At 61.3% G+C, this 57671-nt stretch carries 44 protein-coding genes, 1 tRNA gene and 4 pseudogenes (2 of these 49 cut by a window edge); 13 read left to right on the top strand and 36 right to left on the bottom strand.

The window, feature by feature from the left end:
- From FBY02_RS08375 to FBY02_RS08245, 30 genes and pseudogenes are all read right to left on the bottom strand, one after another.
- Positions 1-1940, bottom strand: partial view of a PAS domain-containing protein gene (locus tag FBY02_RS08375; RefSeq protein ID WP_145245762.1) — the 5' portion only. 523 nt of this gene lie to the left of the window's left edge; the window shows 1940 of its 2463 coding nt (coding positions 1-1940); the start codon lies at positions 1938-1940; its stop codon lies off the left edge, out of view.
- A gap of 57 nt (positions 1941-1997) precedes the next feature.
- Complete coding sequence (locus tag FBY02_RS08370; protein ID WP_144925875.1) at positions 1998-4952, bottom strand: cellulose synthase subunit BcsC-related outer membrane protein; 2955 nt, start codon at positions 4950-4952, stop codon at positions 1998-2000.
- Positions 4940-6055, bottom strand: coding sequence for a cellulose synthase complex periplasmic endoglucanase BcsZ (gene bcsZ / locus FBY02_RS08365; RefSeq protein WP_144925872.1), 1116 nt, complete (start codon positions 6053-6055; stop codon positions 4940-4942). Before bcsZ ends, FBY02_RS08370 begins: the two co-directional genes overlap by 13 nt.
- Positions 6055-8349, bottom strand: coding sequence for a cellulose biosynthesis cyclic di-GMP-binding regulatory protein BcsB (bcsB, locus tag FBY02_RS08360; protein WP_144925869.1), 2295 nt, complete (start codon positions 8347-8349; stop codon positions 6055-6057). Before bcsB ends, bcsZ begins: the two co-directional genes overlap by 1 nt.
- Complete coding sequence (gene bcsA / locus FBY02_RS08355) at positions 8346-10937, bottom strand: UDP-forming cellulose synthase catalytic subunit (protein WP_144925866.1); 2592 nt, start codon at positions 10935-10937, stop codon at positions 8346-8348. Before bcsA ends, bcsB begins: the two co-directional genes overlap by 4 nt.
- Positions 10934-11659 carry a cellulose biosynthesis protein BcsQ gene (gene bcsQ / locus FBY02_RS08350; protein WP_144925863.1) on the bottom strand — a complete coding sequence of 242 codons (726 nt, stop codon included), beginning with the start codon at positions 11657-11659 and terminating at the stop codon, positions 10934-10936. The genes bcsA and bcsQ overlap by 4 nt, the downstream gene beginning before the upstream one ends.
- Entirely contained in the window at positions 11656-11880 is a 225-nt protein-coding gene (bcsR, locus tag FBY02_RS08345; protein ID WP_256662495.1) for a cellulose biosynthesis protein BcsR, read from the bottom strand. Before bcsR ends, bcsQ begins: the two co-directional genes overlap by 4 nt.
- On the bottom strand, positions 11877-13496 hold the full coding sequence (gene bcsG, locus FBY02_RS08340; RefSeq protein WP_144925857.1) for a cellulose biosynthesis protein BcsG: 1620 nt from the start codon (positions 13494-13496) through the stop codon (positions 11877-11879). The genes bcsR and bcsG overlap by 4 nt, the downstream gene beginning before the upstream one ends.
- Entirely contained in the window at positions 13489-13683 is a 195-nt protein-coding gene (gene bcsF, locus FBY02_RS28705; RefSeq protein ID WP_144925854.1) for a cellulose biosynthesis protein BcsF, read from the bottom strand. The genes bcsG and bcsF overlap by 8 nt, the downstream gene beginning before the upstream one ends.
- A complete protein-coding gene (bcsE, locus tag FBY02_RS08330; protein ID WP_256662504.1) occupies positions 13680-15269 on the bottom strand; it encodes a cellulose biosynthesis protein BcsE in 1590 nt (529 codons plus the stop codon). The genes bcsF and bcsE overlap by 4 nt, the downstream gene beginning before the upstream one ends.
- A gap of 201 nt (positions 15270-15470) precedes the next feature.
- Positions 15471-17105: a methyl-accepting chemotaxis protein gene (locus tag FBY02_RS08325; protein WP_144925848.1), complete on the bottom strand. Its 1635-nt coding sequence runs from the start codon at positions 17103-17105 to the stop codon at positions 15471-15473.
- Positions 17106-17235: 130 nt separating this feature from the next.
- On the bottom strand, positions 17236-17766 hold the full coding sequence (locus FBY02_RS08320; RefSeq protein WP_144925845.1) for a chemotaxis protein CheW: 531 nt from the start codon (positions 17764-17766) through the stop codon (positions 17236-17238).
- Between the two features lie 4 nt (positions 17767-17770).
- Entirely contained in the window at positions 17771-18946 is a 1176-nt protein-coding gene (locus FBY02_RS08315; protein WP_371921405.1) for a methyl-accepting chemotaxis protein, read from the bottom strand.
- Positions 18944-19483 (bottom strand): annotated as a pseudogene (locus FBY02_RS28700) (MCP four helix bundle domain-containing protein); the annotation flags it as partial. The pseudogene FBY02_RS28700 and the gene FBY02_RS08315, both read right to left, overlap by 3 nt.
- 387 nt (positions 19484-19870) lie before the next feature.
- Complete coding sequence (locus FBY02_RS28695; protein WP_371921404.1) at positions 19871-20605, bottom strand: methyl-accepting chemotaxis protein; 735 nt, start codon at positions 20603-20605, stop codon at positions 19871-19873.
- Between the two features lie 123 nt (positions 20606-20728).
- A pseudogene (locus FBY02_RS28690) lies at positions 20729-21415 on the bottom strand (cache domain-containing protein); the annotation flags it as partial.
- Positions 21416-21643: 228 nt separating this feature from the next.
- Positions 21644-22705, bottom strand: a complete 1062-nt coding sequence (locus FBY02_RS08305; RefSeq protein ID WP_144925836.1) for a chemotaxis response regulator protein-glutamate methylesterase — start codon at positions 22703-22705, stop codon at positions 21644-21646.
- Positions 22702-23214, bottom strand: a complete 513-nt coding sequence (locus FBY02_RS08300; RefSeq protein ID WP_144925833.1) for a chemotaxis protein CheD — start codon at positions 23212-23214, stop codon at positions 22702-22704. Before FBY02_RS08300 ends, FBY02_RS08305 begins: the two co-directional genes overlap by 4 nt.
- Positions 23207-24013 (bottom strand): protein-glutamate O-methyltransferase CheR, encoded by an 807-nt coding sequence (locus FBY02_RS08295; protein WP_144925829.1) that lies wholly within the window; start codon positions 24011-24013, stop codon positions 23207-23209. The genes FBY02_RS08300 and FBY02_RS08295 overlap by 8 nt, the downstream gene beginning before the upstream one ends.
- Before the next feature lie 7 nt (positions 24014-24020).
- Positions 24021-24935: a chemotaxis protein CheW gene (locus FBY02_RS08290; protein WP_144925825.1), complete on the bottom strand. Its 915-nt coding sequence runs from the start codon at positions 24933-24935 to the stop codon at positions 24021-24023.
- Positions 24932-25855, bottom strand: a pseudogene (locus FBY02_RS28685) (methyl-accepting chemotaxis protein); the annotation flags it as partial. The gene FBY02_RS08290 and the pseudogene FBY02_RS28685, both read right to left, overlap by 4 nt.
- 237 nt (positions 25856-26092) lie before the next feature.
- Positions 26093-26716, bottom strand: a pseudogene (locus tag FBY02_RS28680) (Cache 3/Cache 2 fusion domain-containing protein); the annotation flags it as partial.
- A 68-nt stretch (positions 26717-26784) separates the two neighbouring features.
- Positions 26785-27318 (bottom strand): chemotaxis protein CheW, encoded by a 534-nt coding sequence (locus FBY02_RS08280; RefSeq protein WP_144925819.1) that lies wholly within the window; start codon positions 27316-27318, stop codon positions 26785-26787.
- 4 nt (positions 27319-27322) lie between these two features.
- Positions 27323-28963, bottom strand: coding sequence for a methyl-accepting chemotaxis protein (locus FBY02_RS08275; protein ID WP_144925816.1), 1641 nt, complete (start codon positions 28961-28963; stop codon positions 27323-27325).
- 756 nt (positions 28964-29719) lie between these two features.
- On the bottom strand, positions 29720-29863 hold the full coding sequence (locus FBY02_RS28675) for an Arm DNA-binding domain-containing protein (RefSeq protein ID WP_371921402.1): 144 nt from the start codon (positions 29861-29863) through the stop codon (positions 29720-29722).
- Positions 29864-30090: 227 nt separating this feature from the next.
- Positions 30091-30166, bottom strand: a tRNA-Gly gene (locus FBY02_RS08265).
- Positions 30167-30229: 63 nt separating this feature from the next.
- The gene (gene pgsA, locus FBY02_RS08260; protein WP_144925813.1) at positions 30230-30790 is read right to left on the bottom strand and encodes a CDP-diacylglycerol--glycerol-3-phosphate 3-phosphatidyltransferase; all 561 of its coding nucleotides are present in this window, start codon (positions 30788-30790) and stop codon (positions 30230-30232) included.
- 32 nt (positions 30791-30822) lie between these two features.
- A complete protein-coding gene (uvrC, locus tag FBY02_RS08255; RefSeq protein WP_144925810.1) occupies positions 30823-32646 on the bottom strand; it encodes an excinuclease ABC subunit UvrC in 1824 nt (607 codons plus the stop codon).
- Between the two features lie 2 nt (positions 32647-32648).
- Complete coding sequence (gene uvrY, locus FBY02_RS08250) at positions 32649-33290, bottom strand: UvrY/SirA/GacA family response regulator transcription factor (RefSeq protein ID WP_144925806.1); 642 nt, start codon at positions 33288-33290, stop codon at positions 32649-32651.
- Between the two features lie 127 nt (positions 33291-33417).
- Entirely contained in the window at positions 33418-33852 is a 435-nt protein-coding gene (locus FBY02_RS08245) for an N-acetyltransferase (protein WP_144925803.1), read from the bottom strand.
- Between the two features lie 642 nt (positions 33853-34494).
- Between FBY02_RS08245 and FBY02_RS08240 the strand changes: the two genes are divergently transcribed.
- Entirely contained in the window at positions 34495-35565 is a 1071-nt protein-coding gene (locus FBY02_RS08240; protein ID WP_144925800.1) for a 3-deoxy-7-phosphoheptulonate synthase, read from the top strand.
- Here FBY02_RS08240 and FBY02_RS08235 read toward each other — a convergent pair.
- Complete coding sequence (locus tag FBY02_RS08235; protein WP_256662498.1) at positions 35544-36647, bottom strand: hypothetical protein; 1104 nt, start codon at positions 36645-36647, stop codon at positions 35544-35546. The genes FBY02_RS08240 and FBY02_RS08235 overlap by 22 nt on opposite strands.
- A gap of 326 nt (positions 36648-36973) precedes the next feature.
- On the opposite strand from FBY02_RS08235, the gene FBY02_RS08230 reads away from it, so the two are divergent.
- From FBY02_RS08230 to FBY02_RS08185, 10 genes are all read left to right on the top strand, one after another.
- Positions 36974-37852 carry a triacylglycerol lipase gene (locus FBY02_RS08230; RefSeq protein WP_144925797.1) on the top strand — a complete coding sequence of 293 codons (879 nt, stop codon included), beginning with the start codon at positions 36974-36976 and terminating at the stop codon, positions 37850-37852.
- Positions 37853-37946: 94 nt separating this feature from the next.
- A complete protein-coding gene (locus FBY02_RS08225) occupies positions 37947-38228 on the top strand; it encodes a peptidylprolyl isomerase (protein ID WP_144925793.1) in 282 nt (93 codons plus the stop codon).
- Between the two features lie 134 nt (positions 38229-38362).
- Positions 38363-40231 (top strand): extracellular solute-binding protein, encoded by a 1869-nt coding sequence (locus FBY02_RS08220; RefSeq protein WP_144925790.1) that lies wholly within the window; start codon positions 38363-38365, stop codon positions 40229-40231.
- Complete coding sequence (locus FBY02_RS08215; protein WP_144925787.1) at positions 40231-41289, top strand: microcin C ABC transporter permease YejB; 1059 nt, start codon at positions 40231-40233, stop codon at positions 41287-41289. The genes FBY02_RS08220 and FBY02_RS08215 overlap by 1 nt, the downstream gene beginning before the upstream one ends.
- Positions 41289-42311, top strand: a complete 1023-nt coding sequence (locus tag FBY02_RS08210; RefSeq protein WP_144925784.1) for an ABC transporter permease — start codon at positions 41289-41291, stop codon at positions 42309-42311. The genes FBY02_RS08215 and FBY02_RS08210 overlap by 1 nt, the downstream gene beginning before the upstream one ends.
- A gap of 7 nt (positions 42312-42318) precedes the next feature.
- On the top strand, positions 42319-43899 hold the full coding sequence (locus FBY02_RS08205) for an ABC transporter ATP-binding protein (protein ID WP_144926085.1): 1581 nt from the start codon (positions 42319-42321) through the stop codon (positions 43897-43899).
- Positions 43900-44032: 133 nt separating this feature from the next.
- Positions 44033-45448, top strand: coding sequence for a sigma-54-dependent Fis family transcriptional regulator (locus tag FBY02_RS08200; RefSeq protein ID WP_144925780.1), 1416 nt, complete (start codon positions 44033-44035; stop codon positions 45446-45448).
- A 305-nt stretch (positions 45449-45753) separates the two neighbouring features.
- Complete coding sequence (locus FBY02_RS08195) at positions 45754-47145, top strand: GntP family permease (protein ID WP_144925777.1); 1392 nt, start codon at positions 45754-45756, stop codon at positions 47143-47145.
- A 7-nt stretch (positions 47146-47152) separates the two neighbouring features.
- Entirely contained in the window at positions 47153-47929 is a 777-nt protein-coding gene (locus FBY02_RS08190; protein ID WP_144925774.1) for a 3-hydroxybutyrate dehydrogenase, read from the top strand.
- A 114-nt stretch (positions 47930-48043) separates the two neighbouring features.
- Positions 48044-49999 (top strand): acetoacetate--CoA ligase, encoded by a 1956-nt coding sequence (locus FBY02_RS08185; RefSeq protein ID WP_144925771.1) that lies wholly within the window; start codon positions 48044-48046, stop codon positions 49997-49999.
- Between the two features lie 86 nt (positions 50000-50085).
- On the opposite strand, the gene FBY02_RS08180 is transcribed toward FBY02_RS08185, so the two are convergent.
- Complete coding sequence (locus FBY02_RS08180; protein ID WP_144925768.1) at positions 50086-51201, bottom strand: PilT/PilU family type 4a pilus ATPase; 1116 nt, start codon at positions 51199-51201, stop codon at positions 50086-50088.
- Positions 51202-51324: 123 nt separating this feature from the next.
- On the opposite strand from FBY02_RS08180, the gene FBY02_RS08175 reads away from it, so the two are divergent.
- The gene (locus FBY02_RS08175) at positions 51325-53862 is read left to right on the top strand and encodes a PAS domain-containing sensor histidine kinase (protein WP_144925766.1); all 2538 of its coding nucleotides are present in this window, start codon (positions 51325-51327) and stop codon (positions 53860-53862) included.
- Between the two features lie 42 nt (positions 53863-53904).
- On the top strand, positions 53905-54180 hold the full coding sequence (locus FBY02_RS08170) for a peptidylprolyl isomerase (RefSeq protein WP_003182808.1): 276 nt from the start codon (positions 53905-53907) through the stop codon (positions 54178-54180).
- 127 nt (positions 54181-54307) lie between these two features.
- On the opposite strand, the gene FBY02_RS08165 is transcribed toward FBY02_RS08170, so the two are convergent.
- From FBY02_RS08165 to FBY02_RS08150, 4 genes are all read right to left on the bottom strand, one after another.
- Positions 54308-55225: a sugar kinase gene (locus tag FBY02_RS08165; RefSeq protein WP_144925764.1), complete on the bottom strand. Its 918-nt coding sequence runs from the start codon at positions 55223-55225 to the stop codon at positions 54308-54310.
- A gap of 154 nt (positions 55226-55379) precedes the next feature.
- Positions 55380-56597, bottom strand: a complete 1218-nt coding sequence (locus tag FBY02_RS08160) for an amino acid deaminase (protein WP_144925763.1) — start codon at positions 56595-56597, stop codon at positions 55380-55382.
- A 39-nt stretch (positions 56598-56636) separates the two neighbouring features.
- Positions 56637-57401, bottom strand: coding sequence for an IclR family transcriptional regulator (locus FBY02_RS08155; RefSeq protein WP_144925761.1), 765 nt, complete (start codon positions 57399-57401; stop codon positions 56637-56639).
- A gap of 128 nt (positions 57402-57529) precedes the next feature.
- Positions 57530-57671 carry the end of a RidA family protein gene (locus tag FBY02_RS08150; RefSeq protein ID WP_144925756.1) on the bottom strand. Its footprint extends 245 nt past the window's final position, so 142 of the gene's 387 nt are visible here — the last part of the coding sequence; the start codon falls outside the window, past its right edge; the stop codon is at positions 57530-57532.

Raw genomic sequence — 57671 nt, 5'->3', positions numbered from 1 at the left:
TGCAGGCGCAACAGGGAGACTCCCATGCGTAACGCCGTGAGTTGCTGTCCCAATTCGTCATGAATTTCCCGAGCTATCCGTTTGCGCTCTTCTTCCCGTGTGCTTTCACGATAGCTGTGAAGTACACGCTCCACGTGTTTACGCTCAGTGATGTCGCGAGCGATACCCACGACTCTCTGCACGCGTCCAAACGCGTCACGTACCGGTATCAGTGTGGTGTGGAACGTGCGCAGGCCGGCAGGCAACTCGAGCTCCTCCTCTTCGTCGAGCGGCGCATCGCTGTCCACGCAGCGTTGGTATTTTGCCATGGCGGTAGCGAGTGCTTGCGGCGCCAGGGTTTGCTCGATCGTCTTGCCGATCAGTTCAGTCCGCCCCACGCCTGCGGCCGACTCAAGGGCCGGGTTGACTTCGATGAAACGCAGCCCCTCGTCGGTCACCTCGAGCAAGAACAGAGGGTCCAGGGAGTGGTCGAAAATGTCCCGGTAACGCTGCTCGCTTTCCAACAGCAATTTCTCGGCACGCTCGCGCTCTTCGGCGATGGCCGCCAGATGCCGAGCTTCACGCGTACGGTCCCGCACTTCGAGCTCAAGATGATCATGGGCGCCCTGAACCCGCTCGGCCATGCGGCCAAAGGCCCGGGCCAATTCACCCACCTCGTCGACGGACTGGGTTGGCAATTGCTCCAGACACAGGCGCTCCCTGCCTGCCCCGAACTGTCGTATTGCCGCGATCAACCGGAACAGCGGAACGGCCACCTGTTTCTGCAGAATGGAACGCAGAATGAGGATTTCCACCAGCAACGTCAGCAACCCAAGCGCCACCACGATCATCAGGTTACCGACAACAGCCGGGGTCATCAGCGCTCTAGGATAGTGGACCGCGAGCACCCAGGGTGTATCGGGAATGCGGCCCATCGCGACGATATCGTCACGGGTCTGGACGATCTGTGCATGACCCGGCATCAGCGTGGATACGACATCGAGCAATGGCAAGCTCCGAGTCATGTCGAGCGAGCGGATGGACGCCTTGCCCGCAGTGCTTTTGATCTGTTCCATGGCGTCGGGATGGTAAATCAGCGTGCCCTCATCATCGGCGATGAACAAGCTGCTGTAAGCGCCCTGCATCGCGGGTTTGGCGGTGCGCGTCATCAATTCATCCAGTAGCACATCGACGCTGGCCAGGATCTGGTGCCTGCCAGATGCATCGGCCACATCAGGCGTGGCGACGGTGGTCATCCAGGCGTTGTTGGAGAAGTCCCAATACATCCGCGTGAACAGCGTGTCGTTGCCGGGGGTGCCGAAGCCGCGCACATAGAACTCATAGGTTTCAAGTTCCAGGGCTTCCGGACCCGAGTAGGTGAATACCTTAGCGATGTCGGCGTCCTGATAGATGGGGAAACCTTTCTCAGGTACCACACCATAGAAGTTGAATAGCCGGCCGTGGCTACTTGAGCCGTATTTGTAGGACAGCAGATACGACAAGGCAAAACGCGCACGAGTATCGTCGTTGGGCGGGATGTCGGGCGCGTAGGTGGCCGACATCCTGGCGAAGCGCCGTCCATCGGCCAAGGGTTCTCCTTCGAACAAACCGGGACGCTGCGTATAAGAACCATCGTCGTGGCGATGGAAAATCCGCTCGAAGTCTTCCATCAACTTGGCTCGCATGCCGGGAAAGGCCAGGGTCTGCTTGAACTCCTCGAGAAAGTTGCGCTGCAGATCCTTGATTTCACGAAACGGCAAGGATTCGCGTTGCAGGGTTTGCTCGGTGGACAGCAGCAATTGCCCGGTCACATCCTTCTCGATCGAGGTGGAATTGACATAGTAGGAAATCGCCCCCGCGCCCAGCGACACCAGGCCGATGCGCAATGTGGCCAGCCGCAGGGCACGCGTCGTCAGCGAATGCCTATGGGGGACAACCTCGGGATTTTCTTGCGCCATCATCGATTCCTTTGCCGCCATCTTCCGATGGCAGCGATTGACCCGCCCAAGACCTGATGATCAGCGCATCTGCGCATAAGGCGTTATAGGTTCCACCGGCAACGGCAGGTTGCCCTGCCAAGGATCGAAGGTATAGCGCAAGTAAAGCAGCGCGCGGCTCGGCGCGTACTCCTCACTGTGTTGCCATGCCAGCCCACCGCCCAGCACGAGGTGGTCGGACAGACGACGCTCCACCCATCCTTGCAGACGAACGTTGGCGCCGCTGGTGCTGCTGCCGGCTTTCACCTGGCTGATATCGTCGGCAATCAGGCCCGCCTGTTCGATACCACTCAGCCATTTCGCTCCCGCGCCTTCGAGCGGATAAAGCGCACTGGCCTCGGTCCGCGCGTACGACCAGCCGAATGAACTGTCCAGGCGCACCGACCAATCGGCATTGCGCCAGGCATAATTCAACGGCACCCCCACCGAGTAGTATCGCTGGGGGCTGTAGTAACCGCCCTGCCCCAAGGTGAATTCGCTCAAATCCTTGTCATACCCCCAGTACATCAGGTTCAGACCGGAGGTCAGACGTTCGTCGGCGCGGTCGATCACGTGGTAATAGTAGCCGCCCATGGCGGAACGTCGTTGGTTATCGGCCACATTTTCGCCCCGCAACCAGTGCGCGCCGAGGCTACCCCAGAAACCATCCACGGCACTGGTGGCATGACTGACGTCAAGGCTCAGGCCATTGCTGGTAACACCGCCCCAACGCACGCCGCTGACAGGGTCGACGGCACCGGCATGGGACAGCAGCGAATCGCTCACGGGACGGCGAGACGCCGTCAGTTTCCAATTCAGGGTGCGCCAGTCACTGGCAAAGCTGACGCCGCCCAACCAATTCGAGACGGGGAATCCTTCGGCGGAATGCCCGACGTCCAAGGCCCAGTGCTCATCGTGCCAGCCGACGGCCATCGTATGGCCACGGGCGCGTTGGGTGTCGCTCCGGCAGCCGTCGGACACCACAGCCCCGCTTGCCCGGTCGCGCAAGCGGATCGCGCAGGTGCCGAACCGCTCTCGGTGCAGGCCATCGGTATCGGTGTCGAATCGGCCGGCATCGAGATCGATATTTTCCACCTGGACAAAGCCCTGGCCGGCGGCGACGGGGGCGTCGATGCGCAAAATGGAGGTCTGGGCCAGCAGGTCGGAGGTGCCCGGCGTGGTGTTGTCGGAACGCCAGGCGATGTCGTGGTAGAGATGCACGGTGGGGTTCTGCTGCTGATACAGCGCGTCGACTTCCTCGCGCAAACTGCGAGGCAACCCATCATCGCCGTCCTTTTTACGACTGGCCAGGGTCAGCGCACGGTCATCCCGTGGGCTGGCTTCGGCGTTGGTCAGCAAGCCCACTGCCGCCATCCCCCGGGCGTATTGGTCCAATGCCCGTTGCGGTTGGCGCCCGGCATTGAGCCGCGCGTCGTCGTGCAATGCATTGGCCTGCGCCAACGATCGGCGACGTTGCAACTGTTCGTTTAACTCATACATGGGCGGGCTCCAGGCCTTCGGCGCGATGCGCGCCAATGCCTGCAAAGCCTCGCTGTCTCGCCCATCGGCGCTCAGGTACAGGGCCTGGGCATAACGTGCCTCGGGATTGCTCCCTTGGCGCTGGAGCAACCGGCGCAGGCTGTCATCGGCCGCCTCCGTTTGCCCCAACGCTCGTTGTGCCTTGGCCAGCCGCAAAGCCAACCAGGGATTGTCCTCGTCGAGCGGCCGGGCCTCGAGCAAGAGGCGACTGACCTCGGCCCAATCGGACCGTTGCGTGGCGGCATCGGCCAAGGCGTTCAAGCGCGCGAGCCGCAGGCTTTGGCGCAACGTGACCAGATCCCGCGGCTGCCCAGGGGGCAAGCTGTCAAGAAATTGCTCAAGCTTTTGCGGCGACTGCTTCTGGTACAGATGCACCAGCGGCCATGTCACCGCCAGATTGTCCGGTTGCAAGCGGTGCGCCTGCAACAGCAAGGCTTCGGCGCCGATGTCATCGGCGTTGGCCTGGGCGACATCGGCCAGGCCGATCAGCGCCCTGGCGTCGTTCGGTTTCACCTTACGCGCCTGCCGGTAGGCCGTCCCGGCGGCGGCCAGGTCCTTGCGCTGCAAGGCCTTGTCACCCTGGCGCAGCCATGCCGAATAATGATCGACGGCTTTCACCACGCGTTGGCGTTTGGCCGCCGCCTGCCAGGCAGGATCAGCCAACTGTTGTTGCTGGCGCAGCAGTTGACCGGCGGCGGCGTCCTTGAGTGGCGAATCGGGATAATGAGTCAGGAAGCCCTGCCAGCCCTGAACACTCGCGAGACTGACCGGCAGGCGGCCCAGATAGTTGTATTCCTGTTCGGCCGCAGCGCTGCTTGCCAGGGGATTGCTCGCCAGGCGATGCAGGATCGCCAGGCCCTGTGCGTCTCTTTTCTGGGCGATCAACAGATTGGCCAGCACCAGTTGCAACCCGACATTTCCCGGGTACTGGCGATCCAACGCTTGCAAGTGCTCCAGGGCGATCGCTTGCTGCCCGGCCACGGCGCTGCGGACCCGCCAGTATTCAAGCGCGCTGGAAAGATCCGGCGGGGCATCGCCAAACAACTGCTGGTACGCCCCGATTGCTTCTTGTGCTTTCCCCGCCTGGGCCAACCTGCGCGCCTGACTCAGGCCTTTCTGTCCGTCCACGCTTTGCAACGTCAACAGGCTCCGGGCCTGGAGCAGTTCCTGGGAATCCGACGCCTGGCGCTGCAACCGCTCCAGCAGGCGCTCAGCCTGGGGCTGATCATGTTGCAGCAGCGCCTGGCGGATCCCGGCCACCAGCACCTGAGGCAGGTCGGGAGCGATGAGATTCAGGCGCGCCAAGGCGTCACGGACCAGGTCTTCGCGATAGAGCGCCTCGCCGACCCGCATCTGCTCCAGGAACCGTTGTTGCTGGTCAACGGGACCGGTCGACTGGGCCATGACAGGCCCGGACAACCCTGCCAACAACAGCGCCCACCTCGTTACTTTTTGCATGCGTCCGCCCAGTTCGGCAGCAGCCGCCCTTGCTTGTCGAAACGATAGCGCCGCTCGTCCCAGCCTTGTCCGAACAAGACCAGGGACTGGTTGTAATAGGCGTCGGGCGCGGGCGGCTCCTGACGCAGCCGTTCACGTTGGATCTTCAAGCTTTCGCCGCCATCAGGTGTGCCGGCGAGCATCGGCAGCATGGCCGCGGAGAAACCCACGGGGCCCGTGCCGATATCGGTGCCGGCGCGGGTATCGAGTATTTCCGGCACCGCCCCCAAGCGCTTGATCAACGCCGGCATGGGTTGGAAATGCTCGAGCAACTCCCGCCTGCCCGGTGCTTGCTCGGCCAGCATGCCGAGCCACAAGTAGACCCGGATGGCGTCGTAGCTGCCCTTGGGGCCCGTCACGCTATCGACCACCCACCCCTGCCCCGTTCGCCACGACAACCAGTCGGGGGCCAGGCCCTGGGGGGAGCCCTCGATCAGCAACCGTTGCGAATTCTCGGCAAGCTCGGCCCAGATCGGTGCCACTTGGGCAAAGCGCGCCAGCAATTGCGGCGGCAGGTAACTGGGGTTCAGGCGCCAACTGTCGGCACTCTCGAAACCCTGCCCACCCGGCAGCAACATCAGCCCCAGCCCTGGCACTTTGCGCATGCTCTGCGCCGCGCTGAGCCAGAGCATATTGAGCCCCAGTTTTTCATAGTCGGGACGTCGCCACAGCCGACCGGCTTCCAACAAACTGTAGGCGATCCACAAGTCGGCATCGCTGGCGTTGTTGGGGTCCAGCACCTTCCACTGCCCCTCCTTATCACGGCCCCATTGCCAGGCCGGCAATCGCCGAGACAAATCGCCGCCGGCCAGATTGTCCTGGGTCCAGCGCAACAACCGCTCGAAATTCACCCGATCATTGGCCACCAAAGCGAAGAACAGGCCATAGCTCTGCCCTTCCGATGTGGTGATCCGCTGATCGGTGGATGCGTCGATCACCCGCCCCTCCGGGCTCATCAACGCCTGCCGGTAACCGTCCCAGGCTGGCCAACCGCACTGCGCCGCCTTTACCGGGGCCATCACGCTCAAGGTCAACATCAACACCAGGAGCCCTCTCACGCCCATCACTCCCGTCCCGCCAGGCGCCGCCGGGCGATCCAACTGAGCGAGCGCCACAACATGAATGCAATGAGCAGCACGATCAGCACCACCGTCATCGCCAACAGCACCGGGTGTTCGGAGAGCTGAAACCAAAGCAACAGCCACCACGGCAGATGCCCGACGAAGTACTGTTCGCCGACCTGGCTGCTCTCCACGCCACTGCTGCGTAGCAGCGCTACCGAACCCGCCACGGCGTCCATCTTCGCGCCGTCGGCGAGCGTATCGCGCAGCAACTGGTAATCGGCATCGTCGTGGGCAAGCAGCGCAACGATGCTGCGCTGCTCATGGAACGGCGACTTGAGGCCGACGAATGCGGCAATCGGCGCCTGGGCCGACACCTCGACTCGATGGGCCGCTTGCTCCCTGATGTCATTGAGCTGCCCGGCGCGCGCCGACGATCCGCTCGGCATCTGGTTGGAAGGCTCCAGCAACCAATCGTTGAGTTGATTGAGCATCAGATTCGCATTCGCGCTGTCGCCAACGCCCGCGCCCAGCCCTCCCATCACCAGCAGATCGGCGTCCGTGCGGGCCGCCACGCCCCAATCATCGGACAACTGCAGGCCCAGCGCCGGCGCGCCGGAGCGCGCGCCGATGGTTGCCAGGGTTTCAAGCAAGGTGCTGATCTCTACGGCGCTGCCCTGGGTCGGCACCATGACCAGGGTTTGCGACAGGTCGGCCATGCGATTGAACGGAAACCCGCTGCGAGCAAAAGCCTTCAGGTCCGGCATGGCGATGAAATGGTGATAGCCGGACAAATCCAGCGTCGAGTTTTCATCGATCGTCGACTGATTACTGGCCGGCAAGCTCGTCTGGCAATGATCGCGTTGGGCACTGCCGATCGTGCTGGCGAAATTGAAGTCAAAACGCAGCGTGTTGCGCTCACCAACTTTCAACGCAGGCACGAACACCTTCTCGGTGGGGTTGGCCGGATCACTGGACAGCACCGCCAGCCTCAGCCCTTGCAGCTTCGAACTGTCATTGGCGGGCAATGGGAAACTGCTGATGAATTGATCGTTGAGACTGATGTTCAGCCGCGACTCATCCGTGACGACGCTGGGGGTATAGCGATAATTAAGCTTGAGGGGGATGCCCTGGCTGCGCCAGACAAACAGGTCCGGCGGCAGGTTCAAGTCGACGCTGATCGGCGCCGGCCGCAGACCGCTCGCCTGCAATTGCCCAGGGTAGCTGATCAGCTCGGCAAATCGAACCGGACGGTCGGTGCGAATCCAATTGGGTGCGTCGTAGGGTTGCCTCGGTTGCAGTTGCTGCACCTTGTCCACCGTCGCCCGCGAACCGCGCAGCAAATCGCCGCCAAGCGCCAATGCACGCGTTGCGACCAGCAGATCCTCGTCATTGCGACCGAGCACCAGCAGCACCTTGCTGTGCGGCGCGCGAGGGTTCTCGATGATTTGCAGCACCGGGGCTTGTACTTTTGGAAAACGCTCCAGGTCAGCCAGGAATGACGGGCGGTGGTCGTTGGTCGCAAAGACGATGGCTGGCGTGGTCGCCGTCCCGTCGTCGGCCTCGGGCAACTGATCGAACAGCACCGGAAAACGCATGCCTCGCCAGCCGGCCCGACTGCCGAAATATGACGCCAGGACGCCCGCTGCGCGCTGCTCGCCCAATGTCGGTGCTGCTGCGAAAACCATGCTCAACGTCGGTTTTTCCTGGCCCCGCGCGTCGAAAAACGGCAGGGGGAAATACGCCAGGTCATTTTTCAGCGACAGCGCCTGTTCATGCAGTTCTATCTCGCTGCGGCGCCCGATATTGACCCATAACGCATTGTTGGCTGGGTCTTCGCAAATGTCCGTGTAATGGCCGATGAACTCCAGGCGCACCCGATTGAAATCGGTGATCAACAGCGGGTCGAGGGCCACATCGCGGAAGGTCTTGCGCCCGAGTTGGTCTTTTTCGATGGGCAGTGCGCTGACAAGCACGTCATTAAGATAGACCCGCAGATGGGACAGCACCGGCAGCAATGCCGGCGACGGGGTGTATTCCAGCCGCAACCTGGCGTCACTGGCGATGCGGTCGCGGCGCAACGAGAACTCGATCTGCTCACTGTCATGAATGCCCAGCAATAAGTTGTCGCCGGGTTGTCCCAACTGGCCGAAGCTGTAGGTATTGCTCCAGCTTGGGACCGGCCCAAGCTCTGGTGGCGCGCCTACCACAGGCGATACCAGGCCTTGGGCCTGCGCCTCACCAATGGCCAGCAGCGCCAGGCCGGCAACCAGGGATCTACGGAAATAGCGACTCATGATGGGCTCACAGAACGAGAGGTAGACGAGAAGAATGAAGACGGCATCCGCGGCAGATAACTCAACAGCCATCCCACCAGCCGCAACGGCGGACCGGCCACACGGCGGACCCACAACGGCAGGAACTGATAAAGCTGGAAATAGCCCTTGGTACCGAGTTTGAAGATTTCGATCAGGCTGTGCAGCGGCCTGTCCGGCACATAGTTCTCACCCCAGTTCAACCAGGCATCGGCACGGGCAAAGGTGCACTGCACGAAATCGATCTTTTGCCGGGTAGAGAGATGGGCGAAGTTGATGCCTACAAATTGCTTGTGGCTGCGGCTGACCAGGCCGGGGAACATGAATTCCCGCTTGTCACGCTGCATCAGCAACGAAATGCGACCACCGACCGGTAGCGCCAGCGGCACATCGATTTCCACACCGACACCGCCATCGGAATAGTCCACCAGCGTGCCAGGGTACGAGTGGCCACTGTCCAGCCGCACCGCGACAGGCAACCGGGTCTGGACCCGGTGCGTCTGGCGCACCTGGCGAACCTCGGCAGCCACCGCCACCGCGGCGCCGAGGATCAGCAGGTTGTAGATGACCCACAGCGAACTCACTAGCACCGTACCGATTTCATTGGCCGGCCCAGTGGACAAACGCCAACAGGCAAAACCCAATCCGATGATGTTCAGCCCCGCCAGGACCAGGTAGGGCCGGGCGATTTTCCAGTCGAACCGGTTGTGCTCCATCAGCCCGCCCTTGGCGGTGACATTGAAGGAGCCCTTGTTCGGGCTGAACAATGCCACCGTGGTCGGGCGGGCGATGTACCAGGCCAGGACGGTTTCGTAGACCTCGCCCCAGAACGTCTGTCGAAAGCGACCCTGCATGCGCGAATTGGTCAGGCTGGCATGAATCATCGGCGGCAATACATACAGCAGGATCATCATTGCCGGGGCATAGATGATGTAGACATGCAGCAGTAGGAAAGCCAGGGGCGCGCTCAGGAATACCAGCCGCGGCAAGCCGGCGAGAAAGTGCATCATTGCGTTCGCATAGCAGATCCGCTGGAAGAACGTCAGGCCCTTGCCCAACAGCGGGTTGTCGGTACGAAAAATCTGCGCCATGCCCCGGGCCCAGCGAATGCGCTGGCCGATGTGGGCGGACAAGCTTTCCGTTGCCAGGCCGGCGGCCTGGGGAATGCGCACGTAGGCCGAATTCCAACCGCGGCGGTGCAGGCGCAAGGCGGTATGAGCGTCTTCGGTCACGGTTTCCACCGCGAACCCGCCGATCTCATCCAGCGCCGAACGCCGCAGGACGGCGCAAGAACCGCAGAAGAACGCCGCGTTCCACATGTCATTGCCGTCCTGGATCAAGCCATAGAACAGCTCACCTTCGTTCGGCCGGTTGCGGAATACCGCGAGGTTGCGTTCGAAGGGATCGGCCGATAAAAAGTGGTGAGGTGTCTGCACCAGCGCCAATTTCGGATCGCGCAGGAACCAACCCACCGTCAGTTGCAGGAAGGACCGCACCGGCATGTGGTCGCAATCGAATATCGCAACCAGTTCACCGTCTATGCGGCCCAAAGCGTGGTTGAGATTGCCGGCCTTGGCGTGGCGATTGTCCGGACGAATGATGTAGCCGACCCCCACCTCGGCGGCGAACTGGCGGAAGGTTTCGCGCTTGCCGTCATCCAGCAGATATATCCGTAGTTTGTCCTCCGGCCAGTCAATGCCCAGAGCCGCATAAACCGTGCCCCGCACGACCGAGAGGTCCTCGTTGTAGGTAGGAATCAATAGATCGACCGTCGGCCAACGGCGGGTATCGTCCGGCAACTGCGCCGGGTCGCGGTTCAGCGGCCAGCAGGTCTGGATGTAGCCAAAGATCAGCACGATCCAGGAGTAGGTTTCCGCCGCCAGCAATCCCAGGCCGCAGGCCAGGTCCAGGGGTTGATCCCAATTCAACGTCGAGGTGTAGCGCCACCACAGGTAACGGCAGGAAACGATGACGGACAGCACTACCATCAGCAACGTCGCAAACCTTCCGGGAATACCCCGCACCAGGAGTGCCAGGCCCCAGAGCAAAAGCCCGAAGACCAGTTGTTCCACGTAACCGAACGGCTCGGTGATGCACAACAGTGTCAGCAAAATCAATTGGATGAATAGAAAACCACCGAGCAGCCATTGGCGGTGCCGCTCCAGGCCTTTCCACCAATGGACACCTTGAGTGATGCGAGAGTGGTCACGAATGCGTCGAGTTTGTTGCTCAAGCGTTTTGCTCAGCCGTTCCCACCACGCTCGATGGAACGCAGAGGCTCGCGACCACCATTGATAGGCGCTTGAACGCTGCTCTGGCGTGACGGGGTATACCAACAGTAACCACAGGCTCTGCAGGGCATAACGCAACGGGTCGCCGATGCTTGGCGTCTTGCCGGCCAACTGTGGATACCAGCGTTCTCGATGGTCCAGCAACTGTCGCCAGGCGGGCGATTCCAGGCGCAATATCGTCCAGGCCAGGAGACTCCACAGGGCCAGCAACAGCGCAACCAGTGGCGGACAATCATGTTCACCACGCAATTGCCCATAGGGGAACCAACGTGCGATCACCTCAGTTCACCTTGGTGCGCCTGGCACCAGACCGCCAGGCTCAGTACGTCCTGGGCCACCAGGCTGTCCGGCGCATAGCGTCCCACCGGCTGCTTGCTGGCCAGCGCTTCACGCATCGCTTCATCGCTGTGCACCGTTATCGGCAACAGCCGCGCATCGTAGTGTTGACGCCAGATCAACGCCAGATCGCGTTGAATCTGGCTGGCCGGATCAAAACGATTGAGCAACAGGCTGTCCGCCCTCTCCTCCTCCTGCTGTTGCAGCAACACGTGACACGCTGCATCGGCTTCGACGATCTGAATCTGCAACTGGCACGACACAGCGTTATCCTGCCACGGCGAGCGCCGCGGCAAATCGAACAGGATCCAATCGAAATGCTCCGCCAAGACGTTCATACGTCGAGCCCAAAGTCCAGGCCGCTGGTCCAACGCTTGCGCCAGGCGCGCCCGGTCGGTCCCGATGAGACGACCATGGGGCAGCACACTCAAATTCGGCGCAAGACTCCACACCTGGTCAGTCCAGTCCTGACCATCGAGCAAGGCTCGGGCCCATCCGCCGGTTTGCGTGACGGCAAGGTTGAAGTGCAGGCACAGCAGATTCTCCGGGCACATGTCCACCAGCAGTACGCGCTGCTCCAGGGTGTGCAGGGCATAACCGAGCGCCGCCAGCAACGAACTGCTGCCGGTGCCACCACGTATCCCGTACAATCCCAACGAAATCATGCGGTCACCTGTGGCTCGTCGCGACGTACCAACGAGACCCGCGTGCCCGGCGCGTGCTGCGCCTGTTCCAACTCGGCGAACAAGGGCCAGCGCTCCACGGCGTGGCGCAGCTCCCTCTGGAGCGACACGTCGACGTACTTCAGGGCGGGCAATTGCAGTTCCACCTTCAATCGCGCGATGTCATCGGCCCGCTCGGTGCGCAACATCAGCCTGGCGCTCATTGGGACACCGGACGATAAGGAAGCCATGGGTCTTTCTCCGTGATCCGTACATAAGGCGTTGCGGCGTAATCGAGAACGGTGCTGCCTTCACTTTCGGAAACCAGCCGGGCCTGGGCCAGGCCTGCCAGCAGCGGTTGCCAGTCTGGCTGTTCGTCCCCTGCGGGTGATGGCGCCCCGTACAACCGGTCAATGAGCTGAGCCACGGCCAGGTAGCTACTCGGTTCGCTGACATGCAACGGCATGGACCGAGGATTGCGCCCCATGCCGATCAACTTGATGCCGACAGGTACTTGGGTGATGGATGGGCTGGGTATCTCGTGCATGCCTGGGAACTGCATGCGATCGCCGCGCAGGGCCGCACCGTGGTTCGGCACCATCACCACGACCACTCGACGACCACTGAGCTCCAGTTGCTCGATAAACCCGCTAAGGTCATCGAGCAGGACCTGCGCTCTTGTCTTGTAGTCGGCACGTTGGAGTTTGCCATCGGCCGCCATGACATGATTGCCCTCGTGCAGAGTCAGCGTGTTATAGAACAGCGCCACCCGCGCCTGAGGCTGCGTCTGACGGTGTTTCCACCAGTCGCCCAGCACCTCGCGATCACGCCACACCGGCAAGCCGTCCGGCCCGGACAGCATGGGCTGCCAATGGTCGGTATCCAAGTCCGGCTCCGGCAGCGAACCCAAGGTTTGCACGGCATTCAGAAAACCCGCGAAACGCCCCGTGTGGTTGAGCAACGTCTGGCCGACGAAACCCTGCTTGCCCAGCTCATCGAACAGCAGGCAAGACTCCGGCGCCGGAACGAACAAGTCACGGCGAGCTGGCTGCCCACACCCGGCACGCAGCAGCCGAAGCGCCGCCGGGACCTGGTCGGAAGCGGCCGAGTTGAAGTGGTCGAACAGCACATCCATCTGGCGCAGCAGCAGGTGGTCGCGCAAACCGACGGCATCCAGATCGTCCCAGGACATGGAATCGATGTTGATCAGTAACAAGTCAAAAGGCTGAGCGGCAGCCGTCGCAGGCAGGAACGAAACTCGTCGATCGGCCTCCGTGTCGTAAAACTGCTTCAGATAAACGTCGATAGCCTCGCTGGAGGGGGCGGCCTTGTCTGCCGGGGCAAGAGCGCGGGTCAAGCTTACTCCGTGGGTGAGCGGCAACACCGACGGATGGGTAACACTCAACCACGCCAGGCCCGCCAGGCTCAGCGTCGTCAGGCGCAGCCAAGGCTGGACGAACTGGTACGCCATCACCACCACCAGCAGCCAACCACAAAGGCTCCAGTCGACCAGGCTCCCGGCCAATGTCAAAAGATGACCGGAGGAAAAATCCATCACCAAAGGCCACTCGCCCCATTCATCCAGAGGTGGCAGCCAGGTGTCTCGATAGAACAGCGCCATGGCCAGCGGCACAGCTAGCAATCGACGGATGACAACAGTGGAGTGCTTGCGCAAGGGAATCAGCAAAAAAGCCACGAACAACAGGTTGGGCAATACCTGGATGTTCAGATAACCGCCCCACTGCAACGCGAACTTGAGGATGAAATACAGATTCCAGTGCCCCAGGCCGGGCCAGACCCGCGCCGTGCTCGCGCCAGTCACCGGTTCTAACTTACTCATGGGACGCCTCCGTGACCGCTGGCGGGCAAGCGCGCCGAGGCGAGCGGCGGGGTTTCAGATAGCGGGGTGGCAGCAAGGACTGGAGCAATGCTTGCCCCTGACGCCAAACGCTGCGCAACAGCCACACACATGCCAGCGTCAACAGACTGCTCACGGCAATCAATTGGAACAACTCAAAAAGATTCATTCACAGGCATCCGCGATGGCCAGCGTGATCCGCTGTGGTGTGTAGGCACCCAACTGTGCTTGCGTGCGCAGCGGTGTGCCGGTGCGATCCGGGGCCAGACGCAACGTCTGCGGCAGACCGACTGCATTGCTGAACGCGTCATACGGCAAGTCATCGAATTCGGCGAGAGCCTGGCAATCGCTGAACAGGTTGCGCCACGACAGACGACAGATATTGCCCAACGCCGCTTCCAGGCCATCGCTACGACAAGCGAATAGAAATAGATAGAAAACCCCATCCACCACGGTGGCGACGTCGCCGAACCGGCGCAGGCTTAACTGGTACAGACAATGCTCCATCGTCAATGCCGGGCGCGGGTGCAGCCGCAATAACTGGTGCTCGACTTCACCGGCAGCACCGCCATAAATCTGCTCCAGCGCCGACAAAAACTCCCGGGGTGCCAACAGGCCTCGCATCTTCGGCGCGCGCAGACGTTCGATGAGCGACTCCAGGTCACCACTCAGGCGACCGCGTCTCCAGACCTGCCCCTGTACACTGTCCAACAGGCTGAAGAATCGGGATAACGCGATGCCGAAAGGCACGATGATATTCGCCCCACACGACATCAACAGACGCTCGTCGCGATATCGCAGGCAGGGCTCCATTTCCCGGATAACGATTTTCAACGCCGTACCGCAACGCTCGCGCAGCTCGTACAATTCCCGCGCCAGTACTTCCACCTGCTGATCACTGTCGACAGCCACGATAACGCTCGCGGCTCGGGCCAGGGCCGCCGCTTCCAGCAGGTCGACGCGCCGTTCGAATAGACGCCAGTGTTCCGACAGCGCCGTGGCACCTTCCAGCACGATGCGCTGGGCAAGATAAATGCGCTGGTCATCGGTGCGTGTCGGTAGCGCAACGGCCTGTTCGGTCCGAGCCAGACTGAAACCCGTGGCTTGCAGATCGAGTTCGTACGCCTGGGCCCCACAGACGCCTCGCTCGTTGAGCCAAAAGTGCGACTGATAGTGGATAACGCCGTCTCGCCGATACAACTGCGCCAGACCGGACAGATGCTCATTGAGACGAACCAGCTCGGAATGCAGGTCGGGGGCCTCACCATGGCACAGCACCAAGAGCGTGCAACGTTGTTCGCGCAACCAGCGCCTCACCGTGCTGCACCACTGCCGCAACTGCACCGCATCAAAGGCCTGCCAGCCACCGGCCGGCAGCATCAACAACACGAGGCTGCCCGGCACCGTTGCAGCGCGCGTCAACTCGCCGGGCAGCGACTTGAGCGCCCGGCGGATGGAGGTCTTGGACACTTCAAAAACCCGCAACTCATCGGGACCGGACCGTTCGCCCAAGGCGCTTATCATTTGATCGGGGTGATGGCCGCACCAGACCAGACTCGCCCGGTACTGCTCGGGCAAGGCCGCCAGACTCTGGAGCGCCAACGCTTCGACATCGCGGACACGGTCGACAGCCACCCAGTACAGTCCTCCTTGACGCATCAACAACTGCTCCTCCGGCAGATCCCGGATTACCAAGGAAACCTGACTCAAGCGCACGCCCCTCCCCTTACAAGTGATGAACGCATGACGGGGCATTCCGAATGCCATGGATCAACACCCAGGCAATCGGTCAAGGCAACGCAGCGACAAACACGATCACCGTTCAGCTTCGGAAGCGGCGATATTAAAACAGTGGCGATGATGCCGAGGATAAGGCGCGGGGACTATCAGATGCGCCTGATTTTAACTAGGCAAAGGGATTACGCTTGTAGGGCTACCCCTACCCCGCACTCCCCTTCAGACTTTGAAATGACCAACCATCATTTGCAATTGATTTCCCAGCCGCGCCAACTCGACACTTGAGGCCGCCGTTTCGTCACTGGCGGCGGCGGTCTGCTCGCAAACGTCACGCACACTCGTAATGCTGCGGCTGATCTCGTCGGCCACGACCCTCTGTTGCTCGGATGACGCCGCTATCCGTTGGTTCATCGATTGAATGTCCGACGCCGTGCGAGTGATGCTGGCCAGTGACAAACCAGCATTTCGGGTCAGATCGACACAGCTGTTAGTCAGGCTACGGCTGTTTTTCATCACGAGGGCCACCCGCTCGGTTCCGCTCTGCAAGCCGGCAACCAAGTCTTCAATCTCTTCGGTGGATCTCTGGGTCCGCTGGGCCAAGCCACGGACTTCGTCGGCCACCACAGCAAAACCGCGTCCTGCGTCACCGGCACGAGCGGCCTCGATGGCGGCATTGAGCGCCAACAGATTGGTCTGCTCGGCCACCGCTTTGATGACGTCCATCACGCTGCCGATCTTTTTGCTCTCCTGTTGCAGCACGGCCACGGCTTCGCTGGAACGGACAACTTCCGTGGCCAGGTTGTCGATGTGTGCAATGACCTGAGCAACTACCCTGTCGCCTTCGCGCGCCTCGTCGTCGGCGGCCGCGGCCGCTTGCGAGGCCTGCTGGGCGTTACGCGCGACTTCCTGCCCCTTGGCGGTCATTTCACGCATGGCGGTGACGACCTGATCGGTCTCGATTTTCTGATGGTTGACCCCGACACTCGTTTGCTCGGTCACGGCCGACAGTTCTTCTGCCGCACTGGCGATCTGCGTCACGCCATCGCGAACACCGCCGATCAGGTTGCGCAAGGTCTCGCCCATGTGTTGGATGCCTTGTTGCAGCACGCCCAGTTCGTCGCGGCGGGTGACCACCAGATTACGCGTGAGGTCGCCGGCGGCAATGCATTCAATTGCATCGAGAGTCTCGCGAATTGGACGGGTAATCTGGCGACTGATGATGATTGCGGCCAAGATACCCAGCAACAAAGCGGCTCCCGCGGTACCGCCGAGGAGGATCTTGGCTTGTTGGGAGGCCTGGTTGCGCTTCACAACCTGCTCGCCCGCCATCTGTTTACACAACTCAAACAACCGAGCCACTTCCCGGTCCAGAGTCTCCTGCGCCTGTTGGACAGCAAGCTGTGCATCGTGCAACGGCCCGACGTCAGCGCTATCCGCATCGCCGGCCAGTTGCTTGCGAGTGACTTCACGAACCTCGAGGGCACGGCTGAAATGGTTGAACGCCTCACGATAATTGCCGGCAATCTTGATACTTTCTTCTATCACCTCGATATCTCGGGGTAATTTATGCAATGCGCGAGCCCGCAGCAGATTTTGATCGAGAGTGTCCAATTGCCTGAGTACGGCAGCAGTACCTACAGAGCCATTATTCAGGGTGTAAAACAGACGCGCGATGCGCAGGTCCTTGGCGGTCTTTTCAACTTCCAATATCGATATTTGCTTGTCTGCACGCGCGCTCAAGGTGTCCAACCCGGACCAACCGGCAAAGGCGATGATCAACGTCAGCAGCAAGACCAAAGAGAAGCCCAATACAAGCTTCAGATTAACGCTCAGATTACCCAACAGTTTATTCATCTAAATTTTCCTCGTAGAGCCTCGCACTCTCTAAGTTCAAGCGACACCTACCGGTCATGCTGGAGAATCGGTCGCTCGGCTATCAGCGATAAAAAAAAGAGTACGGGCAATTCCCAGGAAACCTTGGAGTTCAATTATCAGCCTCGTATCCTGATGCCCCGCTCACTTTCTCCAGCGTGGCAAGTTCATTCACCGAGAGCACATGGCCGATGTCCAGCAGAATGATGAAACGGTCGCCGACCTTGCCCATACCATGAATGAAGTCAGCGCGCACATGCGCACCGAAGGCCGGTGGCGGCTCGATGGCCGCCGGGTCGATCTCCAACACCTCATTCACCGCGTCGACCAATATGCCGATCACTTGGCGCTCGGCGACCTGGTCCACCTCGAGAATTACGATGCAGGTACGCCGTCCGATCTCCATCTGCCGACCACCGAACCGCACCCCCAGATCAATCACCGGCACTACCGCCCCGCGCAGGTTAATGACCCCGCGAATGCTGGGTGGCATCATCGGTACGCCGGTGAGCCGGCCGTATTCGATGATCTCCTTGACGCTGAGCGTGCCCACGGCGAACTGCTCACCCGCGAGGGTGAAGGTCAGGTACTGTCGGGGTTGCGGCGCGCCGTTGGGGCTATGCTCCTTGATCAACCGGCTCATGGCATCACTCCAGGAAGCGCACGAAACCGGCGGGTAAGGCCGAGTCGCGACTGTTAACCAGCGCCTTGCCCGGGGAGGACACGGATAGGGTCGGCTTCGCCCCACCGGCTTCTGCGTTGCGCTCGCTTTCACTATGGCGGGCGAGGGTGAAGAAGCCCATCACTTGCTGCAGCTGTTCAGCCTGACTGCTCATTTGCTCGGCGGTGGCGGCCAACTCCTCGGAGGCCGAGGCGTTCTGCTGGGTGATCTGGTTGAGTTGATTCATCGCCGTGTTGATCTGGCCGACGCCGGAGGATTGCTCTTCGGAAGCTGCGGCGATTTCCTGGACCAGGTCGCTGGTCCTGGCGATACCGGGGACGATCTCGTCGAGCAGGCTGCCCGCGCGCTCGGCCAGGGCCACCGAGTTCTTGGCTACCTCGCCGATTTCCTGGGCAGCGACCTGACTGCGCTCGGCCAGCTTGCGCACCTCGGCGGCGACCACCGCAAAACCTTTACCATGCTCACCGGCACGGGCGGCCTCGATGGCAGCGTTGAGGGCCAGCAGGTTGGTCTGGTAAGCGATGTCGTCGATGATACCGATCTTATCGGCGATGCTCTTCATCGCGCTGACGGTGTCCTTGACCGCCTCGCCACCCTCGCGGGCCTGTTTGGTGGCCTTGCCGGCCATGACATCGGTGAGCCGGGCGTTCTCGGTATTCTGCTCGATGGAGGCGGACATCTGCTCGACACTGGCAGATGTCTGCTCGACACTGGCGGCCTGTTCGCTTGAGGCCTGGCTCATCGATTGGGCGGTGGCGGAGACTTCCTCCGAGGCACTGCTCAGGGCGTTGGCCGAACCGCGCACCTCACCAATGACCTGCGAGAGTTTTCCCACCATGGCTTTGATGGCGAACAACATGCTGGCGCTATCACCGGCCCGGGTCTGCACCTCCACGGTCATGTCGCCGCCGGCAATCTTCGATACCACCTCCACCACATAGGCCGGCTCGCCGCCAAGCTGCTTGAGCAAGGTGCGCAGAAACAGCAGCCCGAATCCGATCGAGAATAGCGCAACCAAAACAGCCGTTATGATCGAAATGGTGCGGATGAACGATGCAGCCTCCTCTTGTGCCTCGATCTTGCTCTTGGCCTTCAAGTCCTGTGCGCTCTTGAGTTCGGACAGCGTACTGAAGGCCTTCACTGCGTTGTCCTTGACCTCACTCAGGTTGATCTCGCCGCCACGCTTGATGTCACCGGCCTCGATAGCTTCAACCTGGTGTTCCATACCCTTGCGCATACGCGCATAGGCCTCACCCAAAGTATTGACCGACGTCGCCGTGGTCGAATCGGCCAATGCGTTCAACTCACCCAGCAACTGGTCGACCTTGTTGAAGTGCTCGGTGTTCTGGGCTTTCCACTCGGCGATGGCGCTCGGACTCCCAATGGCAATCATTCGCAGGATATTGATGTCCACGCGCGTAAGTAGCCCATCAATCTGACCGATGGTCGATGCCACATGGTAGTCGTTGTCATACAGACTATGGATGTCGGCAGTAGCGGCTGCCTGACGACCTAGCAGAAACATTGTCAACCCCCCAAAGGCCAGAATGACCGAGGCGAGCAAGATGCTAATTTTTTGTCTGATGGTCCAATTGTTCACGAAGTGAATTCCAAATAATGGTTTGTGGTGAGAAAGGTTCGGGAAAAGCGTTGTCCACACACCGAGCTTTAGGATCATCGATTGCCGTGCAACCCTCAGGTCGCGGGTAATTGGTGAAACGCCGGCCAATACCGAACATGCCTCCATTACAAGTCAGGTCAAGCAGGAGCAACGGGCACACCCGGATGTTTAGCTGCGAGCCAGGGCATGCTTTTGAGCGAGTTTCAAGCCCCCATGATTCAGACTCGAAGCGTTTGCCGGCAATCAGTAGCCGCTTATTTTTTGGTAGGGCAAATCCGCACCATCCAGGGGGACGCCGACCAACTCGCTGAGCGTGCCTTTGGTTGAAACGACAACGACTTTCTACGTTATCCACAAAGGCCTGCCACACCGCGGCTTCACGCAACTGAAACCCGCCCTCTGAAGTTTTCCAAACTGCAAAAACTTGCTGTGCGGATTTACGGTTCAAACCCGAAACTGGCCCAGCAGACGATTCAGGTGACCGGCCAATTGCCGCAGATTCTGGCTGGCGGCACTGGTTCGTTCGCCGGCCTGAGCGTTTTCCTGTGCGAGGCCGGTGGCCTGGGTGACGTTGCGGTTGATGTCTTCGACCGCCTGAGATTGTTGAGAGATCGCACTGGCAATGGAGGCATTGAGCCCGGTCAGGTTACGCAGGGAATGGCCTATTTGATCCAGGCTGCGGCTGGCCAGGTTGGCTTGTTCGATGGTGAGTTGCGAACCCTGGCGGCTCTCGTCGATCACCTTGACCGCGGCATCGGAGTTACGCTGCAGGGTTTCGATCATGCCCTGGATCTCGGTGGTCGATAGCTGAGTGCGCTGAGCCAGCATGCGGACTTCGTCCGCCACCACGGCAAAGCCGCGACCCTGCTCTCCCGCCCTCGCCGCTTCGATGGCGGCATTGAGGGCAAGCAGGTTGGTTTGTTCCGCAATGGCGCGAATCACTTCAAGCACCCTTCCGATCTGGGTACTTTCCTGCGAGAGGGTCTGAATAACCGCCACCGCTTGCTCGATGGTCCCTGACAGCTGCTCGATCTGCCGTGAACAATTGTCAATACTGCTTTGCCCCAACCGGGCTCGCTCATCGGCGTCACGCACTTCCCCGGCGGCCTGTTCGGCATTCTTCGCCACATCCTGGACGCCGTACGTCACCTCATCGATCGCCGCAGCCACCCGCTCCATCTGTTGTGACTGCTGCACGCTGTGGCCCTGGCTTTCGGTGGCGATGGCATTCAGTGAAGCCGATGCCTGATTCAGTGCATTGGCCGCTTGCAACGACTGCTCGATCACGCCGCGCAGTTTTCCAGTGAAACCGTTGAAGTGACCGGCCAGTGCGGTCAGCTCATCTTGACCGCGAGCGTCCAGTTGACGCGTAAGGTCGCCGTCTCCGCCGGCGATATCGGCCATCGCGCGCACCGCGTCGCTCAATGGCCGGGTGATGCTCTTGCTGATCAGTATGATCAGGCCGCCCAGCAGCAGGCCGATGCCCAGGAACACAGCGGCAGCTTTCCACATCTGAGCACGAAACGCGGCTTGCACGTCATCGGTGTACGCGCCTGAGCCCAACACCCAGGCCCATGGCTGGAACAGCTGGACATAAGAGACTTTCCCCACTGGCTCGCTGGCGCCCGGTTTGGGCCAGCGGTAGTCCACAAAACCACCGCCCTTGCTCTTGGCGACCGCGACCATGTCCATGAACAGGGCCTTGCCGTCCGGATCCTTGAATCCAGAGAGGTCCTGACCGTCGAGCTTGGCATTGGTCGGATGCATCAACATCTTCGGCCCGAGATCATTGATCCACAAATAGTTATCACCGTCATAACGCAGCTTGCGCACCATAACGATGGCTTGTTTCTGTGCCTCTTCGCGGCTCAGTGCACCGGTCTTTTCCAAACCGTGGTAGTGCTCAAGTATGTTCATGGTGACTTCAACCACTTGCCGGGTCTTTTGTTCCTTGGCGGCATAGTCCTCGATGTAGATCTGGCGCAACATCGTCAAACCGAGCAAAAGAAGCATGGTCATGGCAAGCAGGAGTACGATCCATAGCCGACGGCTGATGGGCATGTTGCGAAGAATTTTCATTTGAATGTTCGATCCTCATGAGGCGAAGGTGATTTTTCAGGCTCCGGGCTCGGGCCTCTTTTCAGCTGCACAGCCCATCCCCCTTACAGAGCCGTCAGTGCCCATCGATATAAGTGGGTTCTCTGGGAAAGCTTGTATTCATCGCCTGCCGGTCATGCCCGCGAGGATCGCCGCGGGGATCTCACCGAGGGGGAGCATCCGCTCTACCGCGCCCAACTTGAACGCCTCCTTCGGCATGCCGAAAACGACGCAGCTGTCCTCGTCCTGGGCAAGGGTTCGTGCACCCGCCTCGCGCATTTCCTTCAAGCCGCGCGCACCGTCGTCGCCCATACCGGTCATGATGATCCCCAGCGCGTTGCCGCCGGCCGCACGGGCAGTGGAGCGAAACAGCACGTCGACCGAAGGGCGGTGCCGACTGACCGGCGGGCCGTCGCGAACCTCCACGTGATATTGGGCACCACTTCGTGTTAGCAGCATGTGCCGCCCACCGGGGGCGATCAACGCGCGCCCTGGGGTTACCCGGTCACCATTGCGCGCCTCCAGCACCTCGATCCGACACAGCCTATTCAGCCGCTCGGCGAAGGCCGCGGTGAAGCGTTCCGGCATGTGCTGAACGATGACCAGGCCGGGACAGGCCCGCGGCAAGCGCGTAAGTATCGCTTCCAACGCCTGGGTGCCGCCGGTGGAGGTGCCGATGGCCACCAGCGTCTCGGTGGTCTGTGCCATCGCCAGACTTGCGGCTGGCAGGATCGCGTCGGCGGACAATTTGACAGCAGCCTGGGGGACCAGACGGCGCAGGTTGGCCCGCGCCGCGCTCTGGATGGCCTGGACCAGTTCGTCAACGGCTTCGTGGAGGAATTGCTTGAGCCCCAGCCTGGGTTTGCTGACGATACCGACCGCGCCTTCCGCCAGCGCTTGCAGGGTGGTCTGCGCCCCAGCCTCGGTCAGCGTAGAACAGATCACCACCGGAGTCGGTCGCTCAGCCATCAGTTTCCTCAGGAACGTGATGCCGTCCATGCGTGGCATTTCCACGTCCAGCACCAACACATCGGGCCATTGCCGCTGCATTTTCTCCAGGGCGAACAACGGATCGGCGGCCGCGCCGATCACCTCGATCCCCGGCTGTGCGGCGAGCACGGCCGACAGCACCTGGCGCACCACGGCGGAGTCGTCGACGATCATGACCTTGATGGGCGTCATGCGCGCGTCCCCTGGCGTGGGTCCAGTGCCGGCGAAACATGCTTGAGCGAGACATGGCCGCTCCACAGGTCGAAGATAAGGTTGCGGTGGCCCACCCCCTCCACATGGGCACCCCTGCACGTCAGACCGTGAACCTGTAGCAACTGCCTGGCGGCGTCGACGTTCTTTTTGCCCACGTGCCTGTCCTTTTGCCTACCGATAGAGGGAAACATGTTGCCGCCGCCGAATAACTGGATGCGGAACTCCATGGGCGAGACGCCGTGAACGCGAGCTTCACGCAGCATCAGCTCGATGGCTTCATCGCCATAACGGCCGTCCAGCTCCCCGGTTGGCGGGTGCGGCCGGGTCGGCAGCATGAAGTGGCACATGCCGCCGATCAGCAGCCTGGGATGCCAACACACCAGAGATACACAGGAGCCCAGCAGAGTCCGGATGCGCGTGTAGCGGTCGCCGAAATACAACTCGCCCGGCTGCAAAAAGATCTCGATGATGCCGTCGGGTCTACGCATGAGGCTTGCGGTAGATGGAAGGGGCCACGACTTTAAGCTCGTCGCAGACACCGTTCAGGCTCTCCGAGTGGCTGACGATGAAATAGCCACCCGGCTTGAGCAACGGCAGCATGCGCCGCACCACTTGACGCTTGGTCTCGAGGTTGAAATAGATCATTACGTTACGCAGGAATATCACCTCGAACTCACCCAGTTCCGGCAGCGCTGAATTCAAATTTATCTGCTGGAAACGCAGACGGTTGCACAACGCCGGGTCTATCAGCAGCTTACCGGCGTGCTCGCCGACTCCCTTGAGGCAATATCGGTTCAACAGCGGCCGTGGAATGTTTTCGGCGTCGGCAATGTCGTACAAGCCCGCGCGGGCCTTTTCCAGCATGCGTGTACTGAGGTCCGAGGCGAACAATTCCCAGGGTCGACTGCCGAGGGCATCGGCCAAGGTCATGGCGATGCTGTAGGGCTCCTCGCCGGAGGAGCAGGCGCCACTCCAGACGCGCAAGCTGGAACGGTCGAGCAACTCCGGCAGGATCCGCTCACGGAGGAAGTCGAAATGCTTCGGCTCGCGAAAAAAGTAGGTTTCGTTGGTGGTCAACAGGTCCACCGCGACCTGCAGTTCCGCGCGCTCGCTCATCAGCAGGCGAAAGTATTCGCCATAGCCGGACAGCCCATGCTGGCGGACGCGCTTGGCCAGGCGACCGCTGACCAGCGGCTTCTTGGCATCGGACATGCTGATCCCGGCAATCTCGAAAATCATGCCGCGAAACTGCTGGAACTCTTTATCGGAGAGCACCGGATTATTCATTTTCAGGTCACCTTGGGCCGAGGGCGAGGAACTCATTGGCAGAAAGGCCTTGCCCGATATCCAGCAAGGTGACGCCCTGATTGTCGATCGTGACGGTGCCGCGAATGAAATCGCTCGCAATTCCGCTGTTCGATGTTGCCGGCGACTGGATGTCCAGCGCAGGGATCGGCAACACGTTGACAACCGCATCGACCAGAACACCGATCATCTGCATGCCGTCGTCGCGCATCACTTCGAAAATGATGATGCTGGTGCCTGAACCGATCTCTATCGGCGGCCAACCGAAATGTGAACCCAAGTCGATCACCGGCACCAGCGCATCGCGAAATCTGATCGCCCGACGCAACCGCTTCGATGTACCGGACCCGGCAACGATTCGAGCGGCTCCGACGATCGTTTCGACGCTGGATGCACTCACCGCGAACCGCTCGCCACCGAGTGTAAAAAAGAGGTAGTGATTGTTCGCGGCAGGTGTGTCGGCGGTCGACAATGCCCCCCTGTCCATATCGACAAGGAGCTGCTCTGTATCAAGTAATCGAGCAGCGAGCCCGTTCAGCTGGCGCACTTTTTCGTCAAGTTCACCGAGTTCCATGTGTAACCGAACATCGGGTTGCTCGCCGATGGCCCCATAACCCACATGACAACGGGAATCGCCGTCCTCTTGCCCGTCAGAGGGCATCTCGAGGTGCTTTGTCGCAAGCACTTGCGAGATAGCGCTGAGTTGTTCGATCGCGTATCGATTGAAACGCTCGAGGTCGTCGGACCCGGCATCGACCAGCGACGCAGTTGGAACACTTGCCTGCCTGTCGATGCGCCGCTCCGACCGGTGGCGAATGCTCAGGACGACGAGTACCACGATGCCTAGCGCCAGGGACGCAAGTAGCCAGAACACCAGGTTGCCGGCGTCAATCAATGAGCTCATTGCATTGCTCCTGACCGCGCACGCTCGTGGTGACCCTCAAGCGTGAAAAACCCCATCAATCGCTGCAATCGCTCGGCCTGGCCACTCATTTCCTCGGCCATGGCCGCCAGCGCTCCGGAGGCCGAAGCGTTCTGACGCGTAATCTGGTTAAGCTGATTCATGGCCGAGCTGATCTGACCCACGCCTAAGGACTGCTCTTCGGAAGCGGCAGCGATCTCTTGGACCAGTACGCTGGTTTTCGCGATGCCGGGAACGATCTCGTCCAGCAGACTGCCGGCACGCTCGGCCAATGCCACGCTGTCCTTTGCCACTTCACCGATCTCCTGAGCCGCAACCTGGCTGTGCTCGGCCAGCTTGCGCACCTCGCCGGCCACCACGGCAAAGCCCTTACCATGCACGCCGGCACGCGCCGCCTCGATGGCGGCATTCAGGGCGAGCAGGTCAGTCTGGTAGGCGATGTCATCGATGATGCCGATCCTTTCTGCGATGCTTTTCATCGCCTGCAATGTTTCCTTCACCGCGCGATCGCCCTCCCCGGCTTCCCTGGCGACAGCGAGCGCGATGTCTTCGGTCACTTTGGCGTTGCTCCGGTTGCGCAGAATCGAGGCCGAGACCTGTTGGGTCGACGCCTCGGTCCTGCTCATATTCGCCGCCTGCTCATCGCTCGCCTGGCTCATGCTCTGGGCAGTGCTTGCAAGCTCTTCCGAGGAACTCGACAAGATACTCACAGCGGCCCGTACTTCGCCGATGACCTGCACATGCTGCTTGAGCATACGTTGCAACGCGGACAGCAATTGCCCCACCTCATCCGTACTGGTGACATCGATTTTCATCGTCAAGTCGCCATCAGCCAGACGGTGGGCCACACTGACCGCCCGACTCAAGGGGCAGCCGAGCATGCGCGAGACCAGCACTTGCAGCACGGCGATCACCAGCAGGCACAACAGGACACCGCTCACCGCAATACACAGGAACGCCGCGTTACCCTGCCGGTCACCTTCAGCCTTGGGGTAAGCCATGATCAGATGAAATGGCCACTTGTCGAACGTGCGTGTGTCGATCTGCCAATCTTCACCGTCAGTGCCTTCGACCACAGCGAGCACCTGCTCGCTGCTGACGTTGTCCGACCGGAACAAAACCCGGTTGTATTCATCCAGCACCGCCATGAAACCACTGTCCAGGATATTGGTGCGGCCTACGGCTTCCCGAAGCGCTTGCAGTTCGATCTTGTAACCGACATACCAGATACCGATGACTGCGCCGCGAGCGTCGAAAATCGGTTCATACCCGGCCAGGTAAGGATGGCCGAGCACGTCGACCAGACCATAGAACGCTCTCCCCTGGCGGATGGCTGCAATGGCCTTGCCTTTCGGATCCAGTCGAGTGCCGATCGCCCGCCGCCCATCATCGAGCATGACGTTGGTCGAAATGCGCACGAAATCTTCGCCGTTCCTGGCGAACAAGGTCGCGCTGCCCCCACCCATATCGGCGGTTACAGAGTCGACGATACGGAAGTCGCTGGCCTGGGGATGCCCTCCGAGCAGCAAGTCGGGAACAGCGACATTGTTGACCAGGACATCCGAGCCCAGGCTTGCGCCGCCCATCGACGTACTGCGCTCTTGCAATAAACGCATCCCATTCTTCACACGGTCGCGCAGCAGCGTGTCGGTGACTTGCAGAAGCTCTTCCACGCTTTTGAGCTTTTCCTCGTTCAAAAGCTTGAGGTCCGCGTGGGCGACGTCGATTTCATGCAGCCCCACGAAGAACCCACCACCGATCATTGACAACGCGATAGGGAATGTAACCGCGATCATCAGGCGCGCAGAAATGCTCATACGAACTTTAGAGGTCAACTATCCGACTCTCCGAACTCAAGCGCCTCGCTCACCTCATCCAACGCAGCGAGCTCACCCACGGAAAGCAACCGGCCGATGTCCAGAAGAATCACCAGACGGCCGTCGACCTTGCCCATTCCCTGGATGAAATCGGTGCGCACATGCCCGCCGAAGGCCGGCGGCGGCTCGATGTCCGACAGATTGATTTCCAACACTTCGTTCACTGCATCGACCAATATGCCAATGACCTGTTGCTGATTGCCGCGATCCACTTCGAGAATGACGATGCAGGTGCGCCGGCCGACTTCGGTCGGCCGTCCACCGAAGCGCACCTCTAGATCGATCACCGGCACCACTGCCCCACGCAGATTGATCACGCCGCGGATGCTGGGTGGCATCATCGGCACACCGGTGAGTTCACCGTACTCAATGATCTCCTTCACACTCAACGTGCCCACGGCAAACTGTTCGCCGGCCAGGGTGAAGGTCAGATACTGTCGGATCTGCAGGGAGGCTACGTGATTGTCCAGCTTGATCGACTGTCCCACGGCATCACTCCTGGAAACGCACGAAACCGCTCGGCACCGCCGAATTATCAGTTTCAGCCACGCCGCTGATGGCCGGCAGGCTGGTAACTACCCTGGACCTGGCAGAGGCAGTCAAGAGAGGCGCGCCGCGCTCATGTTCACCGTGGCCCGCAAGGCTGAAAAAACTCATCAGTTGCTGCAACTGCTCGGCCTGTCCGCTCATTTCCTCGGCGGTGGCGGCCAGCTCCTCTGAGGCAGAGGCGTTTTGTTGGGTGATCTGGTTGAGCTGGTTCATCGCCGTATTGATCTGGCCCACGCCAGAGGATTGTTCGGCGGATGCGGCGGCAATTTCCTGGACCAGCTCGCTGGTCTTTGCAATGCCCGGAACAATCTCATCGAGCAGGCTGCCGGCGCGCTCGGCCAGGGCCACCGACCCCTTGGCAACCTCACCGATTTCCTGGGCGGCAACCTGGCTGCGCTCAGCCAGCTTACGCACCTCGGCGGCGACCACGGCAAAGCCTTTGCCATGCTCACCGGCACGGGCAGCCTCGATAGCAGCGTTGAGCGCGAGCAGGTTGGTCTGGTAGGCGATGTCATCGATGATGCCGATCCTTTCCGCGATGCTCTTCATCGCGCTGACCGTGTCCTTGACCGCCACGCCGCCTTCAACGGCCTGTTTGGCCGCGTTGCCCGCCATACCGTCGGTGACCCGGGCGTTTGCGGTGTTTTGCTCGATGGAAGCGGACATCTGCTCGACCGAGGCCGAGGTTTCCTCGACGCTGGCTGCCTGCTCGCTGGAGGCCTGACTCAAGGACTGTGCGGTAGCGGAAACCTCCTCGGAAGCGCTGGTCAAGGCATTGGCCGATCCACGCACCTCGCCGATGATTTGCGAAAGTTTCTCTACCATGCTCTTCATCGCGGCGAGCATGCTGCTGGTATCGTTATTACGTAGAGGGATGGTTACACCGAGATCCCCCGCTGCAACCCTGGAGAGCACCTGCGCCGCAAACGCCGGCTCGCCGCCCAACTGCCGGAGCAAACCACGGATAATAAGGAAGGCGATCAAGACTGAAACCAATACCGCTGCAATCAGCAGACCGATGAGAATCTGCTGCGCTCTGTTTGCGGCCACGTCACTTTGATCGTAAGCCTCTTTTGCCAACTGGTCGTTGAAATCGACGATATCTGACAACAGATCATCAACGACCTGAAACAACTGCGTGGTCTCGTTATTCATGAGATCCGTAGCTTTCAGGTTATCGGTTTGCGCGAGGGTCAAGACCTTCTTGGCCGAAGACTCATAAGGGCCCCAGGCGGCATCAAATTTCTTCAGCAGGTCCCTTTCGCGATCAGTCAGATAGGTCTTGCTATATTTATCGAGCAGCTCTGCCATCTTCGCTTTATTTCCATTCATACTCTCAACAATATTGCCCTGCTCGGCCTTGTCGGAAATCAAGTAGTCATAAAGCCCACGATTATGGTAAACGGCCTGCATGTTGGCATTCGCCACGTCTTTGATAGGGGTCAGGTTATTGGCGTACATTTCGTTGAGCATGGTGTTGATGTTATTGCCACCCGCCAAACCAACCAGCGCAATAATCAATGTAATTAATATGACGGACGCGAATCCCAAGCCCAGCTTCGTCGCAACGAAAACACTCTTCATTACTTTACGACCCTTTAATAAAACAACTGTTTAGGCGCTGACGAAGTCGCGCTTGCCATAGACACCCTGCTCTCCTGCCGTCAGGAGGCAGGCGACAAGTGGGGTCGCGACGAAGACTGGAGGATGCGTGGACCACGGCATGATCTATTGCCATGCTTGATACGGATCCGCCCTATACCGATCGAGCCGCTGGCAGGCAGCGATGCCGCTCGCTACGCGACGAAAGATTCGCAGCAAAATGCCAGCAGGCATGATGTAGGTTCTAACCAACAATCAGCCATCAGACCCTGCTGGTTTTTCAGTGAGCATTTTGGAGACGATAGTAAGGATTGCCCTACATTAAGCACGGCATGCTGTAGCTGGAAGTGCAACTACACCTGCCCACCGACTGATCACCCACCTGGCCCAAAGGCTTAACTGGCCATGAACAACGAAGGTAAGGCGCCCCTCTACATCTCAACCTGAGCGCCCTCGCTGTCAGCCGACTCGACGGTCAATTGAAGCGGAACGTTCTGGGTCCGACCAGGCTATCGAGACCCACGACCAGAAACACGATGCCCAACTTTGCGTAGCACTTTCAATGCTGAACAACCGTTTCTTAGGTGTTTTCCGTGGCCAGGCGCCTAGCATTACGTTCCAGTTGCCGATGGACACGCGGATCGATGCCCCCTAGCGACCAGCGCCCTGGCAACATCACGCAGAGCGCGAGCATCTCGTAAGGCTAATTTCAGGATGGGTACCGAGAGAAATACGGGGTTACTTATCCGCCCAGGAAAAGCGGAAGTGCCAGTACTTGTCGCCTTTCGTATTCACGAAAAGAGCAAGGCCGTTGTAGTCAGGAAGGGTGTAGTCCTTGGCACGGGGTTTTGCGAGCCGGACTGCATTATCGGTGAGAGCCATCGTACAATCTCCGTCTCGTTTGAATAGAGGAGATTTTTACGGTTTCCAGTGAGGCGAGAACCACGAAAAAGTGATTTACCAAATGCCGAATTGATGTACAAAAAAATGTACTAAAAAATCGTGGCTAGTCGTGGTACCAAGTGGAACTTACCGGAAACAAAAAAAGAGACCGAAGTCTCTTTTTTTTAATTTCTACAGACTTCAATAGAAGCCAATAGAACAATAATTGGAGCGGGAAACGAGACTCGAACTCGCGACCCCGACCTTGGCAAGGTCGTGCTCTACCAACTGAGCTATTCCCGCGTCTTGGTGTGGCGCATTCTATAGATTCAGATTACGCCGTCAACCCTTTGATTCAAAAAAGTTTTATTTCGAGTCCACGTCGGTCCGCAGATGCGGCCAGGCGGCGCGCAGGTATTGGACCATCGACCACAGTGTCAGGCCGGCGGAAATCAGCAGCAGTGCATAGCCCATCAGTACCCAGAAGCTGAAGTCCGAGGGGTTGGCCAGCAGGATGACCAGGGCGAGCATCTGCGCGGCGGTTTTCCATTTGCCGAGGTTCGACACCGCGACCTGGGCGCGAGCACCCAGCTCGGCCATCCACTCGCGCAGTGCCGAGACGACGATTTCACGACCGATGATCACTGCCGCCGGCAAGGTCAGCCAGAGGTTGCCGTGTTCCTGCACCAGCAGCACCAGGGCCACTGCGACCATCAGCTTGTCGGCCACCGGATCGAGGAAAGCGCCGAACGGTGTGCTCTGCTCCAGGCGGCGAGCCAGGTAACCGTCCAGCCAGTCCGTCGCAGCGGCGAAAGCGAAGACCGAAGCGGAGGCCACGTAGCTCCAGTGGTACGGCAAATAGAACAGCAATATGAAGATCGGAATGAGCAGGACGCGTAGAACGGTAAGCAGATTTGGGATATTCATCGGCACAACTGGCTGCGAGGTTGACGGGCATTCTACTCGCTATGCAGGTTCGCATAAATCGACTCTGCGAGCTTTTTACTGATACCGGGAGCTTTGGCGATCTCTTCGATGCTGGCACGAGACAGCTCCTGCAATCCACCGAAATGTTTCAACAAGTCCCGTCGCCGTGTCGGGCCGACCCCTGCCACGCCTTCCAGGGTGGAGGTGCGGCGAGTCTTGCCACGGCGGGCGCGGTGGCCGGTGATGGCGAACCGGTGGGCTTCGTCACGGATCTGCTGGATCAGGTGCAACGCCGGGGAATCCCCTTTCAGGGTGAATTCATGGGCCGCATCGTTCAGGTACAGGGTCTCGAAACCGGCCTTGCGCGTGGCACCCTTGGCCACGCCCAGGAGGATCAGGTCGGGAACCATCAGTTCATTGAGCACGTCGCGGGCCATGGACAGTTGCCCTTTGCCACCGTCCACCAGCAGGATGTCCGGGAGCTTGCCCTCCCCGTCCTTCAGCTTGCCGAAGCGTCGCATCAGTGCCTGGTGCATCGCCGCATAGTCGTCGCCGGCGGTCACGCCTTCGATGTTATAGCGGCGGTAATCGGACTTGATCGGGCCTTCCGGGCCGAACACCACGCAGGACGCCACGGTGGCCTCGCCACTGGAGTGGCTGATGTCATAACACTCCAGCCGCTGCGGTGGTTCGTCCAGGTTGAGGACATCGGCCAAGGCATCGAACCGCGCCGCGACGTGCTGGCGGTTCGCCAAGCGCGCGCCCAGGGCCTGTTCGGCATTGGTGACCGCCAGTTGTTGCCAGCGCGCCCGGGTGCCGCGCACGCGGTGGCTGATGGTCAGCTCGCGACCGCGAAGCGTATGGATGGCTTCAATCAGGGTCGGGAAGTCCTCGTGGACCACATTGACGATCAATTCGCTCGGCAGGTCGCGTTCCGGACTGCTGACGTAGTATTGGCCGAGAAACGCCGACATGACCTCGGCCACGTCTTCCTCGATACCTACCTGGGGGAAGAAGTTCTTGCTGCCAAGCACGCGGCCACCCCGCACGCTGATCAGATGCACGCATGCACCGCCCGGGTTGATGAACGACGCGATCACATCGACGTCGCCGCTGCCACCCTCCATGCTCTGCTGGTCCTGTACACGGCGCAGCAGACCAATCTGGTCGCGCAACTCGGCGGCCTTTTCAAACTCCAGATTGATCGCAGCCTCTTCCATCGCGGTCGACAACTCATCGGCCAGCGCATTGCTACGACCTTCCAGGAACATCACCGAGTGACGCACGTCCTCAGCATAGACTTCGGGCTCGACAAACCCCACACAAGGCGCCTTGCAGCGCTTGATCTGATATTGCAGGCAGGGCCGGGTGCGGTTCTTGTAATAGCTGTCTTCACACTGGCGCACAAAGAAGGTCTTTTGCAGCAGGCTCAGGCTTTCACGAATCGCACCGGCGCTGGGGTAAGGGCCGAAATAGCGGCCCTTGGCCTTTTTCGCGCCACGGTGAATGCTCAGGCGCGGGAACGCCCCATCGGACAGGAACACGTAGGGGTAGGATTTATCATCCCGCAGCAGAATGTTATACGGCGGCCGCCACTCCTTGATCAGCGTCTGCTCGAGCAGCAGCGCCTCGGTTTCGTTGGCGGTGATCGTGGTTTCGATCTGCGCGATGCGCCCCACCAGCGCGGCGGTCTTGGGGGCCAGGCCGGTCTTGCGAAAGTAGCTGGCCAGGCGCTTCTTGAGATTCTTGGCCTTGCCCACGTACAGCAGGCGTGCGTCGCCGTCGAACATGCGGTACACGCCGGGACGGCCACTGCATGTGGACAGGAAAGCACTGGGATCAAACAGTTCGGTCATTATCAGGCGCTGGCATCGACCATGCCATGACGCACTGCCAGCAGCGTCAGTTCGACATCACTGCTGATCGAAAGCTTCTCGAAGATACGGTAACGGTAGGTGTTGACGGTTTTCGGCGACAGGCACAGTTTATCGGAGATGATCTGCACTTTTTGACAACCGACCATCATCAAGGCGATCTGGATTTCCCGCTCCGACAACGCATCGAAGGGCGATTCATTGGTCGGCTGGAATGATTTGATCGCCAACTGCTGGGCGATCTGCGGGCTGATGTAGCGCTGCCCGGCGAACACCAGGCGGATGGCCTGGACCATCTCGTTCAAGCCGGCGCCCTTGGTGAGGTAACCCGCCGCGCCCGCTTGCAGCAACCGGGTCGGGAACGGATCTTCCTCACAGACGGTTACCGCGACCACCTTGATGTCCGGGTGACTGCGCAGCAGCTTGCGCGTGGCCTCAAGACCGCCGATGCCAGGCATCTTCACGTCCATGAGGACCACATCGGGTTTCAATTCACGCGCCTTGATCAGGGACTCTTCCCCGGATTCGGCCTGACCAACCACCTGCAGACCGTCGATGTCAGCCAGCATTCGTGTAATGCCCGTACGAACGAGATCATGGTCATCGACCACTAACACCCTAATCAAGCAGACACCTCACCATTCGGTCTTATATGGACTGCCTCACACCTTAGCAAAAAGCTTCCGGCAGACCTAGCGCCAAGGGGCATTAAAAAGTTACAGCAAGTCTTCCCGGGACAAGCTATCCGAGGCCTCAAGCCTCAGCGTCTCGCTGCATTCTCAGGAAACACTCATCCTCACCCGCGACGTATAGCCCCATGCGTTCATAGAGCTTCCTGGCCGGATTGTCCTTGAACACCGTCAGGCGCAACGCCGGGCGCCGCTCCAACGCGACCATGTCCCATGCCTGTCCAATCGCCCATGTCCCGGCGCCCTGCCCCCGGAACGCCGGGGCGATCTGTAATTCCCGGATATACAAGGCCCTGGCATCGCGGCTCAGACTGACAAACCCCAGCACCCGGTCCTCGCGGCAGATCAGCCAGTTCTGGCGAATGATCCATGCCAGGTCAAATGCCTCGTCCTGCCAGAGCAAATCATGGCGCAGGTAATACGGCAGCATGTTGGCGCAGGTCAGTTGCCGGGCGAAATCGATGTCTGTGGTGGTGGCCGCACGCCACTGGAAACTCATGGGTACCTCGTCAAAACAACGCCAACGAAATTTGCGAGCCGAATGACAGCATCCAGGCGCAAGACCAGAGTTTGTCATAATGTCAGCCAGACTCAATGCCACGAACAATTGCATCTCGGCGATAGAAACTTCTTATTGAATCGGAGCCCCAGCCTCGGTAAGCTCGGGACCATTCATCGGAGACAGACCATGTTCAACGCCCTCTCACCGCTTCAAGCCGTCAGCGCCCCGCGCTCGGTTGCGGCTGCCCGGGCGAACAGCGTTGCTGCTCCGGCCAACTTTTATTTTGGGTATTGGTTTAGCCACTGGCGCGCCTGATACCCAACCGGCGCCCACTTTAACGGGTCGCCTTCCAGAGTTCATAAACCCCCGGTCGGCCTCCCGACCGGGGGTTTTGTTTTTTCAGCCCTGTATTTTTGCAACACCGACAACTTTGAGGGTCAAGCCATGAACTACGCCACTTATTACCGTTACGACTTTTGCGCCTGGCGATTTACCAGCCTCCGCTCGGGACAGCCTGCCGCCTCCGATCGGTCACCTATCGGTGGCATGCCAACACTTAAGGCCAGTACGGCCAACTGTCGAACACCCCACTAGGGCCGGCGCGGGAACGAACCCGCTGCACGCCCAGGAAGCCAGATCATGAATTCGTCCGTCTCCGCTTTGCCGCTGTCCACGCTCAACCCTGCCAATGAAGCCCTGACCCTGCGTCTGCCCAGCTCGTTGCAGCTCAAACATCAAGTCCCCCTCAGCCACGCGTTGAGCCAACAAGTCGACGCCCATCGCCAGGCCGTCCGTGCAATCCTGGACGGTGAGGATGCTCGCCTGCTGGTCATTGTTGGCCCGTGCTCCATCCACGACCCGAGATCCGCCCTTGAATACGCCGCCAACCTGGCGCGCCTGGCCCGCGAGGTGAGCAACAGCATGCTCCTGGTGATGCGCGCCTACGTGGAAAAGCCCCGCACGACCGTGGGCTGGAAAGGCCTGGCGTACGATCCCGACCTGGATGGTAGCGATGACATGGCGGGCGGCCTGACACTGTCCCGGGAACTGATGCGGGAAATGCTGCAGCTCGGCCTGCCCGTCGCCACCGAACTGTTGCAACCCATGGCCGCCAACTACTTCGACGACCTGCTCAGTTGGGTCGCCATTGGCGCACGCACCACCGAATCGCAGATCCACCGGGAAATGGCCAGCGGCCTCGGCATACCCGTCGGCTTCAAGAACGGCACCGACGGCGGCGTCGGGATCGCCTGCGACGCCATGCGCTCCGCCGCCCACCCTCACCGGCATTTCGGCGTCGACGGCCAGGGGCATCCGGCAATCATCCAGACCCAGGGCAACCCCGACACCCACCTGGTGCTGCGGGGTGGACACCGCGGCCCGAACTACGACCGCCAGAGCGTCGCGCAGATACACAATGATCTGAACCGCCTGAAGATACCGGCCCGGATCATGGTGGATTGCAGTCACGCCAACAGCGGCAAGGATCCCTCGCGCCAGCCGGAGGTATTCAACGACGTGCTGGCGCAGCGGCTGCAAGGGAACCGCGCGTTGATCGGCATGATGATCGAGAGCCATCTGTTCGAAGGCTGCCAGCCCATCAGCCCGTCGATGCGCTACGGCGTATCGGTGACTGACGGCTGCCTTGGCTGGGAATCCACCGAGCAACTGCTACGTCAGGCCCACCGTCAGTTGCTATCAGCCACCTGAATGTCGTGCATGCCCTCCTTCGGGAGGGCGTTCGTGGAGCGCACATGAATCTCGACTCCAGCGAAATGCTGGCTCACATCGTCCAGGCGCTCGACCTGATAGCGAACCCGCACCGATCTACCCCGCTGACTCTGCCAATAGTCCGCCGGGACCACGAAGGTCATCGGTTGGCCGACGTTTGACGGGGCGATTTCGCGCTCGCTGACATAGGCGTAGCTGCCATCGCATTGCAGCCAGACCAACTCGCCAATCTCGAATCCGGCATTGTCGATGGTAATGGTTACCCCTTTCTCCTGCTCGTCGACATCCAGCTCACCCTGCTTCACACCCGGGATCCGGGGCGCCCTCAGCGGCGGGCGCACCAGGGCGCCGATGTGCAGCGACAAGGTTTCGGCGCGGCGTACGGAATGGCCGCGCCTGACGACATAAGCCAGCTCCAGGCGATGCCCCAGGTGCGGGGCAATCTGTGCGTGATCTATCCAGAACGAGACTTCGCGGCCGACGGCATGGGCTTCGATGTCCAGTACATCGCGCCAGAGCGCCTTGGAATCCCTGCTGCCGATCAGGATCAGCCGGTCCCCGACAGCCATTCTTGAATAAGGCCGAATGCTCACGCAGGTACCCTCGGGGACACGCTTCGGATCGAGGCTGCCGCCCACCGCATCGGTGGCAACGGCCGGCAGCAGTTGCGGCGCTGCATCACCGATCACCAATTGCAGGGGCTCCGAGTGCATCGGGGCCGGAAGCCGTCTACCGGTGACTTGATAAAAGATGTCCAGCGAGCCGCCGTCCAGCTCGGCGATGTGGGGCTCGCGCACGACGAAGATGACGTCCCGGTCGACCTGTCGTTCTGTGACGGACCGGCGGACCTCATGTCGATACGGCTCGCCGTCCGAATTGAGCCCATGCCAGAACAGCAGCACTTCATCGCCGCACGTCATCATCGGATAGGGTTTGAGAGTAATGGCAACCTTGCTCCAGGCCGGGTTGATCACCCCGCCCTTTGCCGCCGCCAGGATGGGGGCCCGGAGTTTCGTCCGAGCGCTGAGCCGGGCTCGCCGGCCAAATGGGTCAGTGGTCATGTATGGGTTCCAATCCTTGGATGAAGACGCCCTTTCCTGTAACGGCGTCTGACAGAGCCATTAAAACCTGCTCCTCGCAAACCCGCAGTCAGACAAGACGACAGCGCGGGTGGTCCCTTGCACTTGAGACTGTAGCTGCATGCAACCGGGTCTATCAGACGCATCCCGAAACCAAACACATCATTCGGCCACTTTTCTGATTCTTCCCGCCTTCTCTAGTCCGTTTTCGGTCGGCCACAGCGGTTTCTTCCTACACCCCGGCGCAAGAGGCTGCATTACAGTGGTGTCGCAAATTCAACATGAACCTCTTCGAAAAAGGTACGAACATGCAACGGAATGCAACCACTCAATTTCCTATCCTGTTGGTACATGGTTTGTTCGGGTTTGACAGGGTCGCTGGCTCCGAACTTTTCCTGGGCATCAAGCAGGCACTGCGCAGCGCCGGCGCCCGGGCATTCATCCCATACCTGTCGGCCACCTACGCCAATGAGGCTCGCGGTGAAGAGTTGCTACTCCAGATCGATCGGGTCCTGAGCGGAACCGGGGCCACCAGGGTCAACCTGATCGGGCACGGCCAAGGCGCATTGGCGTCCCGCTATGCCGCTGCGCTGGCGCCCGGAAAGGTCGCCTCGGTGACCTCGGTCAGCGGGCCCAACCACGGCTCGGAACTGGCCGACTTCCTGCGCAAGGCCCTCACGCCCGGACGCCTGCCGGAGCACGTCGCGAGCAGGGTCGCCACATTGTTTGTCGACTTTATTGCGCTGCTCGGCGGCCAGGCACGACTCCCACACAACGCCATCGCCGCATTGGCGGCACTGACCACTGAAGGCGTTGGCGCATTCAACGACAAATACCCGCAAGGCCTGCCCAGGAACTGGGGAAGCAAGGGACCGGAGCTGGTCAACGGCGTGCGCTACTACTCCTGGAGCGGCACGCTGCAAGAAACACCCGGCGCAGAGCCCAAGGCGACGGATCCCTTCCAGGTGTTCTGCCGGGCCTTCTCCGAATATTTCATCACCGAAGCCGGACAGAACGACGGGCTGGTGGGGCGCTTCAGCTCGCACCTGGGCAGGGTCATCCGCTCCGACTATCCGATGGATCATCTGCAGGCCATCCATCATCCGTCCGGGTGCACGCACAAGGGGACAACCCCGCTGGAACTTTATGTACGGCACGCCGAACGCCTGCGCAAAGCGGGGCTGTAATCGGCAGGTTCAAGGTTTTGACGCATTTTTGACAACAACCGTCCAGTGATTCCGGTAGGCTCACCCCCTTTAAACCTGTTGAAAGGAAATTCCCATGGCAAAAGCCACTGCCCGCCACATCCTGGTTTCCAGCGAAGACAAGTGCAACGAACTCAAGACCCAGATCGAAGCCGGTGCCGATTTCGCCGAAATCGCGAAAGCCAACTCCACGTGCCCGTCCAGCCGTCAGGGCGGCGACCTGGGTTCGTTCAGCCCGGGCCAGATGGTCAAAGAATTCGACACCGTGGTGTTCAGCGCACCGATCAACGTGGTACAGGGCCCGGTCAAGACCCAGTTCGGCTATCACTTGCTGGAAGTGACCAGCCGCCAGGACTGAGCGTGACGGTGGTGAGGGAACTTGCTCCCTCGCCACCGCAGTTTCTCGCACCACTCCTTGACCATAGGGCTGGCGATCAGCGCGCCGCTCGCGTAAAAATCGTGGTCATCGATCACCCGGCTTTAAGGCTGACAATGCGACTGGTGTTTCCCTCTCTGTTTCTGGCTGCCGCGCTCCTGCTGACAGGCGCCGCCGGTGTGTCTGCCGCACCACAACATGCCCTGACCGTCTATGGTGAACCGGCCAAGTACCCCGATGGCTTCAGCCATTTCGCCTATGCCAATCCCCAGGCTCCCAAGGGTGGCACCCTGCGCCGCTCGGCCATCGAGATCGGCCAGTTCGATCACGTGCTGCCCTACATCGACAAAGGCATCGGGGTCAGCCAGATCGACGGCATGCTGTATTCGCCCCTGGCCCAACGCTCCCTGGATGAGCCCTACACCGTCTACGGCCTGGTGGCACAAAGCATGGAACGCGCGGATGACGGCCTGTCCCTGCGCTTCTACCTGAACCCCAAGGCCCGCTTTGCCGACGGCAAGCCCATCACCGCCGAAGACGTGCGCTACAGCTTCGAGCTGCTGATGACCCAGGGCAGCCTGCGCTATCGCACCCAGTTCGCGGCCGTCAAAGGCGTCGAAGTTGAAGGCGAGCGCACCGTTCGCTTCGATTTCAAGAGCAACGAAAACCGCACCCTGCCCCTGGATATCGCCACCCTACCGGTGTTTCCCGAGCATTGGTGGAAAACCCGCGACTTTGCCAGCGGAGGTGGCTATGAAGCGCCGCTGGGCAGCGGGCCGTACCGGGTCGGCAAGGTCGATTCCGGGCGCAGCATCACCTTCGAACGCAACGCCGACTGGTGGGGCAAGGACCTGCCGGTCAGCCGAGGGCTCTATAACTTCGATCATTTCAGCATCGAGTACTTCGGCGACACCGATGTGGCGCGCCAGGTACTGCGTGGCGGCGCCTACGACTACAACCGCGAATTCTCCGCCACGGGTTTTTCCATCGGCTACGACAGCCCGGCGCTGCGCGACGGGCGCCTGCAGAAAGCCCACCTGGCCACCGAAGCCCCACAAACGGCCCAGGGCTTCGTGTTCAATCTGCAAAAGCCGCAGTTCCAGGATCGCCGCGTACGCCAGGCCCTGGCGATGCTCTGGGATTTCGAATGGAGCAACCGGCAGATGATGCGCAACCTCTATGTACGCCAGCAGAGCTTCTTCTCCAACACCGACCTGGCTGCCCGAGAGCTGCCCGATGCGGGCGAACTGGCAATCCTTGAACCGCTGCGCGGGAAAGTCCCCGACGAGGTTTTCACCCAGGTGTTCCAGGCGCCGAAGACCGACGGCAGCGGCGTGATCCGCGACAAGCAATTGCAGGCCCTGGCACTGCTGGAACAGGCCGGCTGGAAACCCGATGGTGATCGCCTGGTCAATGCCCAGGGCGAGCCGCTGAGTTTCACCTTCCTCAACAGCCAGAACGGCATGGACCGCCTGCTGCTGCCCTACAAACGCACGCTGGCGCAGATCGGCATCGACATGAGCATCCGGCGCATCGACCCATCCCAGTACGTCAACCGCCTGATGAGTCGCGACTACGACATGATCGTCACCGGTTACCCGGTCAGCACCTCGCCCGGCACCGAGCTCTACAATTACTTCGGTTCGGCGGCAGCCAACGACCCGGGTGCCAACAACTACATGGCATTGCAGAATCCTGCTGTCGATGCACTGATCGACGGGCTGGTCAAGGCCACCACCCAGGACGACATGCTCCGTCACGCCCACGCGCTGGACCGGGTGCTGCAATGGAACTACTACTGGATTCCCAACTACTACCCACCGGGCAGCTCGACCGTATGGTGGAACCGCTTCGGCATGCCCAAGGTGCAAGCCGCCAATGACGAGGCCATCGAGAGCTGGTGGGAAGTCAGCACCACGCCCTTGACCAATGAGCAGATGACCGCCGAGCGAATCAGGCGTGGTACCTCTGGAGGGCGTCACTGATGTGGGCTTATATCGCACGACGCCTGCTGCTGATCATCCCGACCCTGGTGATCATCCTGCTGGTCAATTTCGTCATCGTCCAGGCGGCCCCGGGCGGCCCGGTGGAACAGGCCATCGCCCACCTGCAAGGCATCGGTGGCGCCAGCGTCGGCAGCTCTGGCAATGCCATGACCGGCAGCTCCCGGGCCAGCCGCGGCCTGGATCCGCAACTGATCAAGGACATCGAAAAACAATACGGCTTCGACAAACCGGCCCATGAACGCCTGTGGCTGATGCTCAGCAGCTACGCCCGCCTGGACTTCGGCAAGAGTTTCTTCCGGGGCGCCACGGTCACCGACCTGATCCTGGAAAAGATGCCGGTGACCATTTCCCTCGGGTTGTGGGCGACGCTGATCACCTACCTGGTGTCGATTCCACTGGGCATCCGCAAGGCGGTGCATCACGGGTCGGCCTTCGATATCTGGAGCAGCACGGCGATCATCATCGGTTATGCGATGCCGGCGTTCCTCTTCGCAATGTTCCTGATCGTGATGTTCGCGGGCGGGACGTCGCTGAACTGGTTTCCGGTGCGCGGACTGGTGTCGGACAACTTCGAATCGCTGTCGACCCTGGGCAAGATCACCGATTACTTCTGGCACCTGGTGCTGCCGGTCACATCATTGGTGATCGGCGGCTTCGCCACCCTGACCATCCTGACCAAGAACTCGTTCCTCAATGAAATCACCCGCCAATACGTGGTCACGGCGCGAGCCAAGGGCATGAGTGAACGACGGGTGCTATACGGGCACGTGTTCCGCAACGCCATGCTGTTGGTGGTGTCGGGAATTCCCCAGGCGTTCATCAGCGTGTTCTTCGCCGGATCGTTGCTGATCGAGGTGATCTTCTCCCTCGATGGCCTGGGCCGCATGAGCTATGAGGCAGCCGTATCCCGGGACTATCCGGTGGTATTCGGTTCGCTGTTCATCTTCACGCTGTTCGGCCTGCTGATCAAACTCATCGGCGACCTCTGCTACACCCTGGTGGACCCGCGCATCGACTTCGCCGCGAGGAACGCCTGATGCTCAGATTCTCGCCCCTGGGCCGACGGCGTTTCGAGCGTTTCAAGAAGAACCGCCGCGGCTGGTGGTCGCTGTGGCTGTTCATCGGTCTGTTCATCCTGACCCTGGGCGGCGAGCTGATCGCCAATGACAAGCCCCTGGTGGTGAGCTATCAGCACTCGCTGTACTTCCCGGTGTTCAAGCGCTACACCGAACAGGAATTTGGCGGGCAGCTACCGTTCCAGGCCGACTACCGCAGCAGCTACGTGCAGAACCTGATCCGCAAGGACGGCGGCTGGCTGCTGTTCCCGCCGATCCCGTTCAGCGACGACACCCCCAACTACGACCTCAACCAACCGGCCCCGAGCCCGCCCACCTCGGTGAACTGGCTGGGCACCGACGACCAGTCCCGTGACGTACTGGCCCGGGTGATCTTCGGCGCCCGGGTATCGATCCTGTTCGCCCTGGCGCTGACGGCCATCAGCGCGCTGATCGGCATCGCCGCCGGGGCGTTGCAGGGGTATTACGGCGGCTGGGTGGACCTGTTGGGCCAACGCCTGCTGGAAGTCTGGTCCGGGCTGCCGGTGCTCTATCTGCTGATCATCCTCTCCGGTTTCGTCGAGCCGAATTTCTGGTGGTTGCTGGGGATCATGGCGCTGTTCTCCTGGCTGGCCCTGGTGGACGTGGTCCGCGCCGAGTTCCTGCGCGGGCGCAACCTCGAATACGTCAAGGCCGCCAGGGCCCTGGGCCTGACTGACCGCAAGGTGATCGTGCGGCACATCCTGCCCAACGCGATGAACGCGACCCTGAGTTATCTGCCGTTCATCCTCACCGGAGCGATCTCCACCCTCACCGCCCTGGACTTCCTCGGCTTCGGCATGCCGGCCGGCAGCGCGTCCCTGGGCGAGTTGATTGCGCAAGGCAAACAGAACCTGCAAGCACCCTGGCTGGGACTGACGGCATTCTTCACCCTGGCCTTGATTCTTTCCCTGTTGGTGTTCATTGGCGAGGCTTTGCGTGATGCATTCGATCCCAGGTCCTGATCTGGACGTGCGTGACAACCTGATCGAAATCCGCGACCTGAGCGTGGTCTTCAACGACCACGCCGTCGTGCGCAACCTGTGCCTGGATATCCGCCCCGGCGAGTGTCTGGCCCTGGTGGGTGAATCGGGCTCCGGCAAATCGGTGACGGCCCATTCGATCCTGCAACTGCTGCCGCCAACCGAGAGCCGTACCAGCGGCAGTATTCGCTATCGCGGCCAGGAACTGGTCGGTGCCCAGGCCAGCACCCTGCGGGCGCTGCGCGGCAACCGCATTGCGATGATCTTCCAGGAGCCGATGACCTCCCTCAACCCGCTGCACAGCGTCGAAAAGCAGATCGGCGAAACCCTGATGCTGCACAAGGGCCTGGGCGGCAAAGCAGCACGCCAGCGCATCCTGGAACTGCTGGCCCTGGTGGGCATCCAGAAACCCGTCGAACGGCTCAAGGCCTACCCGCACCAGCTCTCCGGCGGCCAGCGGCAACGGGTCATGATTGCTATGGCCCTGGCCTGTGAACCAGAGCTGTTGATCGCCGACGAACCAACCACGGCGCTGGACGTGACCGTGCAACGCAAAATCCTGCTGCTGCTCAAGTCCCTCCAGCAACGGCTCGGCATGTCTTTGCTGTTGATCAGCCACGACCTGAACCTGGTGCGCAGCATCGCCCAGCGGGTGTGCGTTATGAAGGCCGGGGAAATCGTCGAGCAGGCGCCGTGCGAAACCCTCTTCAGCGCGCCGAAGCATCCCTACAGCTGTGAACTGCTGCACGCCGAACCGGAGGGTGAAGCCCTGCCCCGGGACGAGCGCGAAGACGTGCTGCAGGTCCAGGACCTGCGAGTCAGCTTCGCCCTGGGCGGCGGGTTGTTCCGGCGCAAGGAATACCTGCGCGCCGTCGACGGCATCAGCCTGAACATCCAGCGCGGCAAAACCCTGGGCATCGTCGGCGAATCCGGCTCCGGCAAGTCCACACTCGGCCAGGCGGTCCTGCGGCTGATCGAATCCGAAGGCAGCATCCGCTTCCAGGGTGAAGCCCTCGACGCGCTGTCGCAGAAAGAACTGCGGCCGTGGCGCAAGCAGATGCAGGTGGTGTTCCAGGACCCGTTCGGTAGCCTCAGTCCACGGATGTCGGTGCAGCAGATCATCAGCGAAGGCCTTGAAGTCCACAGTCCGTCCAGCGCCCAGGAGTGCGAGGCCCGGGTTATCCAGGCCCTCAACGAAGTCGGCCTCGACCCGCAGAGTCGCCATCGCTACCCACACGAATTTTCCGGCGGCCAACGCCAGCGCATCGCCATTGCCCGGGCCCTGGTGCTCAAGCCGGCCCTGATCCTGCTGGACGAGCCTACCTCGGCACTGGATCGTACCGTGCAGAAACAAGTGGTCGCCCTGCTCCGCCAGCTCCAGGAGAAGCACGGCCTGACCTACTTGTTCATCAGCCATGACCTGGCGGTGGTGCGCGCCCTGGCCCATGACATGATCGTGATCAAGGACGGCAAGGTGGTCGAATGCGGCGCCAGCCATGAGGTGTTCGACGCACCCAAACACCCTTACACCAAGGAGCTGTTGGCGGCGGCGCATCCGGGGTGGGCATAATGCGGCGCATGACTTGACACCGTGTCGCGCCCATCGCGAGCAGGCTCGCTCCCACATTGGAATGCGGTCACCTGTGGGAGCGAGCCTGCTCGCGATGGCGGCCTGACAGGCAATACACAACCCGGACCAGACCATGACCCCCACCGAAAACCTCAAGGACTACCAGCGCGTACGCACCCTGGCGATTCGCTCCTTGTTCGAGATCATCGAACAGTCCAGCGAAGGCACGGTGATCGTCGACCGTGACGCCAACATCGTCTGGATGAACGAGCGCTACGCCCGGCGCTTCGGCCTGAACTCGGCCCAGGAAGCCATTGGCCGGGCCTGCGAGAGCGTGATCCCCGGTAGCCTGCTACGGGAAGTGGTGCGCACCGGGCGACCGATCCTGCTGGACATGCAGGAGATGCCCAAGGAGCCGCTGGTGGTCATGCGCCTGCCAATCCATGACAGCACCGGCGCGGTCATCGGCGCCATCGGCTTTGCCTTGTTCGGTGAACTGCATAGCCTGTCGCCGATGCTCAAGCGCTACCAGAGTATGCAGGAAGAACTGGCCTCGACCCGTTCGCTGCTGCGGGCGCGGCAGACCAAGTACAACTTCGCCCATTTCATTGGCACCAGCAGCGCCGGCCTGGAGGTCAAGCGCCGTGCCCGCCGTAGCGCCAGCACCGATTCCCCGGTGTTGCTGCTTGGCGAAACCGGCACCGGCAAGGAGCTGCTGGCCCAGGCGATCCACAGCGCCTCGCCACGGGCGCACAAGGCATTCGTCAGCATCAACAGCGCGGCGATTCCCGAATCGCTGTTGGAAGCCGAGTTCTTCGGCACCGCGCCCGGAGCGTTCACCGGGGCCGACCGCAAGGGCCGCGCCGGCAAGCTGCAGATCGCCCAGGGCGGCACGTTGTTCCTCGACGAGATCGGCGACATGCCGCTGCCGCTGCAAAGCAAACTGCTGCGGGTGCTGCAGGAAAAGGAATATGAACCGGTGGGGTCCAACGAAGTGCTGCAAAGCGATGTCCGTGTAATCGCTGCCACGTCCATGGATCTGGAAGCGGCGATCAAGCGCGGTGAGTTCCGCGCCGACCTGTACTACCGCCTCAATGTGCTGCCGATCCAGGTCCCGCCTCTGCGCGAGCGCCTGGATGACCTGCCGGCCCTGAGCGAGGCGATCCTCGAAGACCTGCGCAGCCAGCACGAACTTAACCCCGACGCCCTCGATCTGTTGGGGCAACACGCCTGGCCAGGCAACATCCGCGAGCTGCGCAACGTGCTGGAGCGGGCCGCGCTGCTCAGCGATAACCTGCAACTCACCGCTGCCGACATCCACGCGGCCATCGGCACATTCACGCCGGTGACCCGCACAGCCAGCGCGAACCTGGAGTCATTGCCTCAGGAAACCTTCGCCCAGGCTCGGGCCCGATTCGACCGTCAGCTGATCGAAACCACCCTCGCGCAGTGCGGCGGCAAGGTGATCGAAGCGGCGGAGCGGTTGGGGCTGGGGCGGTCGACGTTGTACAAGAAGATGGTGGCGTTGGGGATTGCAGAGTCTCCATAAAGAGACAACATATCTCTGTTTTTAGACTAGCTATTTTTTGAGTGCTTCGCACTCATCGCGAGCAGGCTCGCTCCCACAGTGGAGCGCATTCCTCAGCAATACCCCACTTCCCTGTGGGAGCGAGCCTGCTCGCGATGAGGCCAGTAGCCTCTCAAAAAATCTCAAAACAGAGACAAAGTTTTTCACCACTCTAATCAACCATTAAAAATCCCTATATATTTCAACAAGTTAAACAACTGGCATAAAAATGGCTAAACAGTCTCCCACCGCTTCACCACAACAATAACAATCCCAGGAGACACACCATGAGTGTGATCATTGCCTTGGCGGCCCTCGCGCTGCTGATGGTTGCCGCCTACCGTGGCTACAGCGTCATCCTCTTCGCCCCCATCGCCGCCCTCGGCGCCGTCCTGCTTACCGACCCCTCCGCCGTCGCCCCTGCCTTCACCGGAGTGTTCATGGAGAAAATGGTCGGGTTCATCAAACTGTATTTCCCGGTGTTCCTGCTCGGCGCGGTGTTCGGCAAGCTGATCGAGTTGTCGGGCTTCTCCCGCTCCATCGTGGCCGCGGCGATTCGCTTGCTGGGCACGCGCCAGGCGATGCTGGTGATCGTGCTGGTCTGCGCCTTGCTGACCTATGGCGGTGTGTCGCTGTTCGTCGTGGTGTTCGCGGTGTATCCGTTCGCCGCCGAAATGTTCCGCCAGAGCAATATCCCCAAGCGCCTGATCCCGGCCACCATCGCCCTCGGTGCGTTTTCCTTCACCATGGACGCCCTGCCCGGCACGCCGCAGATCCAGAACATCATCCCCAGCACCTTCTTCAACACCACCGCCTGGGCCGCGCCGTGGCTGGGTGTGATCGGCACGTTGTTCGTGTTCAGCATCGGCATGCTGTTCCTGCAACGCCAGCGCAACAAGGCCCAGCGCGTGGGCGAAGGCTACGGCACCGAACTGCGCAACGAGCCGGAAACCGCCGAAGACATCAAGCTGCCCAACCCGTGGATCGCCGTTTCGCCGCTGCTGGCGGTCGGCATCATGAACCTGCTGTTCACCCAGTGGATCCCCCAGTGGTACGGCAAGACCCACAGCCTGGCGCTGCCGGGCATGGCGGCACCGGTGACCAGCGACGTGGCCAAACTCACCGCGATCTGGGCGGTACAGGCCGCATTGTTGGTGGGCATCATCATGGTCCTGCTGTTCGGCTACCGGGCCATTCGCAGCAAGCTGGCCGAAGGCAGTAAAAGTGCGGTAGGCGGTGCGCTGCTCGCGGCGATGAATACCGCCTCGGAATACGGCTTCGGCGCGGTCATCGCCTCGCTGCCGGGCTTCCTGGTACTGGCCGACTGGCTCAAGAGCATTCCCAACCCACTGGTCAACGAAGCCGTGACCGTGACGCTGCTGGCGGGCATCACCGGCTCCGCGTCGGGTGGCATGAGCATCGCCCTGGCGGCGATGTCCGAAACCTTCATCAGCGCCGCCCATGCCGCCAACATTCCCTTGGAAGTGCTGCACCGGGTTGCGGCCATGGCCAGCGGCGGCATGGACACCCTGCCTCACAACGGCGCGGTGATCACCTTGCTGGCGGTCACCGGGCTGACCCACCGCGAAGCCTACAAAGACATTTTCTGCATTACGCTGATCAAGACCCTCGCGGTTTTCGTGGTGATCGGTGTGTTCTACGCCACTGGCATTGTATGAGGTTCCTATGACGACCACTCTTTCCGGCAAGACTGCCCTGGTTACCGGCTCTACCAGCGGCATCGGCCTGGGCATCGCCCTGAGCCTGGCCAAGGCCGGCGCCAACTTGATCCTCAACGGCTTTGGCGATGCGTCGGCGGTGATCGCCGAAGTGCAGCAATTCGGCGGCAAGGTTGGCCATCATCCGGCCGATGTCAGTGACCCGGCACAGATCGCCGACATGCTCGCCTATGCCGAGCGGGACTTCGGCGGCGTCGACATCCTGGTGAACAACGCCGGCATCCAGCATGTGGCCGCCGTCGAGGATTTCCCGGTGGAGCGCTGGGACTCGATCATCGCTATCAACCTGTCCTCGGTGTTCCATGCCACCCGCCTGAGCTTGCCGGGGATGCGCAGCAAAGGCTGGGGGCGGATCGTCAACATCGCCTCGGTACACGGCCAGGTCGGCTCGGTGGGCAAGGCCGCCTATGTCGCGGCCAAGCACGGGGTGATCGGCCTGACCAAGGTGGTCGGCCTGGAAACCGCCACCAGCAACGTCACCTGTAACGCCATCTGTCCGGGCTGGGTGTTGACCCCGCTGGTGCAGAAACAGATCGACGATCGCATCGCCAGCGGCATCGACCCGCAACAGGCCCAGCACGACCTGCTGGCCGAGAAACAGCCGTCCCTGGACTTCGTCACCCCACCGCAACTGGGGGAACTGGTGCTGTTCCTGTGCAGCGAAGCCGGCAGCCAGGTGCGTGGCGCGGCGTGGAATATCGATGGTGGGTGGTTGGCTCAATAAGTCCCGGCGACTACCTTGGCGAGGGGATTTATCCCCTCGCCACAAGATCGGATTCCACCTGACGCCCCGGCTCGCTCTATAGTTTGTGTGTACATAAAGAATAAGAGGCACGCCATGTCCGACACCCTCTGGCAACCCAGCCCTGAACGCATCGCGCGGTCGCGCATGAATGCCTTTCGCCGGCTCATTAACGAACGGCACCACCTGCAACTCAATGACTATCCCGCCCTTCACGCCTGGAGCATTGACCAGCGCGAAGCGTTCTGGCAGGCCATCGTCGATTTCTTCGAGATCCGCTTTCACCAGGCGCCCATCGAGGTACTGCAGGAAGGCACGCACATGCCCAGCGCCCGTTGGTTCCCAGGGGCGACGCTGAACTTTGCCGAACACTTGCTGCGCCGTCGCGACACCGCGACGGCGGTGGTGGCCATCGACGAAAACGGCGGCCAGGAACAACTGACCTGGGACGAGCTCGCTGCCCACGTCGCCGGTCTGCAAAAAAGCTTGCAAGCGGCCGGTGTCACCCAAGGCGACCGTGTCGCCGCGTGCATGCCTAACACCTGGCAGACCCTGGTGGCCATGCTTGCCACCACCAGCCTGGGGGCGATCTGGTCCTGTTCGTCGCCGGACTTCGGCACCCAGGGGGTGATCGACCGTTTCGGCCAGATCGAGCCCAAGGTGCTGATTACCTGCGCCGGTTACCGCTACGCCGGCAAGGTCATCGACCAGCGGCCCAAGGTCAACGAAATCCTCGAACGGCTGCCCTCGCTGCAACAGCTGATCGTGCTGCCCTATGCCCAGCCGGACGCCAGTGTTGAGGATTTCAGGACCGCGGCCAGCGTCGCGCTGTGGGACGGGTTCTATCAAGCCGGCGGCGAGCCGCAATTCGTTGCCGTGCCGTTCGACCATCCGCTGTACATCCTGTACTCCAGCGGCACCACCGGTGTACCGAAGTGCATCGTCCACGGTACCGGCGGCGTGCTGCTGCAACACGTCAAAGAGCATGGACTGCACGTCGACCTCGATACCGAGGACCGGCTGTTCTACTACACCACCTGCGGTTGGATGATGTGGAACTGGCTGGTGTCTGCCCTCGCGGTCGGCAGTGCGGTGGTGCTTTATGACGGTTCACCGTTCCACCCCGGCCCCGAGCGCTTGCTGGACCTGATCGACCAGCAGCGCATCAGTGTGTTCGGCACCAGCCCCAAGTTCCTGGCCGCCCTGGAGAGCCAGGGCTTGAAGCCGCGGCAGACCCACGACCTGGGCAGCCTCAGGACCCTGCTCTCGACCGGCTCGGCACTGGCGCCCCACAGCTACGATTACGTGTACCGCGACTTCAAGCCCGACGTTTGCCTGGCTTCGATGTCTGGTGGCACCGACATCGTGTCCTGCTTCGTCAACGGCAACCCACTGTCGGCGGTGCGGCGCGGCGAAATGCAGGGCAAGAGCCTGGGCATGGCGGTACAGGTCTGGAACGAAGCCGGAAAGGCCGTCATCGGCGAGAAAGGTGAACTGGTGTGCACCCGGCATTTCCCGGCGATGCCCATTGGCTTGTGGAACGACCCCCGGCAGGAAAAGCTCCGTGCGTCCTACTTCAGCCAGTTCCCCGGCGTATGGGCCCAAGGCGATTACGCCGAGGAACTGCCCCATGGCGGTTTCCTGATCCATGGTCGCTCCGACGCGGTGCTCAACCCCGGTGGCGTGCGCATCGGTACGGCGGAGATCTATCGCCAGGTGGAAAAGGTCGAACAGGTGCTGGACAGCGTCGCCATCGGCCAGCAATGGCAGGGGGATGTGCGGGTGGTGCTGTTCGTGCGTCTGCGAGAGGGCCTGGTCCTGGATGACGCCCTGGAGCAGCGGATCCGCCAGGTCATCCGCGCCAACACCACGCCGCGCCATGTACCGGCGAAGATCCTGGCGGTCAACGATATACCGCGGACCATCAGTGGCAAGGTGGTGGAGCTGGCGGTGCGCAACGTGGTGCATGGCGAAGTGGTGAAAAACACCGACGCCCTGGCCAACCCGCAGGCGCTGGAGCAGTTTCGGGATCGGCCGGAGCTGCTCACTTAGCCACAGTAACCAGTCTCCTGTGGCAAGGGGATTTATCTGTGGCGAGGGGATTCATCCCCTCGCCACAGGGAATGTGCCAACCCCCATCAATCCATCAACCCCCACTCCCCCGCCGCCTGATCGGCCGCAGGCGCGGCACCCGACTCGGCATGCAGCTTCAATCGCAACCGCAGGTTGTTCGCCGAATCGGCGTTCTTCAGGGCTTCTTCCTCATCGAGCACCCCTTCGACCACCAGGTTGAACAAGGCCTGGTCAAAGGTCTGCATGCCCAGCTCTTCCGACTTTTCCATGATGCCCTTGAGTTCGCCCAACTCGTTGCGCCGGATCAGGTCGGCCACCGTGGGCGAACCGAGCATGACCTCCACCGCGGCTCGGCGCTGGCCGGTACGGGTGCGCACCAGGCGCTGGGACACGAATGCCAGGAGGTTGTTGCCCAGGTCGCTCAACAGTTGCGGCCGGCGTTCTTCCGGAAAAAAGTTGATCACCCGGTCCAAGGCCTGATTGGCGTTGTGGGCATGCAGAGTGGAAATCACCAGGTGCCCGGTGTCGGCAAAGGCCAGGGCGTGCTCCATGGTTTCACGGTCGCGAATCTCGCCGATCAGCACCACATCCGGTGCCTGGCGCAAGGTGTTCTTGAGGGCGGCCTGGAAACTGCGGGTGTCGACACCGACTTCCCGCTGGTTGATGATCGACTTCTTGTGCCGGTGGATGTACTCCACCGGGTCTTCGATGGTGATGATGTGGCCGCTGCTGTTGCGATTACGATAGTCGATCAGCGCCGCCAGGGAAGTGGACTTGCCTGACCCCGTCGCGCCGACGAACAGCATCAGCCCCTGCTTCTGCATGATGGTGTCGAGCAGCACCTTGGGCAGTTTCAGGTCCTCGAAGCGCGGGATGTCCAGCTTGACGTTGCGGATCACCATGGACACGTCATTGCGCTGCTTGAAGATATTGACCCGGAATCGCCCGACACCCGAGAGGGAAATGGCCAGGTTCATTTCCAATTCCCGATCGAACTCAAGACGCTGTTCGGCGTCCATCAGAGACTCGGCGAGCCCGGCAATGTCACCGATCTTGAACGCCTGGTTGCCCAGGGGCTTGAGCACGCCTTCGAATTTGGCACACGGCGGCGCCCCGGTGGACAGGTAAAGATCGGAGCCTTCCTGGCTGGCCAGGATGCGTAACAAAGGATCGATTTCCATGGACTGAAACTTCCGCGAGACATCAATGAAACAAGCTGACCCGAGCACGTACCTCTGCAGACCAACCCGCGCTTGCCTTCCTGAGAGAATAGTAGACGCGACACGCCACCCAGGGATTCCGTGATGAACGCAACACCCGCCAGCAGCGGCACACAGCGCCTGATCGAGCGACTGGACTGGAGCTCCAGCCCGCTGGGCGCTGCCCAAACCTGGCCCCAGAGCCTGCGCACCGCCGTGGACATCGTGCTGAACTCGCCGATGCCGATGGCCTTGCTGTGGGGGCCGCAACTGATCCACTTCTACAACGACGCCTTTTCCCGCCTGGCCGGCGATAAACATCCCCAGGCGTTCGGCCAGCCGACCCACACGGCATGGCCTGAACTCAAAAGCGTCAGCGCGCCGATTTATAACGACGTGTTGCAAGGCCGCACGCACGCCAGCCGCGACCAGCAATGGCGCCTGCCCTTTGCCGGCCGCCTCTGCGACCTTTGGTTGGACCTGACCTACAGCCCCGTGCGTAACGAAGGCGGTGCCGTGGCCGGCATTCTGGTCACCGCCATCGAGACCAGCGAGCGGCGACGCCTGGCTCTGGAGTTCGAACGCCGTTCCGAAGCCAGCCTCAAGGCCCAGCAGGAAAGCGAAGAGCGCCTGCAACTTGCTTTGGCGGCGGCCGATGCGCTGGGCACCTGGGACTGGGACATCAGCGAAGACCGCTTCATCGCCGACGCGCATTTCGCCCTCCTGCACGGTGTCGATCCCAGTCTGTCGCGGCAGTTGCCCATCAGTGCCTACCTCGAAGGCGTGCACCCCGAGGATCGGGCGATGGTCGCCCGCAGCATCAAGCACTGCATCACCCACGGGACCGAATATGCCGAAGAGTACCGTCTGTTGCAGCCCGACGGCGAACTACGCTGGGTGTTCGTGCGCGGTCGCTGCTACAAGGATCGCCACGGCCGCCCCAGGCGCTTTCTCGGCGCGGCTCTGGACCTGACCGAGCGCAAGCGCACCGAACAGGCCCTGCGCCAGAGCCAGACCGAGCTGCAACTGATCATCAACGCCATGCCGATCCTCATCAGCTACGTGGACCGCGAAGAGCGCTTCCGCCTGAACAACAGCGCCTACCTGGACTGGTTCGGGCTGACCCCGCAGGAACTCTATGGCAAGACCATTCGCGAAGTGATCGGCGAAGAAGGCTATGCGGCTCGCGCCGAACAGATTGCCGCAGCCCTGGCGGGCAAGCCATGCAGCTTTGCCGTGCTGTCGGACCACCGCGACGGCCGGCCGCGACATGCACTGACCAACTACTTGCCTCGCCATGGTGCGGACGGCACGGTGAACGGCTTCTACATTTTTGTGATCGACGAGACCGAGCGCAAGAAAACCGAGGAAGCCCTGCGCAACCTCAACGAAACCCTGGAAGAACGGGTCATCGCCCGCACCCAGCAACTGGCCGAAGCCAACCACCGCCTGCAAAACGAGATGTTCGAACGCGAGCGCGCTGAAGAAGCGTTGCGCCATGCCCAGAAGATGGAGGCCGTGGGCCAGCTCACCGGGGGCATCGCCCACGACTTCAATAACATGCTCACCGGTATTCTCGGCAGCCTGGACCTGATGCAGCGCTACATCGCCAACGGCCGCGTCGACGAGATCGGACGCTTTACCGAAGCGGCGGTGTCATCGGCCAACCGCGCCGCGGCCCTGACCCACCGGCTTTTGGCCTTTTCCCGACGCCAGTCCCTGGACCGCAAGCCGCTGGACGCCAATAGCCTGGTGCTGTCCCTTGAAGACCTGCTGAGCCGAACCACCGGTGACCACATCGCGCTGCGCCTGCAACTGGCCGATGAACTCTGGCCCGTCAGCACCGATGCCAGCCAGTTGGAAAACGCCCTGCTCAACCTGGTGATCAACGCTCGAGATGCGATGCCCGACGGCGGCGAGCTCACCATCGAAACCGCCAATATCTACCTCGACGGCAGCGACATCAGCACCCTGGAACCGGTCAAGCCCGGGGACTACGTGATGATTGCCGTCAGCGACAATGGCAGCGGCATGACTCCGTCCGTGCTGGCAAAGGCATTCGATCCCTTCTTCACCACCAAACCCATCGGCCAGGGCACCGGCCTGGGGCTGTCGATGATCTACGGGTTTGCTCAACAGTCGGGAGGGCTGCTGAACCTGGACAGCGTACCGGGCCAGGGCACACGAGTGCAATTGTACCTGCCGCGGCTGCACGTGGCGCCTGTCGAACCACCGACGCAGCCCACCACCGTGGAGGCTCCAGCCGCAATCGCAGGCGAAACCGTATTGTTGGTGGAAGACGAGCCGGCGGTGCGGATGCTGGTGCTCGATCTGTTGCAGGCGCTGGGGTACACCGCCCTTGAAGCCGAAGACGCCAAGGCCGCCCTGCCGCTGCTGGAGTCGGAGCAGCGTATCGATCTGCTGGTCACCGACGTCGGCCTGCCCGGCATGAATGGCCGGCAGCTGGCGGAAATCGCCCGCCAGTATCGACCCGACCTGAAGGTGTTGTTCATGACCGGTTATGCGCAAAAAGCCGCCGAACGCCAGGGTTTCCTGGAACAGGGCATGGACATGGTCGCCAAGCCTTTCACCTTGGATTTGCTGGCGAACAAGATTCGGACGATGATCAACCATGCCTCCTGAGTTGAGGCATAATCGCCCCCTTTTGTTCAGGTCAGCGCTGCGATGAAAGCCCAAGCCCGCCATATCCTGGTGAAAACCGCCGAAGAAGCCGAACAGCTCAAGCAACGCATCGCCAAGGGCGAAGCGTTCGACGTGCTGGCAAAGAAGTACTCCACCTGCCCCTCCGGCAAACGTGGCGGTGACCTGGGTGAAGTGCGGCCGGGGCAGATGGTCGGGGTGATCGACGCGGTGATCTTCAAGAAGCCACTGCGGGTGGTGCATGGGCCGATCAAGAGCAAGTTCGGGTACCACCTGGTGCAGGTGTTCTACCGGGATTGATGCTGCTCCGAACCTTCTCCTGTGGGAGCGGGCTTGCTCGCGAAAGCGGTGGGTCAGCTGAGATCAATGTAACTGACGCACCGCCTTCGCGAGCAAGCCCGCTCCCACAGTGAACCCTGTGCAGGGCTCAATCTCGGGGAATCAACGCCCCCGGCACCTGGATCACCCGGCTCGCCAACCGATGCCCGGCCTCGGCGGCCTCCACAGGGCTGCCACCCATCAAGCGGCGCGCCAGGTACGCTGCGCTGAACGAGTCCCCGGCCGCCGTGGTGTCCACCACCCGCTCGACCCGCTGGGCCGGTACTTCATACGATTGCCCATCGCACCGGATCAGGCACGCCTCGGCACCGCGCTTGAGCACCACTTCCGGCGTGCCGAGCTGTTGGTAGGCGGCGAACACCGCTTGGCTGTCGGCATGCCCGAATAGCGCCTGCTCGTCGTCCACGGTCAGCAGTGCCAGTTCCACATAAGGCAGTACGCTGCGATAGGCCGCGCGGGCGGCGTCGACCGAGGCCCAGAGCCTGGGCCGATAGTTATTGTCGAACACCACCTGGGCACCTCGGCGACGGGCCTCGATCAAGGTTTCGATGAGCTTGCAGCGCCCCTGCTCGCCCAGTACCGCCAAGGTAATACCGCTGAAATACAGCACGTCGTAATCCGGCAATGCCGCCAGGATCGGCACGGCGGCCGGCGTGGTGAAGCAATCGCGCACTGCCGCTTCGTTGCGCCAGTACAGGAACCGTCGCTCACCAGCCGCATCGGTCTGGATACAGTACAAACCCGGCAAGCGCCCGGGCAGGCGCTGGACCAAATCCAGGCCGATGTTTTCTTCGGCCCAACTGCGGCACATGGCGTCACTGAAACTGTCATCGCCCAAGGCCGTGACGTAATCCACCGATGCCTGGTCGCCCAAGGCGCGGGACAGGTACACCGCCGTGTTCAGGGTGTCACCGCCGAAGCTTTGTTGCAGGCTGCCGTCGGCGCGTTGTTGGAGTTCGATCATGCACTCGCCGATCAGGGCGATGCGGGGGGGTGGTTTGCTCATGGGGTGTCCTGATAGTTTCGTGGTGTTTTGCAGGACGCCTTCGCGAGCAAGCCCGCTCCCACATTTGGACAGTTATGAACACAAGATCCGTGTCCGCCAAAGATCCCCTGTGGGAGCGGGCTTGCTCGCGAAGGCCGCAACGCGGTCTCAAGCCCTAGAAACAAGTCTCCATGCTCTCCACCACCCGCAACCCTTCATCCACCAGGCACCCCACCCGCCACTTGTCGAAGGTCAGGCACGGATGGGAAGTGCCGAACGCAATGATGTCGCCGATCCGTAACTCAACCCCTGGCGCCACCGTCATGAACGCATGCTGGTCCATCACCGCCGTCACCTTGCAGGCGCTCACATCGTCACCGACTACCACGTCGGATCCGGGCTTGTAGCGCTTGAGCGGCACCGGCAGCCCCGCGTCGTAGGCCACGTCGCGCTTGCCCAGGGCGATGACCGCAAAGCCTGGTTCCGGCAGTGCTTGCACATGGGCCCAGACCTCCAGTGCCGGCTGCAGGCCTTCGTGCAGGTCGCTGCGCCGCTCCAGTACACAGCATTGGGCCTCCTTGTAGATGCCATGGTCGTGGGCTACATAACTGCCGGGGCGCAGCACACTGAGGAAACGCCCATGGGCATTGCGGGCCTCGAAGGATTCGGCGATCAAGTCATACCAGGCCGAGCCCGAGGCGGTGATGATCGGTTTATCGAGGGCAAATGCGCCGCTGTCCTGCAACTGCATCGCCAACCCCACCAGGGACGCCGCGAACGCTCGGATGCCGCTGACGGCGTGGTCACCGTGGATCACCCCTTCGTAGCCTTCGATACCGGTCAGGGCCAGCGCCGGTTGCGCCCGGATCGCCTCGGCCAGGGCCAGCACTTCGGCCTCGCTCCGGCAGCCGCAGCGACCACCGACCACCCCGTATTCGATCATCACATTGAGCTTCAAACCGCGAGCGGCAAAGAAAGCCCCCAGATCGGCCACGTTGTCCGGATGATCGACCATGCAGTGGAATTCGAACATCGGGTCGGCCAGCAGGTCGGCGATCAGCGCCATGTTCGGCGTTCCCACCAACTGGTTGGCCATCAGTACTCGCCGCACACCGTGGGCGTAGGCCGCACGGGTTTGCACAGCGGTGGCAAGGGTCATGCCCCAGGCGCCGGCATCGAGCTGGCGGCGGAACAGCGCCGGGGTCATGCTGGTCTTGCCGTGGGGTGCCAGCTCGGCACCGCTGTTGCTGACGAACTGTTGCATCCAGCGAATGTTGTGTTCCAACGCGTCGCGATGCAGCACCAGCGCCGGCAGGCCAACGTCGCGCAACAGGTGAGCGCCGACGGTGGCGGCGCCCTTCTCTACGGCAGCGTCATAAATGGCAGAAGACATGGTCGAACTCCTCTCGCGGTCGCGGGCGACCGCTATGGTCTATTCATTGATGCGCCGGGCCAGGTTGTTGGCGCTGTCGATCAGCACCCGGCGGTAGTCGGCGTAATTGTTCTTGGCGTCGGCCCGGGGGGCGACGATGCACAGGGTCGCAATGGCCACGCCGTCGGGGTCTTTCACCGGTGCGGCGAAGCAGTGGGTGAAGGTGTCGGCAACGCTGTCGAAGGAGAAAAACCCATCGAGGCCGGCCTGGCGAATCTCCTTGAGAAACTGCTCCACCGGCAGACGCTCGCCATCCGGCAGGATGAAGTCGTCGGGGTCGATCAGGTCAACGATCTGCTGATCGCTCAAATGGGCCAGCAGCAGGCGGCCGGAGGCGGTCCAGGGGATAGGTGCGTTTTCACCGATATCCGATGAAATGCGAAAATGCCGCTCGCCTTCCTTCATCAGCGCCACCGTGTATTTGCGCCCGTTGAGCAGGCACATCTGCGCGGTTTCCCGGGTCTGGCGGACGATCTCCTGCAAGGCTTGATCGGCCTCGCGGCTCAAATCGAAATGCCGCAGGTGCGCCTGCCCGAGGAAATACAACTGGCGGCCCAGGTAGACGTGGCCTTCCTTGCCCACCGGCTCGAGGATGCGTCGTTCCAGCAGCGATGCCACCAGCTCGTAGACCGTGGACTTGGGGCTGCCGATGCCGCTGGCGATGTCGTTCGGGCGCAGCGGCTGGCCGATCTCCTTGAGGAAATCAAGGATATCGAACGCCCGATCCAGTCCCCGGGCCCGGCGTTTGATGGTGTCTTCGGTCATGTCATTATTCCTGATCGTTCCCACGCTCTGCGTGGGCAATGCATCCCGTGACGCTCTGCGTCACATCGACAGAGGACGCGGAGCGTCCATGGCGGCATTCCCACGCAGAGCGTGGGAACGATCAATGATCACTTCTTCTTGTAGGCCACACAATCAATCTCAACCTTGCAATCAACCATCATGCTCGCCTGCACACAGGCCCGGGCCGGGGCGTGTTCGGGGCTGAAGTATTCACCGAATACCTTGTTGAAACTCCAGAAGTCCCGCGGG

It is taken from the genome of Pseudomonas sp. SJZ078 (genome assembly GCF_007828255.1).
Taxonomy (GTDB): domain Bacteria; phylum Pseudomonadota; class Gammaproteobacteria; order Pseudomonadales; family Pseudomonadaceae; genus Aquipseudomonas.
This window is presented reverse-complemented; position numbering and strand designations above follow the sequence as displayed.

Bases quoted from the DNA above. Each gene is read 5' to 3' on its own strand.
- FBY02_RS08370 (WP_144925875.1), bottom strand. From the start codon at position 4,952: ATGCAAAAAGTAACGAGGTGGGCGCTGTTGTTGGCAGGGTTGTCCGGG.
- bcsZ (WP_144925872.1), bottom strand. From the start codon at position 6,055: ATGGGCGTGAGAGGGCTCCTGGTGTTGATGTTGACCTTGAGCGTGATG.
- bcsB (WP_144925869.1), bottom strand. From the start codon at position 8,349: ATGAGTCGCTATTTCCGTAGATCCCTGGTTGCCGGCCTGGCGCTGCTG.
- bcsQ (WP_144925863.1), bottom strand. From the start codon at position 11,659: ATGATTTCGTTGGGATTGTACGGGATACGTGGTGGCACCGGCAGCAGT.
- bcsR (WP_256662495.1), bottom strand. From the start codon at position 11,880: ATGAGCGCCAGGCTGATGTTGCGCACCGAGCGGGCCGATGACATCGCG.
- bcsG (WP_144925857.1), bottom strand. From the start codon at position 13,496: ATGAGTAAGTTAGAACCGGTGACTGGCGCGAGCACGGCGCGGGTCTGG.
- bcsF (WP_144925854.1), bottom strand. From the start codon at position 13,683: ATGAATCTTTTTGAGTTGTTCCAATTGATTGCCGTGAGCAGTCTGTTG.
- bcsE (WP_256662504.1), bottom strand. From the start codon at position 15,269: ATGCCCCGTCATGCGTTCATCACTTGTAAGGGGAGGGGCGTGCGCTTG.
- FBY02_RS08325 (WP_144925848.1), bottom strand. From the start codon at position 17,105: ATGAATAAACTGTTGGGTAATCTGAGCGTTAATCTGAAGCTTGTATTG.
- FBY02_RS08320 (WP_144925845.1), bottom strand. From the start codon at position 17,766: ATGAGCCGGTTGATCAAGGAGCATAGCCCCAACGGCGCGCCGCAACCC.
- FBY02_RS28695 (WP_371921404.1), bottom strand. From the start codon at position 20,605: ATGGAGCGGGTGGCTGCGGCGATCGATGAGGTGACGTACGGCGTCCAG.
- FBY02_RS08305 (WP_144925836.1), bottom strand. From the start codon at position 22,705: ATGACGCCCATCAAGGTCATGATCGTCGACGACTCCGCCGTGGTGCGC.
- FBY02_RS08300 (WP_144925833.1), bottom strand. From the start codon at position 23,214: ATGCGTAGACCCGACGGCATCATCGAGATCTTTTTGCAGCCGGGCGAG.
- FBY02_RS08295 (WP_144925829.1), bottom strand. From the start codon at position 24,013: ATGAATAATCCGGTGCTCTCCGATAAAGAGTTCCAGCAGTTTCGCGGC.
- FBY02_RS08290 (WP_144925825.1), bottom strand. From the start codon at position 24,935: ATGAGCTCATTGATTGACGCCGGCAACCTGGTGTTCTGGCTACTTGCG.
- FBY02_RS08275 (WP_144925816.1), bottom strand. From the start codon at position 28,963: ATGAAGAGTGTTTTCGTTGCGACGAAGCTGGGCTTGGGATTCGCGTCC.
- FBY02_RS28675 (WP_371921402.1), bottom strand. From the start codon at position 29,863: ATGGCTCTCACCGATAATGCAGTCCGGCTCGCAAAACCCCGTGCCAAG.
- pgsA (WP_144925813.1), bottom strand. From the start codon at position 30,790: ATGAATATCCCAAATCTGCTTACCGTTCTACGCGTCCTGCTCATTCCG.
- uvrC (WP_144925810.1), bottom strand. From the start codon at position 32,646: ATGACCGAACTGTTTGATCCCAGTGCTTTCCTGTCCACATGCAGTGGC.
- FBY02_RS08245 (WP_144925803.1), bottom strand. From the start codon at position 33,852: ATGAGTTTCCAGTGGCGTGCGGCCACCACCACAGACATCGATTTCGCC.
- FBY02_RS08240 (WP_144925800.1), top strand. From the start codon at position 34,495: ATGAATTCGTCCGTCTCCGCTTTGCCGCTGTCCACGCTCAACCCTGCC.
- FBY02_RS08235 (WP_256662498.1), bottom strand. From the start codon at position 36,647: ATGACCACTGACCCATTTGGCCGGCGAGCCCGGCTCAGCGCTCGGACG.
- FBY02_RS08230 (WP_144925797.1), top strand. From the start codon at position 36,974: ATGCAACGGAATGCAACCACTCAATTTCCTATCCTGTTGGTACATGGT.
- FBY02_RS08225 (WP_144925793.1), top strand. From the start codon at position 37,947: ATGGCAAAAGCCACTGCCCGCCACATCCTGGTTTCCAGCGAAGACAAG.
- FBY02_RS08220 (WP_144925790.1), top strand. From the start codon at position 38,363: ATGCGACTGGTGTTTCCCTCTCTGTTTCTGGCTGCCGCGCTCCTGCTG.
- FBY02_RS08215 (WP_144925787.1), top strand. From the start codon at position 40,231: ATGTGGGCTTATATCGCACGACGCCTGCTGCTGATCATCCCGACCCTG.
- FBY02_RS08210 (WP_144925784.1), top strand. From the start codon at position 41,289: ATGCTCAGATTCTCGCCCCTGGGCCGACGGCGTTTCGAGCGTTTCAAG.
- FBY02_RS08200 (WP_144925780.1), top strand. From the start codon at position 44,033: ATGACCCCCACCGAAAACCTCAAGGACTACCAGCGCGTACGCACCCTG.
- FBY02_RS08195 (WP_144925777.1), top strand. From the start codon at position 45,754: ATGAGTGTGATCATTGCCTTGGCGGCCCTCGCGCTGCTGATGGTTGCC.
- FBY02_RS08190 (WP_144925774.1), top strand. From the start codon at position 47,153: ATGACGACCACTCTTTCCGGCAAGACTGCCCTGGTTACCGGCTCTACC.
- FBY02_RS08185 (WP_144925771.1), top strand. From the start codon at position 48,044: ATGTCCGACACCCTCTGGCAACCCAGCCCTGAACGCATCGCGCGGTCG.
- FBY02_RS08180 (WP_144925768.1), bottom strand. From the start codon at position 51,201: ATGGAAATCGATCCTTTGTTACGCATCCTGGCCAGCCAGGAAGGCTCC.
- FBY02_RS08175 (WP_144925766.1), top strand. From the start codon at position 51,325: ATGAACGCAACACCCGCCAGCAGCGGCACACAGCGCCTGATCGAGCGA.
- FBY02_RS08170 (WP_003182808.1), top strand. From the start codon at position 53,905: ATGAAAGCCCAAGCCCGCCATATCCTGGTGAAAACCGCCGAAGAAGCC.
- FBY02_RS08165 (WP_144925764.1), bottom strand. From the start codon at position 55,225: ATGAGCAAACCACCCCCCCGCATCGCCCTGATCGGCGAGTGCATGATC.
- FBY02_RS08160 (WP_144925763.1), bottom strand. From the start codon at position 56,597: ATGTCTTCTGCCATTTATGACGCTGCCGTAGAGAAGGGCGCCGCCACC.
- FBY02_RS08155 (WP_144925761.1), bottom strand. From the start codon at position 57,401: ATGACCGAAGACACCATCAAACGCCGGGCCCGGGGACTGGATCGGGCG.